Consider the following 56,056-nt stretch of genomic DNA (forward strand, 5'->3'; position numbering starts at 1 on the left):
CGGTTTCCGCCTCTTCGCCGGCATCCTCGGCCACCACTTCCTCGCCGGGGATCAGGTCGATAGTGGTCTTGCAGCGCTCCTTGGGCGGCAGGTTGTAGCCACTGCAGCCCAGAAACACGCCGGTCGAAGCGGTGCGGATCTGCATGTCGCGCCCGCAGGCCGGGCACTCGATGTCCGTGGGCACCGGTTGGTTGGGGCGCATGCCCTCCTCGCTTTCCGCCCGGCCAAGCTCTTCACGAAATTCGCCGTAGAAGCTATCGAGCAGCGCCTGCCAGTTGCGCTCGCCTTCGGCCACTTCGTCGAGACTATCCTCCATACGCGCGGTGAAGGAGTAGTCCATCAAATCCGGAAACGACTCTTTCAAGCGCTCAGTGACGATATCGCCGAGCTTTTCGGCGTAAAAGCGCCGGCTTTCAAGCTTGACGTAACCGCGATCCTGAATGGTCGAAATGATCGCCGCGTAGGTCGAGGGCCGACCGATGCCCTGTTTCTCGAGTTCCTTGACCAGGCTCGCTTCGGTGTAGCGCGCCGGTGGCTTGGTGAAGTGCTGCTGCGGGTCGAGCGCCTCCAGCGTCATCGGTGTTTTGACCGGCAGGTCCGGCAGGCTTTGATCTTCGTTTTTACCCGCAGGCTTGATGACCCGGGTATAGCCATCGAACTTCAACACCCGCCCCTTGGCGCGCAGATCATAACCGTCTACCTCGACGCTCAGCGTGCTCGACAGGTACTCCGCCGGCACCATCTGGCAGGCAACGAACTGGCGCCAGATCAGCTCGTAAAGGCGCTCGGCGTCGCGCTCCATGCCGGAAAGATCGCTCGCCTTGCGCGACACCTCGGAGGGGCGAATCGCCTCGTGGGCCTCCTGGGCGCTCTCCTTGCTCGAGTAGCGGTTGGGGTTTTCCGGCAGGTAGCGCTTACCGAATTCGCCCTCGATATAGTCCCGCGCGCTCTCGACCGCATCCTTTGACAGATTGGTGGAGTCGGTACGCATGTAGGTGATGTAGCCCGCCTCATACAAGCGCTGGGCCATGGTCATGGTCTTTTTCACCGAGAAGCCGAGCCGGCCGCTGGCCGCCTGCTGCAGCGTCGAGGTGATGAAGGGCGCGCCGGGTTTGGAGCTGGTCGGCTTGTCTTCACGGTTGGTGATCGAGAGCGAGGCGCTTTTCAACGCCTCGATGCGCGAGTAGGTCTCATCCTGCGAGGTCGGGCGAAACGCCTGGCCATCCTGACGGGCGAGCGCGAAGCGTACCGGTACGCCGTCTGGCGACACCAGATCGGCGTGCACGTCCCAAAACTCTTCAGGGATGAAGGCGCGAATATCGCGCTCGCGCTCGACGATCAGGCGCACCGCCACCGACTGCACACGCCCAGCGGAAAGGCCGCGGGCGATCTTCGCCCACAAAAGTGGCGAGAGCATGAAGCCGACCACGCGGTCGAGAAAGCGCCGCGCTTGCTGGGCCTCCACACGGGGAATGTTGAGCGCCCCCGGCGACTTGAACGCATCCTGAATGGCGTTTTTAGTGATCTCGTTGAACACCACGCGCTTGTAGCGAGCATCGTCACCGCCAATGGTCTCGCGCAGATGCCAGGCGATCGCCTCCCCTTCGCGGTCCAAATCCGTTGCGAGATAGACGGCGTCGGCCTTTTCCGCGAGCTTTTTGAGCTCGGCGACGACCTTCTCTTTACCGGGGAGAATTTCGTAATGGGCCTCCCAGCCGTTGGCCGGGTCGATACCCATGCGCCGAATCAGCTGATCGTGGGCTTTCTTCTTTTTGTACTCCGCCTTTTCATCCGGCGAAAGCTTTCGGGTCGCTGCGGCCTGGCGCGCGCGCTCCTTGGGGTCGACGGCGGTCTTGCCCGAGCCGCTGGTCGGCAGGTCACGAATATGACCCACGCTCGACTTAACGATAAAATCGTTGCCGAGATACTTATTGATCGTCTTCGCCTTGGCGGGCGACTCGACGATGACCAGTGACTTGCCCATAGTGCTCCACTTCCTGTTGCCTAAGCGTTCAAGAGCGCTCTTGCGCGCTGTGCCCAAGAGCCGCTCTAAATACGTGCCGCGCTGAAAACGTTTAAAACGCCAGGCGGCCTGAAAAATGCGCCTACCCTACCCCAGCCCTTTCCCAAGCGCCAGTGGCGCCATACGCCAGGCGCCCTTTACTAAATAGGGGTCTAACCCCGCGTTTGCAAATTTTCGTTCAAAAAAGCCCCGCGCCTTTAAATCCTGATCGTCTCGACCCCGGTCGAGCAGAGGCAATAAAAAAGCCCCCGGACAGGCCGGGGGCGTTGGAGCTAACGTCACTCGAAAAACGCTACATCGTTAGCGCCGTGTACGCGGCTTGGCTCGCGAGGTGCTGGTGCGCTTGGCGCCGCCGGCTTTGGCCTTGCTCGCCTTTGCTGACGTCACCCCGGCGTCACTCGAGGGTTTGGCGTCAGCGTCCGGCGCTTCAACTTTTTCAGCGGCGGTTTCGTTTGGAGAAGACTGCTCGTCGGCTTTGGTCAACGCGGCGGCACTCGATGAAGCTTGCTGATCCTCTGCGCTTTCAACGGATTCGCCGGCTGCCGACGTTCTCGCCGCACTGTCAGCACTGGTGCTCGACGCATCGTCTTCGACGTCGACTTTCGCTTCCTGAGCCGGCGCGACGGAAGCGGGCGCCGATGCCTCGACGGGTTTTTCCGGGCTGCGCGCACGATCAAAAAGCACCTTGATCTGCTCGAAGCGCTCGGCGCCACGCTCGCTAAGCTCACCGCTGGCGCCGAACACCTGACTCAAGTGCTGCACGTGCTTGTCCAACGCGGCGTTGTCCTCGCCTTCCAGCAGCGTCGGCAGCGACTCGAGCGCCTTTTCGCGGTCGAGTTTCAAAATGAAGAACTGCTCGCGCACCAGGCGCTTGAACTCCTCGAGCGTCGTTTGGGTTTCAAGTTCGGCACGAGAGGCGCGCAGGCGCTTGAAATTGCGCTCGTCAGTGGCGGGCGCACCGCCCAGTACGTAGATGATCGAGCGCACGACCGCCTCGAGCGGCCCGCCCTGGCTGATTTTTTCGCGCAGCGCCTCCTTGCGCTGTTCGATGAAGCGAAGGTGCTCGGGCTCCGCCCCCGGGCGGCGGCGATGTACGTGGGCATCGCCATAAAGCCCTACCGCAGCCTGAAGCTGCGGCTGACCGTACATCGACAGAAACATCTTTTCGGAGGCGCCATCGCGAACGTCGCGGAAAGTATTGAGCCCATCGACGATCTGGTCCGACACAAAGGATTCGAGCGTTTTAAACAGGTTGTCGTCGCTTACCTCGACCCGGTTTTCACGTACCGCCTGAGCCATCATGGGCAAGAACACGGTCAAGGGGTTGCGATCCGACATCAGCCGATACCCCAGGCGGATCGGGTGCATTCGACGCATGAACCGCGCCGACTCCGGGGTGACCATCGCCTGAATCAAGGGCTGCAGGTAGAGCCGGTAAAAGCCCAGATTGATTTCAGAGATACGTGCAACGGTGGCAAAGCGCCGGTCGTCATCGACGCGGTGATGTACCTCGTCGTCCAGCTCATCGAAATTCCGCGGGGTGAATTCGAGCAGATAATCGCGCTCGATCAGGTCGGCGTCCTTGCGCTCGCTGGCATGCGTTATCGTCGTTTCATAAAGCCCCGGCGGCATGACATCGATGTAGTCCATGTTGGCCGTGAATTCCGAGTGCTCCTTGCGCGAAACGCTGCCGGAAACGAAGATTCCCAAGTGGCCGGTGGTATCGTGCATGCAGTAGATGATGGTCTGCTCGTTGGCGACGATATCGTCTTCGCCCTCGTAGAGATCACGAATCCAGCCAAGCGCCTGGGGTGGCGGGGTAATGTCGTCGCCGCGGGAGCAGAACACCACCACCGGCGAGCGCAGGTTACGAAGATCGATACGCCGCCCGTCACGGCTCACCAGCTGCGCGGTGGATAGACGGTTACCCACGAACAGGTTATCGACGATGTACTGAATTTCATCGCCGCCGAGAATGACGTGCCCGCCCCACCAACGCTCGAACTCAAGATAACGCGTGGATTCGGTGTCGACATTGGCGTACAGGTGATACTGCTTCTTCCAGTAGGTGTTGGCCGGGTTCAGGCGCTCGAAATTCTGCACAAGCCAGGCACCGTCGAACTGGCCGTTGCCCAAGTCGCTGGTCAGCGCGGTGATCCAGCTGCCGCCGGCCATCCCGCCGGTATAGCGCATCGGGGCCTTGCCGCGCTCGCCGGCCCAGTAGGATAGCGGCGCGCCGGCGATCAAAATGGGGCCGAACACGTCCGGCTCCAATGCCGCCGCCATCATCAGCTGCCAGCCCGCCTGGCAGTTACCCACCACCATTGGCTTTTCGGTGATGTCCGGATGCAGCGAAATGATATGACGCAGAAATTCGACTTCCGCCTCGACCACGTCCTCGACGGTCTGGCCAGGCTCCGGATAGGGCAAAAAGCCGATGAAGTAGCACGGGTGGCCCGCTTTCAACGCCACGCCCAATTCACTGTCGGGTTTGAAGCCGCCAATGCCCGGGCCGTGGCCGGCGCGTGGGTCGACCACCACGAAGGGCCGCTTTTTGGGGTCGACGTGTGTGCCTTCCGGGGGAAGCACGCGCAGAAGCTCGTAGTTGGTGGGGTGTGCAAGGGTACGACCGTCCATCACCACTTCGGTCTTGAATCCCAGCACGCTGGGCTTGGTCAGCTCCATGTGCTCGAGATACTGATTGCCGCGCACGCGCATGACGTCCCAATAGAGGATGCTGCGCTCGATGCTATCACGCCAGTAACTCGCGGCAGCGCGGCCAAAACCAAACGGGTCCATCATGCTGACCAGCGCCTGCTGGCCGGATGAGGCCTCGCCGCTTTTCTGACCCGGAAGTCCGGGGAGCCAGCGACCCGACAGTAAGGGATTAGCGAGAAAATTCATGGTTTCTCCTGATGGATTGGTGCCCGAGACGCATCCACACAACACGCCCTCATGCTGCAATGCAATATAGTCTAGACCAAAGCAGTCAAAGCGTCGATAACGTCGAAACCGTCGGGACGTGGCGGCCTTTTCGGTGATAGCATCTCCCACGCACCTGGCCCGCCGCTCATCGACCCTTGCCGCGGCCTGTTACTGATCGAGGATTGCATGACCCCGACCGGCCTGCTCAATCGTCTGACCTTTCGCCAGCTCCAGGTGTTTCAGGCGGTCTATCAAAAGCGCTCCTACTCTCGCGCCGCCGAGCAGCTCGGGCTCACGCAGCCGGCGGTGAGCGCCCAAATTCGCCAGCTCGAGCACGCTCTGAAAGCGCCGCTTTTCAACTACGCAGGGAAAACGCTCTACGCGCTACCCGCCGCGGATACGCTGGCGATTTCCACCCGGGAAATCATCGGTCAGCTGGCCAGGCTTTCGATGAACCTGTCGGATCTCGATGGGCGCATCAAGGGCGAGCTCAATCTCGCTGCCGTCTCGTCCGCCCAATACGTGGTGCCCTATCTGCTTGCGCGCTTTCGCGCCCAGTACCCGGATATCAACGTGCGCTTGAAAGTGTGCAATCGAAGCCAGGCGCTCGAACGCCTGGCCGAGCAGCGCGACGATCTGGTGATCATGGCGATGGTACCGCAAAACGACGCGCTCTCGGTGACGCCACTTTTGGAGAACGAGCTGATTCCGGTGGTATGGCCGGATCACCCGCTATTGACCATGCCCTCGCCCACGCTTGCGGACTTTGCGCGCCACTTCATACTGATGCGAGAGCCCGGCTCCGGCGTGCGCAACGCCTTCGAACAGCTGGCCGCCGATCAGGAAGTAGGCCTTGCCCATCGAATCGAGCTTGGCTCCAACGAGGCCATCAAACAGGGCGTCATGGCGCACCTGGGCGTGGCGGTACTTCCTCAGCTGGCGGTCAAGCTCGAGCTCGAGCACCACCTGTTGGCAAGCCCGCAGCTTCCCGCTTTTCCGATTCGCAGGTCCTGGTGCGCGGTTAACCGACGCGATCAGCTCCTGACCCCAGTCGCCGAGCTTTTTTTGCGCTTCACTAAAGAGCGCCTGGATGAGTACCGCCGCTTTTTTCAGGCCCGCGCCACGCCGCTACCGGGTCACGCGGTGTCGTGCCTGCCGGTTGAAAGCCCCCCGTGACCGGCGCTGGCGCTGTTTTGCCCCTTGCCAACTATGTTACATTAGCGCTACTACCTACGTCGTATCGCGCCGGTTCGGCCAGCGGCGTAGAGACCGCACTTTAAGGAGTGTCTTTTAGAAAGCGCCGGTTGATCGACCGGTCGTTCGCGCTTTTCAAACCCGCTCCTTGATTTAGCCCGTTGCACAGTAGAGAGGCGCTTTTTATGAGCAACACCCCCACACAGCGTGTGTCCAGCGGCCAAAAGTATCGTAACGAGCACGGCACCTCCGCCATCAAGGATGGCATGAAGGTTCGCCGCGAAGAGCCCCAGTCGCCGTCGCTCGAGCGCAAGCCCAAGTGGCTGCGCGCCCAGATTCCCGGCGGCGAGCGTTTTGAGGCGGTGAAGAAGAACGTCTCCACCCACCGCTTGAGTACGGTGTGCGCCGAATCGCACTGCCCCAACATGGGCGAATGCTGGAGCAACGGCACCGCCACCATCATGCTGATGGGCTCGGTATGCACCCGCGCGTGTCGCTTCTGCGCCGTGGATACCGGTAACCCTCACGGCTGGCTCGATCATGAAGAGCCCGAGAATACTGCCAAGTCTGTCGAGCTGATGGCGCTACGCTATATCGTGCTGACCTCTGTCGACCGGGACGACCTCGATGATGGTGGCGCCGCTCACTACGCCAGTTGCATCCAGGCGATCAAGACGCGGACCCCGGACGTGGTGGTCGAGGCACTGACGCCAGACTTCGATGGCCGGCTGGACGCCATCGAGCGCGTGGTCGATTCAGGGCTCGAGGTCTTTGCCCAGAACGTGGAAACCGTGGAGCGGTTGACTTCTCGCGTGCGTGACCCGCGCGCCGGCTACCGCAAGACCCTCGACGTGCTGGCGCATGCCAAGAAGCACCGCCCGGACGTGATCACCAAAACGAGCCTGATGCTGGGCCTTGGCGAAACCGATGAAGAGATCCTGCAGACCTTCGACGATCTGCGCGAGATCGGTGTCGATATCGTCACGCTCGGTCAGTATCTACGCCCGACGAAGAACCACCTTCCGGTGGAGCGCTGGGTGACCCCGGAAGAGTTCGACCGCTACCGCGTACTGGGTCTGGAAAAAGGCTTCATGGAAGTTCCCTCCGGGCCGCTGGTACGCTCGAGCTACCGCGCCGACAAGGTGTTCGAAAAGAACAATCTGGGGCTTGCCGCGCCGGCCGCCGTCCCGGGCCAGCAGCAGGATGAAAACCGCATTCCGGCGTTCAACGTCGGCTGATACGCCTTTCAAGCGCCCATCAAAAAGCGCCTGCCCTTTTGGGGCAGGCGCTTTTTTATATCACGCCGATGCGTCGTCACTCACTTTTACCGTTTTGCGCTAAAGCGTTTTGGTCTGAACCGGTCCAAGCGAGCGTTTGAGCGTTGCGGCAAGCGCGCGGGCAAGCTTCTCACCCACCTCATCATAGCTTGCCTCAGGCCCTGACGGCTCGATCAGATCCTGCAGGCGAGTCACCGCCATACCGGCGTAGCCGCAGGGGTTGATGCGCGCGAAAGGCGCAAGATCAGCGCTGACGTTCAACGCCACGCCGTGGTAGCTTGCGCCGCGGCGAATGCGAAGCCCGAGCGAGGCGATCTTGGCTTCGCCCAAAGGCGTTGCCACGTAGACGCCGGGGGCGTCCGGTCTTGCCCGGGCGCCGATACCAAAGCCCTCGAGCACCTCGATCACCGCGTTTTCCAGCGCGCTCACCAGCTCGCGTACGCCGATTTTGGCGCGGCGCACGTCCAGAAGCGGGTAGAGCACCAGCTGGCCCGGGCCGTGGTAGGTCACCTGCCCGCCCCGATCGGTTTGCACCACAGGGATATCGCCGGGCATCAGCAGATGTTCCGGCTTGCCGGCCTGGCCCTGGGTGAACACCGGATCGTGCTCGACGAGCCAGAACTGATCCGGCGTTGTCTCGTCGCGCTCGTCGGTGAGCGTGCGCATCGCATGCCAGACCGGCTCATAAGCCTGACGGCCGAGCCGATAAAGCTCGATGGGGGCGTCATTTGCCATCGAACGCTCATCCATCACGCGATCGTTCATCACACGACCATGTGCACACGGCCGGTCGCCTTGAGCTCTTCGAACAGCGCGCCAAGCTGCTGCTCGCCGGTGGCGCGAATCGATACCCGCACCGACTGAAAGCGGCCGTTGCGGCTATCCACTATCTGCATAGCGCCGGCATCGAACTCGGGGTCGTACTTCACCAGTATTTGACAGACGATGGCGGCGAAGTCTTGCGCGGCGTCACCCACGACCTTGAGCGGATAGTCACATGGGAACGTGATTTTCGGGGGCTCGCTTGGCTTTTGCGTGCGCAGGTCGCGAAACCCGTTGTTTGCACCCTTTTTCATGGCTTGCCTTTGGTTGCAAAAGTTAACTGCAAAATGGCGCGCCCGGTGGGCGCGCGAAGATATCAAACGCTTAGTCGGTGAAACGGCTAAACAGCCCGCTGAAAAAGCGCTGTACCTGATCGAACAGGCGCTTGAATAGCCCGCCCTCTTCCACGCTTTCAAGCGCGGTCAGCTGGCGCTCGCCTACCATCTCTTCGCCCAGGTAGACTTCGAGCGTACCGACGTTGTCGCCCACGGCGACCGGGGCCTGGAGGTCTTCGTCCAGGTTCAGGCGCGCGCGCAGCTCTTCGTTGCGATTGCGCGGTAGCGTCATGAAGACTTCGCCGTCTACACCGACGCGAAGCTCGTTGATATCACCGCCCCAAACCCGCGGGGTAGCGAGTACCGCACCGCGCTCGTAAAGCTTCATGGTTTCATAAAAACGAAAACCGTAGCTTAGAAGCTTCTGGGTTTCCTGGGCGCGGGCTTCTTCGGAGTTGGTGCCCATTACCACTGAAATCAAGCGCATGTCGTCACGCTTGGCCGAGGAGACCAGGCAATAACCGGCATCGTTGGTCCAGCCGGTTTTCAAGCCATCGACGGTCGGGTCGCGCCACAGCAGGCGGTTACGGTTGGGCTGGTCGATACCGCCGTAGGAAAAGCTTCTCTGCGAGTAGATCTGATAGTGCTCGGGGTAGTCATTGATGATGTGCTGAGTCAAAAGCGCCAGGTCATGGGCCGACGAGTAGTGGTTATCGTGGGGCAAGCCCGTGGCGTTTTCGAAATGCGTGTTGCGCATGCCGAGCCGGTCGGCGTGCTGGTTCATCAGGTCGGCAAAGGGCGCTTCGCCGCCGGCCAGGTGCTCGGCCATGGCCACGCTTGCATCGTTACCGGAGACGATGACGATACCGTGGAGCAGATCCTCCACCGACACCTGGTCGCCCACCTCGATGAACATCTTGGAGCCGCCGGTGCGCCAGGCATTTTCACTGATGTTGACCATATCGCTCATGTTGATGGTGCCGCGGTCGAGCTCGCGCTCCACCATGTAAGCGGTCATCAGCTTGGTGATACTCGCCGGCGGCAGACGCTCGTCGGCGTTGTGCTCGACCAGTACGCGGCCGCTATCGGCATCCATTAAAATCCAGGAGCTCGCGGCAAGCTGCGGCGCCGCGGGGATGATGGTCTGGGGCTGGGGAATCACCTGAGCCGTGGCGGGCAGGGCCACTGCGGTCACCGTTGCGATCAGACAAAGACGAGCGGTACGGCGAAACGCATTGAAAATAGTCATTACTCACTTCTCACTTGCATCAATAAAACGTCAAAAAACGAAAGGTATCGGACACCGCCGATTATCTCACAACGAAAACCTGAGAGAAGCCTGCCTGGCCCAGCGCCACTCGGGCCTGCTGCTCCTGATTCGGCGACATGGGGCCGACCTGTACGCGGTGTACATCGTCATCGCTTTGCACACGCACCGAGTGTAAAAGCTCGCCGCCCAGACGCTGCTGGAGAGCGCGGGCGCTCTCTTCGTTGCCGAGCGCGGCGATTTGTAGATAGATTTCATCACCGCCTGTCGCCGGCTGAGCGCGCGCCGGCGCCGGTGTTGGCGCGGCGGCGGGCGCCGGTGCAGACGCTACGGCAGGCGCCCGCGAAGACGCAGCGGCGGGCGCGGGCCTTGCGCCCCCGCCTCGATTGGCCAGCCACTGCTGCGGGTCGATCGCTTCAACGCGTACCCGGCCGGTGCCGTTGTCCAGAATTCCAAGGCGCGCCGCCGCCGCGTAGGAGAGATCGATTTCACGGTCACTATGGAACGGGCCGCGGTCGTTGACCCGCACGATGACCGAATTGCCGCTATCAAGACTGGTGATTCGGGCAAAGGTCGGCAGCGGCAGCGAGCGGTGCGCCGCCGACATCTTGTACATGTCGTAGATTTCGCCGTTGGAGGTGGCGTAACCATGAAATTTCTCGCCGTACCAGGAGGCGGTGCCTTGTTTGGTATAGCCCGAAGCGCTCGGCAGCACGTGATATGTTTCGCCCCACACCTGATAGGTCGAGCGGTTGCCTGCCCTTGAGGGCGCCTCGATGCGCGGCTGGGCATCCGGTACCTGGCTGACATCCGGCGGCTCGACCGGGTAGGCATCGCCGCTCATGGCGTAGCGCTCGCCGCTCCCGCTGGCGGTACTCGCCGCAGCCGGTGCCGCCTCGCGAGGCGGATGGTTGGCGTTGACCGTGGTCGGCGCATTTTGGCCCGCGCACCCGGTCACGAGCGTCAGCAGCGCCGCGCCCGCGCCCAGGGCGCGGGTCTGTTTGAACAGTTGTCTCATTGCTGGCCCTCAAGCGTGTCGGCAATGGCCCCGGCGAGCTCGACCACCGCCATCGCGTAAAGGTGACTGTGGTTGTAGCGAGTGATCACATAAAAGTTGTATTCGCCGACCCCGTAGCGGGTTTGGCCGTCGGCGAGTTTGAGCGCCAGCGGCACGATATCAAGCGCCGGGTCGAGCTCATCGTCGCTGATAAGCCCCGCCTCGGCAGCTTCGCGAACCGTCACACTCGGCGCCCGAGTCTGGTTGAACGAGAGCGCCTGCTCGGCGGCCTCGCTGCCGGCTGCCTCGTGGTAGATCGGCGCGCCGGCCTGCCAGCGGTGCTCGGCGAAGTAGTTGGCGACACTGCCGATCGCATCGACCGGATTTTCCCACAAATCGCGGCGCCCATCACCATCGAAGTCGACCGCGTAAGCCTGGTAGCTGGTGGGGATGAACTGCGGATAGCCCATCGCCCCGGCGTAGGAGCCCAGCACGCTTTCCGGCGCAACCTCCTGCTCGTGGGTGATGGCCAAAAACGCCGCCAGCTCGCCGCGGAAAAAGCGCCCGCGCGATGGGTGGTAAAAGGCGAGCGTCGCGAGCGAATCCAGCACGCGGTGATCGCCCTTGTAGCGCCCGTAATAGGTTTCCACACCAATGATCGCTGCGATCACCTCGGGCGGTACGCCGTAACGCTGCTCTGCGCGATCAAAAGCCTCCTGATGGGCGCTGATGAACGCAGCGCCCTGCTCGACTCGCTCGTCACTCATGAAGATATCGCGGTACTCGTGCCATTCCAGCCGGCGCTCGGCGGCGCCTTCCATGGCGTCGAGCACCTCCTGGCTGAAGCTCGCCTCGTCGAGCGCCTGATCGAGCCACGCCCGGGGAATACCCTGACCTGAGAGCTCGTCGATCAGCTCCGCTGTCGCCGGGTGCCGCTCGGGGTCAAATGCGCTTTCCGGCTCGCCCCACGCCGGTAAGGCGCCGGCCATCGCCACCGCCAACACAATGCCGCCAACGCTTTTTCGGGTCCTGCCCATTCCCCACACTCCTTTGTCATAAAATCGCGTCAACACCGGTCAAGCACTAACGCGACAGCAGCCGCCGATGGGCATGAATCGACATGAGAATACCGAAGCCGGCCATCAAGGTCACGCTCGATGTCCCGCCGTAGCTCACCAGCGGTAGCGGCACGCCCACCACCGGCAGAATACCGCTGACCATGCCGACGTTGACGAAGACATAAATGAAAAACGTCAAAATGATGCTGCCGGCATAAAGTCGCCCGAAGGTCGCCTGGGAGCCGGCGGCGAGCCACAGCCCACGGCTAACGATCAGCGTGTAGAGCACGAGCAGCAGCGTCATGCCGACGAGGCCGAACTCCTCGCCCAGCACCGCGATAATGAAGTCGGTATGGCGCTCGGGCAGAAACTCGAGCTGCGACTGGGTACCTTCGAGCCAGCCCTTGCCCCAGATGCCGCCGCTGCCGATCGCCGTGGTGGATTGAATGATGTTCCAGCCCGACCCCAGCGGGTCGCTGTCCGGATCGAGAAACGTCAGCACGCGCTGGCGCTGATAGTTGTGCATGTTCATCCACAAAAGCGGCAGCGCCGCGCCCGCCAGCGCCGCGATAAACGCGATCAGCCGCCAGGAAAGCCCTGCCAGCAGCACGACCAGCACCGCGGCACTTGCGATCAAAAGCGACGTACCCAAATCCGGCTGAATCGCAGTCAGCACCACCGGCGCCCCGATGATGATGGCGCATACCACCAGATCGCGAAGCCTGGGCGGTAGCTGGCAGCGATTCAGGTACGCCGCCACCATCAGAGGCACCCCCAGCTTCATCATTTCCGAGGGTTGAAAGCGAATTACGCCAGGAATCTCGAGCCAGCGCTTGGCGCCCATGCCGATATCGCCAACGATTTCGACCGCCACCAGCATGGCAAGCCCCACGCCATACGCCAGCGGCGCCCAGCGCAGAAAGGTGGCGGGGCTGAGCTGGGCCAGCGTGAACATCACTACCAGCGCCAGTCCAAAACGTATCGCCTGGGCGATGACGACCTCGATGCGCTGACCCGATGCGCTGTAAAGTACTATCAGCCCGCTGGCCATCAGTACCAACAGCATGGCCAAAAGCCACGGGTCCAGGTGCAGGCGCTCCCAGATACTCTTGCGCCGGGCGATACCGCTATCCGGCGGACGAACCGGGTGGCGGCGAAAGCTGCGGGGTAGTGGCCAAGGCACCATCAGTTACCCTCCACGCCGGTGCTTTCATCGCTCATTTCATCGAGTATTTCCTCGGCCTCGGGGGCCTGGTCGCGCAAAAGCCAGGCATCGGTCATGGCACGTGCCAGGTGCGCGGCGTGGGTACTGCCGCCGCCGGCGTTCTCGACGATCACCGACACCGCAATTTGAGGCTCCTCGATCGGTGCGAAGGCCATGAACAGCGCATGGTCACGCAGGCGCTCTTCGAGTTGGTCGGCGTTATAGCGCTGATCCTGACCCAGTGAAAAGACCTGGGCGGTCCCGGATTTACCGCCCATCCGGTACTCGAGACCGACGCCGGTGCGCCGCGCGGTCCCTTCGCTACCGGAGAGCACTTTCTCCATCCCGCTGAAAACGCGATCCCACCAGCTGTCATTGCTGAGTTCGATATCATCCAGCGTATCCGGCAGCACCGCTGGCATCGGTTCGCCCCCAATGCGCCGCGCAAGATGGGGCTTCACCCAGTGTCCACGGTTGGCAAGCGTAGCCGTGGCGCTGGCAAGCTGCAATGGCGTGATCTGTAGATACCCTTGCCCGATCCCCACCGACAACGTCTCACCAGGATACCAGGCCTGATTGAAGCGCCCCCGCTTCCACTCTCGCGACGGCAAAAGCCCGGTGCTTTCGCCCTGCACATCAAACGCCACGCGCTGGCCAAAGCCAAAATTACTGAGCTGCTCGTGAATGTTATCGATGCCCAAGTCGTGGGCCAGTGAATAGAAGTAGGTATTGTTGGAGACCGCCAGCGCTCGCTCGAGATTGACCCGACCGTGACCCCAGCGCAGCCAGTTGCGGTAGCGGCGCGAGTCGTTGGGCAGCTGGTAGTAGCCTGGATCGTTGATCGTGGTGTCCGGCGTGATCACGCCCTCGATCAGCCCAGCCAGCGCCATGAACGGCTTGATCGTCGACCCCGCCGGGTAGTGCCCGCGAATGGCGCGATTGAAAAGCGGAAGGTCGATATCTTCCTGAAGCCCGCGGTAGGACGCCACGTCGATGCCGGTGACGAACTGATTGGTATCGAAGCCCGGCGTCGAGACCATGGCGAGGATTTCGCCAGTGGCAGGCATGATCGCCACGATCGAGCCGCGGCGGCCGTCCATGAGCTCGTAGGCGAGCGCCTGCATCGACTTATCGAGCGTGAGCGTCAGGTTCTGCCCGGGTACCGGGTCGGTGCGCCCCAGCTCTCGAAGCACCCGCCCCCGGGCGTTGGTCTCTACCTTGCGAAAGCCGGCCTCGCCGTGCAGCTCCTCTTCGTAGAAACGCTCGACCCCGGTTTTACCGATAAAGTGCGTGCCGGCGTAGCGGCCAGTGTCCAGCTCCTTGAGCTCGTCGGCGTTGATGCGTCCGACATACCCAAGCGCATGGGACATGATCTCGGCATCCGGGTAGTAGCGCAAAAGCTGCGCCTCGACCTCGACGCCGGGCAAGCGGTGGCGGTTGACCGCGAGCCGGGCTATCTGATCCTCGCTCAGATCACTCATCAACAGCGCCGGCTGGAAGGGGCGCTGGCGCTGGCGCGAGCGCACGTTGAAGGCCTCGATCTCCTCCTCGGGCAGCTCCAGAAGCTCGACCAGAAGCGCTAATGTCTCATCCAGGTCGTCGACGCGCTCGCGCACCAACGTCAGGTTGTAGGTCGGGCGATTTTCCGCCAGCAGCACCCCGTTGCGGTCGAAAATCAACCCTCGTGTGGGCGGCAGTGGCTCGACGCGCACGCGGTTTTTTTCCGAACGGGTGGTGTAAAGGTCGTGCTGTACGATCTGTAGATAGGCGAGACGACCGGTCAGAACCCCGGTCAGTAGCAGCACGAAAACGATCGCCAAAAGCGACCTGACCCGGAAAATGCGAAGTTCCTGTTCGGCGTTTTTTAGCGTGTCGCGGCGCTTGCGCATAACAGCAGGCAACTCTTGAAACTGGCACGAGCCGACGCGGGCATGGGGTGCCCGGCCGTGCGCCTAGCGGTGGTAAGGATGACCGATGAGCAGCGTCCACGCGCGGTAGAGCTGCTCGGCAAGCATGACCCGCACCAGCGGGTGTGGAAGCGTCAGCCCCGAAAGCGACCAGCGCTGGTGGGCAAGCGCAGACACGGAAGGCTCCAGCCCGTCCGGCCCGCCGACCAGCAGCGCGATATCGCGCCTTTCCATGCGCCACTGCCCCACTTCCTGGGCGAGCTGCTCGGTGCTGATACGCTTGCCATCGACTTCGAGCGCCACGACCAGCTCATCTCCGCGAAGCTTTTCGCGGATGCGCTGCCCTTCCTGGGCCCGGGCGCGAGCGACGTCGGCGTTTTTGCCCCTGGGTCCCAGCGCGATCTCCTCGATCTCGAGGCTAAACTCGCGCGGCAGGCGCTTTCTGTAGGTGTCGACACCCTCTTCGACCCAGCCGGGCATTTTGGTGCCCACGGCGAGAAGACGCACTTTCATGAATCGATGCTCATTTCAATCAGCAACTTACGACATCGTAATGCGCTGGTCCGGCTTTTGCAGCGTTTCGTTGATCATCTCGTCACCGGCGCCGTCGCTCGGCAGATCCGCCCAGAGGCGCTCCAGATCGTAAAGTGCGCGGGCTTCGGGCAGCATGACGTGAACCAGCACGTCGCCCAGATCGACCAGCACCCAGTCGGCGTTATCGCCGCCTTCCACGCCCTGGGGCTTGAGCCCGGCAGCCTTGGCCTTTTCGACCACGTTTTGCGCAAGCGCGGAGACGTGACGGGTCGACGTGCCGCTGGCGATCAGCATCAGGTCGGTGACCTGAGTCAACTGCGAAACGTCCAGTTGGGTGATGTCGCGCGCCTTGAGCTCTTCCAACGCGTCGATCGCCAGGGTTTTCAGTGTATCGATTTGCATGACTCCTCGAATATCCTCGTGTGGTGGTCAACAAATAGCGGGCCATTGTAACGGCTTCTATACCGACTACCAGCGCTATTAGCGACTTTGATAGAGTTCGCGGGCAAAAATCTGCGTCTCGACGGCCTCGGGCAGCAGGTAACGCACGCTTTTGCCTTTGGCCAGGCGCGCCCGAACCTCAGTGGCGGAAATCGCCATGCGCGAGTCAAGCTCGAGAAAAAGAAAGCGTCCAAACGGATGCTCCATCAAATCGACGACCGTATCGACTGCGCGATGGCCGACCAGTTCCGCAAGCGCCGGCGGCAACGTGTCGCTATAGCCGGGCCGCGCGATCACTACCAGGTGGGCCAGCTCGAAGATCGCCTCGGGCTGGTGCCACTGGGTCAGGCGTAAAAAGGTGTCGAATCCAATCACCATGCTAAGCCGCGCCTGGTCGCCGTACTCGCCTCGAAGCTCTCTGAGTGTCGCGACGCTGTAGGAGGGACCGTCTCGCTTGAGCTCGCGGTCATCGGCGATCAGTCCAGGGGTGTTACCGATACCGGCGCGCAGCAGCGCGAAGCGCTCCTCGGGCGCGACCTGGGGCGTATCGCGAAGCGGCGGCCGAGGAGCGGCCACCATGTGAAGACGCTCGACGCCAAGGGCCTCGCGCACTTCAACGGCGCTTCTCAAATGGCCCAGATGAACCGGGTCGAAGGTGCCGCCGAGCATGGCGACGTTGGCAGGCGCTTCGCTCATTGACGCACCTGGCCCTCGCCCAGCACGACGTACTTTTGTGTGGTCAGGCCTTCGAGACCGACCGGGCCGCGGGCGTGGAGCTTGTCAGTGGAGATACCGATCTCCGCGCCCAAACCGTACTCGAAGCCGTCGGCGAAGCGGGTCGAGGCGTTGACCACCACCGAGCTCGAATCCACCTCGGCCATGAATCGCCGGGCAAGCGAATAGTCCTCGGTGACGATCGCATCGGTGTGCTGCGAGCTGTAGCGCTCGATGTGCGCCATGGCGTCATCGATCCCGTCCACCACGCGCACAGCCAGAATCGGCGCCAGATACTCGGCCGCCCAATCCTCCTCGGTGGCCTCGAGCGCCTGAGGCAACAGCGCGCGGGTGCGCTCGCAGCCGCGAAGCTCCACCTCGAACTCGGCAAAGGCCCGCGCGAGCTCCGGTAAAATGAGGTCGGCGACAGCAGCGTCGACCAGCAGCGTCTCCATGGTGTTACAGGTGCCATAGCGATGGGTCTTGGCGTTGATGGCGATGGCGAGCGCCTTGGCCGGGTCCGCGGTAGCATCGATATAGACGTGACAAACGCCATCGAGGTGCTTGATGACCGGCACCCGCGCCTCCAAGGAGATACGCGCGATCAGCGACTTGCCCCCCCGGGGAATGATCACATCGACGAACTCGGGCATCGTGATCAGCGCCCCCACTGCGGCGCGGTCGGTAGTGGCGACGACCTGCACCGCACTTGAGGGAAACCCGGCGCTTTTAAGGCCGGCCTGAAGGCAGGCGTTGAGCGCGGCGTTGGACGCTTGCGCCTCGGAACCACCGCGCAGAATGCAGGCGTTGCCGGATTTGAGGCACAGACTCGCCGCCTCGATGGTGACGTTGGGGCGCGACTCGAAGATGATGCCGATCACACCCAGCGGCACACGCATCTTGCCGACCTGGATACCGCTGGGGCGGTAGTTCATCGCGCTGATTTCCCCGACCGGGTCGGGCAGCGCGCCGACCTGCTCGAGGCCCGTGATCATGGCGTCGATGCGCGCTTCGGTCAGCGCCAGCCGGTCCAACAGCGCCGCATCCAGGCCGTTTTGGCGGCCGCGCTCGAGATCCGCCTGGTTGGCCTCCAAAAGCGCCGGGCGGGCGGCGTCGAGCTCGCGAGCGATCGCGCAAAGCGCGCGGTTTTTACTCCCGCTATCCGCGGCGCGCAGCGTTTTCGCCGCGGCCCGGGCGCGCTGGCCAAGCTCTTTCATATAGGCCGGCACGTCGCTTTCGGCCAGCGCGGTCAGGGCGTTATCGTGATCGGCGCTTGCAACGCTCATGCTCTCTCCCAGTGTGGTCATCGTGGTGCCTGCATAGACTCGCCCCGTATTGGCGGGTGTTGGCAAGATTTGGCAGGTGTCAGCGAGTCGGACCGTCCGCTCGACGGCTGCCCGCTGCAACGGTGGAAACATCTAATAACATTATCACCCACAAAATAAATAGACTAAACGTTATACTGAGTTTTCGAATTCGAACCACCCGTACGCCTTAGACGTAGCGTCGCTTTTTCGCATCAGGCCCTCTTCTCAAACCGAGTCAGCAGTCAGTTACCATGCCAAACGAGTACAAAGTATGCTTTTTGAGAATCAACCTGCTGCTGGCCGCCGCCGCGCTCGCTTTCTGGTCCTACGGGGCACCGGCTCCCGCCGCAATTGCACTTTGGGTCGGCGCGTTCTGGCTGTTGCTCACAGCGACCCTTATGGACTTCAACCTGCGCCGCTCGCGGGATCTAAGCTGGCAGCTGTTGACCATACTTTTGCTGCTGTATCTGATCGCGGCCGCGCCGGAGCGTCATGGCATCCTGGTCTGGGTCTGGGCGGCATTTTTCTTGCTCCCTCAAAGCCGGATGATGCTCACCTTCAACGTGTTGGGCGCCGCCGTCAGCTGGGTACTAGTGGCGCTTGCCACGCCCATGGCTCAAGCGCTGATGCTACTGCTGGCGCTGGGTGTTCTATCACTTTTGGCCTATGCCCAAAGCCGTAAGCTGGTCGACGTGCACGGCTCCAGCGTACGCCAGCGGCTGCGCTTGATTCCGGGGCTCAATCTGTGGCCCGCCGAGCAGCTTTTGCGCGATTTGAACCGTGAGCAGATTCGCGCCAAACGCGAAAACATCCACGCCGAGGTGATGATCGTTCACGTCAAGCGTCATCAGCTCTGGTCCTGCGCCCAGCGCCTTTGCAATTTGACGCACGCTTTCGAGAGCGTTTACCGCCTCGATGGATCATCGCTTGCAGTGCTGCTGCTGTGCACCGATCCTCATGACATGAACGAGCGTCGCCAGCGGCTTTGCAGTGCGCTCCCCGGCGACACTCGTTGTCAGTACGTTGCGCTCAGCGAGCTTGGATCAGAGCCGATCACGATCAAATCGCTCACCCGTCAATCCGTCGCGATCGACGCGCCCAGAGAGTGCTGTTCATGACCCGATATTTTCATCCGCGGGCGCTGATGTCACTGACGTATGTTGCCTGCCTGCTGATTACCGCCTGTTATACGCTGTGGCTCTACGCCATGGGCTACTATCGCGAACTGATGGTGCCGCTGTTTATCACGCTGCTACTGATAACGGCGGTGCTTTTGCACTGCGGCCGCGCTCTTTCGCCTTACGGGCCTCGGGCAATTTTGCTTGCCAGCGCCTATATCGGCGTCTCCTCGGCCTTCTACTTCGGCCTGGCACACTCACTGCTTTGGCTGGGCCTTCCGGTGGCGGCGGCGTTCGTACTGCTTCCTCACTGGAGCGCGCTTTGTTTGAATTTGCTCTATACGCCGCTTTGGTGGCTGATACCGCCGGTCGAAAGCGATTTGTTTCCTCTTTCCTTCGGCTATTTGGCGATCATTTTAATGTTCGCTTTGCCGCCCTGGGAGCTGGCCAGACGCCATGCGCTGCTGCGCGCCTCTGATCCTCATGACAACGAATGCGACGCTTACGATATCGATACGCTCAAGGAGCGGCTAAGCAACGAGTTCCAGCGCGCGCGACTGCTCGACAAACGACTGGCGGTGTTGGTGCTCCATTTGCCCCAGCTCGACATGGCCGAAGAGCAGTTCGGCCTTCGCACGAAAAAAGCGCTGCTGGAGGCGCTTTGTAGCGAGGTCAACCGCCGCTGTCGCGATCACGACCTGCTGGGCCGCTTGGGCGGTGCGAATTTTTGGCTGGTTCTGCCGGACACCAGCGAAAGCGGCGCGCTACTGGTACGCGAGCGTCTTTATCGGGCGCTTTCAAGGCGAGTGCTGATCGAAACCGGCCCGCTCGAGGCGCGCATCGGTGTATGCTTACCGCGGCCCGACGAGCGTTTTACTCCCTTCATTCTGCGTCTCGAGCGGCTATCGGAAACGCTACATCGTCATTGATTAACACAGCACCCCGACCATGAACGGAGTCTTTTGTGTCGCTCGCCGAACAGCTGATGGATCTATCGCTTTCACCTTTTACGCTGCTTCTTCTGATCTTTTTGATATCGGCGCTCGAGTCGCTGGCCGTGGTGGGCCTTTTGGTCCCCGGCGTGGTGCTGGTAACCGCAGCCGCCTCCATGGCGGGCCATCAGGGAGTGGATATGCTGGGGCTGTTGCTGGCCGCGTTTTTCGGCGCGGTCGCCGGCGACGGAGTCAGCTTCAAGCTCGGCTATGACTACCGCGAACAGATAACGCGCCGGTGGCCGCTGTCCCAGCATCCAGAGTGGCTGGAGCGCGGGAGGCGCTTTTTCGAGCGTTACGGTATCTATTCGGTGTTCATCGGCCGCTTCGTCGGGCCGGTGCGGCCCATCATTCCGCTGATTGCCGGCATGATGCGAATGCGCCCGCGTACCTTCGTATGGGCCAACCTGAGCTCGGCGCTGGTATGGGCCCCCGCCTACGTGCTGCCGGGCTATCTTTTGGGCCACACCTGGCAGCGCTACCTGACACTTCCGCCTAACATCGAAGCCGCACTGATGGTCATTGGCGCGATCACAGTGGCACTGGCGGTCGTGTTCTCCTGGGGGCGCGCCCAGGTGGGACGCCACGGCCGGCTCTACTTGATGACCGCGCGCCTGGCGCGGCGTCTGCCTTTGGCGCGCCGCCCCTGGCTTGCCATGAGTCAGTCCGGCGAAGTACCGCTGGCCTCGCTGCTGCTGTTGATCATCGCCCTGACGGGGTTCTGCGCCTGGACGCTGTACGTGCTGACCTCCCCGGAGTCGCTAACGCTCGATCTGCAGGCCCAGCGGCTATTCGACTGGCTTCGAACCGAGCCGCTGCTGTGGTTTAGCCTGGGGTTGGCCAAACTCGGCGACAAGCTCGGCATTGCGGTACTGATGACGCCCTGGGCGCTGTGGCTTGTGCTCAAACGGCGCTTCGACGTGCTCGCGTGCTGGGGGGCAGCGCTTGGCGGCGTTGCGCTTTTAAATATTGTCGGCAAGGCGGTATTCGGCCGCGCCCGGCCGGAGACGCCGGATTACCTGGTTGGCTCGCTCTCCTACCCCAGCGCCCATACGTCCGGCTTCGTGGTAGTGGTGGGTCTTGCCGCCGCGTTCATCGCCGCCGAGTGTTCGCGTCGCTATCGCCTGTGGGTCTACTGGGCAGCGATCATCATCGTGCTGCCCATGGCGCTGTCGCGACTTCTGCTTGGCGTGCACTGGCTGAGTGACCTGATCGGCGGGGCGCTTCTGGGGCTTTCGGTTTGCGCGCTGACCCGGCTTTTATGGCAACACCGTGCGCGGGCGCCGCTGTCACCCTGCCCGTTTACCGCGCTGATGGGAATAACGGTAATACTGGTCGGCCTGCGCATCGCCTTTTTGCCGCCGGTATAGTCAAAGCGAGCTGCCTAGGGTCTGTCTGAAAAGTCGGTGAGCGAAGACAAGACAAGGCAAAAATTGGCGAAGAAACGGAGTTTTCAGTGTGTAAATGAGCATTCTGATCGAACTCGCGCACGAGCCAATTTTTAACGCCGTAATGTCGAGCGCAGGCACTTTTCAGACAGAGCCTAGCCCAGCGCCAGCCAGAGCCCCACGCCGATCATCAGCGTGCCGGCAATGCGGTTCATCAGGCGCACGTTACCGCTTTTGCCCAGCGTTTTACGAAGGGTCTTGCCGCCGGTGGCGTAAACCAGAAGGCTTGCAAACTCGATGACGAGAATCACCGCGATCAGCGCGACGAGCTGGTGAAAAAGCGCCCGGCTGCTGTCGAGAAACGGCGGCAAAAGGGCGACGAAAAACGCCCACCCTTTCGGGTTGGCAATCGCCGTGACGAACCCTTGGCTTGCCAGCTGAAGGCGCCCGGCAGGCTTTCCGGTCTCGATCTGGTCAGGAATCGCCATGCGCCCCCGCGAGCGCCACATCATCACGCCAAGATACGCAAGATACGCCCCGCCAACCCACTTGAACACGGTAAAGAGCGCCGGCTGCTTGAGCATCAGCGCGGCCACGCCGGCGCCCGCCGCTGCGGCCACCAACCCCACACCCAGAAGCTCCCCGGCCATCATCCAGAGCGTGCGTTTGACGCCCTGGGTCATGCCCAGCACCATCGAAAGCGTCATGCACATACCCGGCGTTAGCGATACGAACAAAAAAGTGGGAATGAAGACGGAAAGCGTGGCCCAGGAGAGCATGTGCGTGAATCCTTGAAAAAGTCGATATGAACGGCCAAACCTCAGCGGGGCCTACCTATTCGCCTTCGCCCCAGCGCGGCATCAGGGTGTGGGCGATACCGAGCTGATTGAGAATGCGCGCGACGATGAAATCGATCATCTCATCGATCGTGCGCGGGCGGTGATAGAACCCGGGAGCGGCAGGTAAAATCACCGCGCCCAGCCGGCTCAGCGTCAGCATGTGCTCGAGATGAATCGCCGAGAACGGGGTTTCCCGCGGTACCAGCACCAGCGTTCGCCGCTCCTTGAGCGCAACGTCTGCGGCGCGCTCGATCAGATTGTTGCTCGCCCCGGTGGCGACCGCCGACAGCGTGCCGGTCGAGCAAGGACAGATCACCATCGCCGACGGCGCCCCGGAACCCGAGGCGACCGGTGCCATCCAGTCCTCTCGGCCGAAGCAGCGAATCTGGCCATAGCAGGCCCCGCTCAGCGCCGTCAAGGCCTCCTGTAGACGCTCGGGCTTGGCGGGCAGATCCACGTCGGTTTCGGTTGCGATCACCATGTGCGCCGCCTTGGAGATCATCACCCACACCTCGTGGCCGGCCTCGATGAGCACCTCGATCAATCTGAGCCCGTACTGGGCGCCGGAAGCGCCGGTCAGCGCCACGCTCACTGGCGCCTTGAAGGTTGGCGCGGTATTTGGCTGTGTCGACATTTAGCTCTCTCTGGCGCGAAGCGCGCTCAACAGGCGTTCATGAACCCCGGCAAAGCCGCCGTTGGACATCACCACGATGCGATCCTGAGGCAGCGCCTTGGCCACCACCGCACTGACCAGCGCGTCGATATCGTGATAGAGCGCGCCGTGGCCCTGCTCGTCGACCAGCGAGGCCATCGACCAGTCAAGCCCGGCAGGTTCGAACCAGAACACCGCATCGGCATCGTCTACGCAGGCTTTCAGGCGGTCACGCAGCGCTCCCAGCCGCATGGTATTCGAGCGCGGCTCGATGACCGCCAGAAGCCGCCCCCTGGGCGTGGCAGCGCGTAGGCCTTTCAGGGTCGCGGCGATTGCCGTGGGGTGGTGGGCAAAATCGTCGATCACCTGAACGCCGGCGATGTCGCCGCGCACTTCCTGGCGGCGGCGCGGGGTTTGAAAGCGTGAAAGCGCAGCACAGGCCCGCGGCAGGTCCACGCCCAGCTGGCGCGCGCAGGCGAGTGCGGCGAGCGCATTGCAGGCGTTGTGCTCGCCGGTCAGCCCCCACTCCACCACGCCATCCTCAGAGGTGTCGCCCTGCTCGAAAATGACCTTGAACCGGCTGGCATCCGGCTGCTCCAGCTGGTAACGCCAGGGGCTTTGCGCGTCGCTCCCGAAGAAGGTTACCGGTGTCCAGGCGCCCATGTCGAGCACGCGCGAAAGCGCCGGCTGATGGTCGGCCACCAGCAGCAAGCCGTTGCCCGGCACGGTGCGCACCAGGTGATGGAACTGGCGCTCGATCGCGGCCAGGTCCGGGAAAATATCGGCGTGGTCGAACTCCAAATTATTGAGCACGGCAACGTGTGGACGGTAGTGGACGAACTTGGAGCGCTTGTCGAAAAAGGCGGTGTCGTATTCGTCGGCCTCGACCACGAAGGGGCCATTCGGTGCCCCCAGGCGCGCCGAGACGCCGAAGTTGCGCGGCACGCCGCCGATCAGAAAACCCGGCGCTTGGCCCGCGCTCTCCAATAACCAGGCGAGCAGGCTCGCCGTGGTGGTTTTGCCGTGGGTGCCGGCAACGGCGATGACCTGGCGGCTGGGGAGCACGTAGTCGGCGAGCCACTGCGCGCCGGAGGTGTAGCGCAGCGTCGAATTCAAAAGCGCCTCGACCTCGGGGTTTCCGCGCGAGAGTGCGTTGCCCACCACCACCAGGTCGATATCCGGGCCGAGATTCTCGGCGCGGTACCCCTGCATCAGGGCGATACCCGCCTCCTCGAGCTGAGTACTCATGGGCGGGTAGACGTTGGCATCCGATCCGCTGACCCGGTGGCCAAGCTCGCGGGCCAACAGCGCCAGGCTCCCCATGAAAGTGCCACAGATACCGATAACATGCAGATGCATGGGTCGCTCCCTTACTCGCCGACATCGCGTTTGCAGCGGCGCACATGAAAAACGTAAAAAAATCAGCCGATGAGACTAGCATGCCTTGGCCGAGCGCTCACCACTGCGGCTCAATTAATCCGCCCACGGTGTGACAACGAAGGCGCTTTGTAGCAGGATTGCCGCTTTATCCACCCACCCTTTCGAGCGGGGCGCTATTTCGCCCTTTGGAGTACACGATGCGTAGTGTGATTCGCACCTTCTTTCGCGGCGTTCGCCTGGTAGTGACGCCGTTCATGCTGGCTCAGGAAAAACTCTCCACGCCCCAGGGTAAGGAGCGCACGACTGATGAGCAGGCCCAGGTGGATGAAGCCTGCCAGGCGCTTGCGCTTTACCAGTTTCGTAGCTGCCCGTTTTGCATCAAGGTACGCAAGGAGATCGCCCGGCTGAATCTCCCTATCGAAACCCGCGATGCCCAGCACGACGCCGAGCACCGACAAGCGCTCGAGCAAGGCGGTGGCAAGATCAAGGTGCCGTGTCTTCGCATCGAACGCGACGGCGGTCAGACCGAGTGGCTTTATGAGTCCAGCGACATCAACGCTTGGCTCGAATCGCGCTTTGGCTAGCCCTTGAGACTGTCTTTAAAACAGCGTTTAAAACTCCACCCGCCGAGCGCGCAGCTCGAAGCGCCCCGAAAGCGTGGCGGGCTCATTTTCGCTTTGGCCCCCGGGGGCGCGCTCGAGCTCAAAATCACCGTCGATCCGACCAACAAGCGTGAGCCAGGCGCCATCGCGCTCGGCGCGTGTCAGGGTGACGTTAAGCGCGCCAGCCGCCGCGTGGTACACGGGCCCGGTGGTGTCACTGCTAATGAAGTAGACCGCTTCGGCTTGCTCGAGCGTTAGCGTCTCGCCCGCCTCGCTCAGCGATAGTCGCAGCGCCAGCGAGTCGCGGGGGCTCGGATCACTAGCGTCGGTAAACCCCGTAATATCGACCGCCAGTGCCTGGCGCTGCTCGACGAAACTGGCGCTGACATCCTCATTTTCTCCGTGGAGATACCAGGCCATCGGCTCACCGTCGAAGGTGGCGCTGATCGCCGGCGCCGGCTCGGTGTCTGCCAGCACTGTCGCCGATAAAAGCGTTGCTAACGCGGCGTGCATGGTCAGCGCGCCCAAAAGGCGTCGTAAGGATGTCAGCGTGCGCGCAATCATGGCGTTCTCCTGTTCTGACAGGGGATAAATCATACGTTAGTTTTATTTCATATATAAGGCACGGTGCGGCCTGGCGCCGGCTCATTCAGCAGATGAATGAGTCGTGTCATTTTTTCGATTGTGTCCGGTGATGACCTCTCTCTATGTTATTAGCACTGCGCCGTTGAGGGCGCGGCACTCTCAAAACCTCCTTCGAGAGTGCCGCTTGGCGTTCGATGCTGGCACTGACCGTGTCTTTTGAACCAGCGCCGGTAGCTCAACGGCGCGGGTCACAGTGAATCAACAATAACGTGGGATGGGAACAAACATGACGTCCAAAAAAGCCGTTTTTAAAAAAACCCTGCTGGCTTCGATCATCGGCGCAGCCTTTGCAGGCTCCGCGCTTGTGTCGACGGCGGCGAGCGCCGAAACACTGCGTATCGGCTACGCTGCCGACCCGGAAACGCTGGATATTCACGAGCAACTCTCCGGCGGTATGCTGCGCTTTTCACATCTCTCTTTCGACCCCTTGGTGCGTTGGACCAAGGATTTCCAGTTCGAGCCGCGCCTGGCCACTGAGTGGGAACAAGTCGACGATACGCACCTGCGCATGACGCTGCGTGAAGGCGTGACCTTCCACTCCGGCAACGAGTTCACCGCCAAGGACGTGGTCTGGACCATCGAGCGTCTCAAGGAGAGCCCGGACTACCGCGCGATCTTCGAGCCGGTCGAAAGTGCAGAAGCCATCGACGACTACACCGTCGAAATCACCACTGCCGAGCCCTATCCGCTGCTACTCAACCTGGCCACCTACATCTTCCCGATGGACAGTGAGTTCTATACCGGTGAGACAGAGGATGGCAGCGACAAGTCTGAAATCGTCAAGGCAGGCGACTCCTTTGCCTCGCGCAATATCTCGGGCACCGGACCTTTCGAGGTCACCAGCCGCCGTCAGGGCGTGCAGGTGGACTTCGAGCGCTTCGACGACTACTGGGATACCGAAAGCGAAGGCAACGTATCCGAGATCATTTTGACCCCGATCTCCGAGAACGCCTCCCGCGTGGCTGCCCTCCTCTCCGGCGGCGTGGACTTCATCGACGCCGTGCCGCCCAACGATCTGGATCGCGTGCGTGAGGCACAGAATATTAATCTGATCGAGGTGCCCGGTACGCGCATCATCGGTTTCCAGCTCAACGAAGAGCGCGTCGAGGCGTTTCAGGATGTTCGCGTGCGCCAGGCCGTGGATCTGGCCATCAACCAGGAAGGCATCGCCGATCGTTTGATGCGCGGCTTCGCCACACCCGCCGGTCAGCTCTCCGCTGAAGGCTACGTCGGCCACAATCCAGAGCTTGTTCCGCGCTACGACATCGAACGCGCTCAAGAGTTGATGGCGGAAGCGGGCTATGAAGATGGCTTCACCATCGACATGATCGCCCCGAACAACCGCTACGTGAACGATGCCCAGATCGCCCAGGCCGTCGCCAACATGCTCTCGCGCATCAACATCACCGTGAATCTTCGCACCATGCCGCTGGCCCAGTACTGGCCGGAGTACGACGAGCGCGGCTCGGACATGGCGATGGTGGGCTGGCACTCGGATACCGAAGACACCGCCAACCTGTTCCAGTACCTGACCTTCTGCCCGGATGAAGAGACCGGCGCTGGCCAGTACAACTACGGCGGCTACTGCAACGAGGAGATCGACGCGCTGGTGACCGAGGCCGACAGCGAAACCGATCTGGAAAAACGCGCCGAGATGCTGAAAGAAGCCGAAGCCATGCTTTACGAAGACGTGGGCTACATCACGCTTCACTGGCAAAACCTGGCTTACGCCGCTGCCGACGGTGTCGACATCGAGCCGGTCGTCAATGCGATCGACTTCCCCTACCTGGGTGATCTGGTCATCACCCGGTAATTCCAGGGTCACTACGGCCCATCAGGCTCGACGCTTTAGCACGGATGCTTCGCTCTCCACCCGGTGGGGAGCGAAGCGTTGCGTTGGGCTTTATCCGGCATTGACCCCAGAGCTTTTTGCCAACGACCTTCCTGATAACGTACACACAGGTGGCGTACGCCATGATTGCATTTCTCATCAAGCGGCTGATGCACGCGGTACTGGTGATGTTCGTCATCAGCGTGCTGGCCTTCGCCATTCAGGACAACCTGGGTGACCCGGTACAACAGCTGGTGGGTCAGTCGGTCCCCGAAAGCGAGCGCGAGGCGCTGCGCGAGCGTTTGGGTCTCAACGACCCCTTCCTGGTGCAGTACGCGCGCTTTGCCACAAACGCCCTCCAGGGCGACTTCGGCCAGTCCTATTTCTACCGCGAGCCGGCGCTGGAGGTCATCGCCCGCCACCTGCCGGCAACGCTCGAGCTGGTGTTCGCTGCCACGCTGATCATCGTCGTGCTGTCGGTGCCGATCGGGGTTTACAGCGCGATCAAGCCGCGATCCCTCGTGTCGCGCTTTTTCATGGGTGTATCGATCATCGGTATCTCGGTCCCGGTCTTTTTGACCGCGATCGTATTGATCCAGATCTTTTCGATCGGGATCACGATCACGCTCTTTCCCGAGCAGACCGGCTGGGGTGCCTGGCTCAACGGGGTGCTCTCGACCTCGGGTAACATGCCCTCCTTCGGTCGCGGGTATGATCTCGTCCACGTGGTCGGCCACTGGGACACCAATCTGGCGAGCCTGAACGGTTTACAGCATCTGGTGCTGCCCGCCATTTCGCTCGCCTCGATCATGTTGCCGCTATTCATTCGCCTGATTCGCGCCGAAATGATGGAAGTGCTGCAGTCCGAGTACGTGAAGTACGCCCGCGCCAAGGGCATTTCGATGCGCCGCATCTACTTCGTGCACGCCCTCAAGAACACCATGCTGCCGGTCATTACGGTCGGCGGCGTGCAGATCGGCACGATGGTCGCCTATACCATCCTGACCGAAACCGTTTTCCAATGGCCCGGCATGGGACTGATGTTCCTGGAAGCGATCAACCGGGCCGACATTCCGCTGATCGTCAGCTACCTGATGATCGTCGGCGTCATTTTCGTGGTGACGAACACCATCGTGGATTTGATCTACGGCTTCGTTAACCCCACCGTCAAACTGACAGGTAAGCCCGCATGAGTGCCACGACCGCCCCGAGCCGCTGGGAGCGCCTGCGCGACTCCTATCTGTGGTACAGCTTCAAGCGCGACCGCACCGCCCAGCTGTGCCTTTTCGTCTTCATTTGTTTGGTGATCGCAGCGTTTGCCGCGCCGTTGATCGCCCCGACCGACCCCTATGATCTGCGTCAGATCAACATTCTCGACTCGGAATTGCCGCCGTTCTGGATCGACGGTTTCGATGAGCGCTACACCCTGGGCACCGACGCTCAGGGGCGCGATCTCTGGTCGATCATTCTTTACGGGACGCGCGTGTCGCTTCTGATCGGCTTCGGCGCGGTGATTCTGCAGGCGCTGATCGGCGTCACGTTTGGCCTGATGGCCGGCTACCTTGGCGGGCGCGTGGACGCGCTGTTGATGCGCCTGGCCGACATCCAGCTGTCGTTTTCGACGCTGATGGTGGCCATCGTGGTCGGCGCGGTGGTCAAGGCGACCATGGGTAGCGCCTTTTACAGCCAGTACGCGGTGATCATGCTGATTCTGATCATCGGCCTGGCCGAGTGGCCGCAGTACGCGCGCACCGTGCGCGCCTCGGTGCTGGCCGAGCGGGGCAAGGAGTACGTCGACGCCGCCCGCGTGATGGGACTCAAGAGCCGGCGCATCATGTTTCGCCACGTGCTGCCCAATACGCTGTCGCCCATTTTCGTCATCTCCACGGTACAGATCGCCAACGCCATCATCTCCGAGGCGGCGCTCTCGTTTCTGGGCCTTGGCATGCCGGAGACCCACCCGTCGCTTGGCTCGTTGATCAAGGCCGGGTTCGACTATATCCAGTCCGGCTCCTGGTGGATCACGCTGATTCCGGGTGCGGTGCTGGTGGTGCTGGTGCTCTCGATCAATTTGCTCGGTGACTGGCTGCGCGATGTCATGAACCCACGACTCTACAAGGGGTGAGACCACCATGGCACTACTCGAAGTTTCAGGACTCGACGTGCGCTTTGCGCTGCGCCAGGGCGAAGTACGCGCGCTGCGCGACGTCAGCTTCACCCTGGACCGGGGCGAGCGCCTCGGCATCGTCGGCGAATCCGGCGCGGGCAAATCCGTGGCGGCCTTCTCGCTTTTGAACCTGATCGCCAAACCCGGCTTTATTGCTGGCGGTAGCGTCACGTTCGAGGGCCAAACGCTCAACACGATGTCCGAGCGGGCACTCAGGAAGGTACGGGGCCACCGTATCTCGATGATCTTCCAGGACCCGATGATGACGCTCAACCCGGTGCTGTCGATCGGCGAGCAGATGGTGGAGTGTCTGAAAGCGCACCGCCGGATCTCCAGCAAGGCCGCCCGCGCCATTGCGCTGGACAAGCTCCAGCAGGTGCAGATCCCGTCGCCGGAAAAGCGCCTCGATCAGTACCCGCACGAGCTCTCCGGCGGCATGCGCCAACGCATCATCATCGCCATCGCGCTGCTGCTCGATCCGGACATCATCATCGCCGACGAGCCCACTACCGCGCTGGATGTCACCATCCAGGCCGAAATCATGGCGCTGCTGCTCGATTTGTGCGAGCAGCACAACGTCGGTTTGATCCTGATCACCCACGACCTGGGTGTGGTCAGCCAGGTCACCCAACGCATGCTGGTGATGTACGCCGGACGGGTGATCGAGCAGGGCCCGACCCGCGAAATCATCAACGACCCGCAGCACCCCTACACCCAAGGGCTGATCAACGCTCTACCGCAAATGGCCACGCCCGGCGAGAAGCTCAACCAGATCCGCGGCAGCATGCCCTCACTTTCCAATTTGCCCAGCGGCTGCGCCTTTCATCCGCGCTGCGACTTTCGCATTCGCTCAAACGGCGAGCCGCGCGCGGCGTGCGTCGAGCAGGTGCCCGGCTTCGTCGACACCGGGAACTGCCGAGTGGCCTGCCATATGGTGGCGGAAATGCTCGAAGACCGTCGGCTGAAGGAGGAAACCCCATGAGCCTCGAGGCGACCCACGCAGAGCCGACCGAGAAAGTCATCGCAAGCGATGCGCCGAATAGCGCGCGCGGCGATGCGCTGCTTGAAATTCGTGACCTGAAAAAGCGTTTCTCGCTGTCCGGTGATTTTCTCGATCAGCTGCGCTTCAAGAAAGGCAGGATCACACGCCATCAGGAGCACGTGCACGCGATCAATGGCGTCAATCTGGACATTCAGCGCGGCGAGGCGCTTTGCGTGGTGGGCGAATCCGGCTGCGGCAAGTCGACGGTGGCACGTACCGTCATGGGGCTTTTGAGCCCCTCGGAAGGCGAAATACGCTATGACGGTCAGCGTATCGACGATTTGAGCGCGCGAAAGCTGCTGCCCTATCGCAAGCGCATGCAGATGATTTTTCAAAACCCCTACGCTTCGCTCAACCCGCGCATGACCATCCAGCAAACCCTGGAAGAGCCGCTGCGCTTTCATCACCCGGAGTGGGACCGCGCGAAGGTAGCCGACAAGGTCGAGACGGTGATGCGCTCGGTGGGCATCGACCCGGACTGGGGCAAGCGTTTTGGCCACGAGTTCTCCGGCGGTCAGCGACAGCGCATCGCCATCGCCCGGGCGCTTGCGGTGGACCCGGAATTCATCGTCGCCGACGAGCCGATCTCGGCGCTGGATGTCTCCATTCAAGCGCAGGTGCTGAACCTTCTAATGGACGCTCAGCGCGAGCGCAACCTGACCTATCTGTTCATTACCCACGACCTGGCGGTGGTCGAGCATTTCGGCACGCGGGTAGCGGTCATGTACCTGGGCACGGTGTGCGAAATCGCCACCACTGCTACGCTATTCGACAAGCCGCGCCACCCCTACACCCAAGCGCTCTTATCAGCGATACCGCGGCTCAAGGATGACCGGCCACAACATATTCGCCTTTCCGGCGAGGTGCCGACGCCGGTGAATTTGCCCAGCGGCTGCGTGTTCCACGGACGCTGCCCCCACGCCAATGCGCGTTGCAAGGCGGAGATCCCGCTGTTGCAAACCCAGCCTGACGGCACCCGGGTGGCCTGTCACGGCGTCGAAGAGGGCCGACTGTGACGCCGCGTCACCCGTCTGGCGTCGCTTTTTCATCACGATGGGGTAAGGCATGGAAATCCGCTGGCTAGAAGACTTTATCGCCCTGGCCAGAACCCGGCACTTCTCGCGGGCGGCGGACGAGCAGCATGTCACCCAGCCCACCTTCTCAAGGCGTATCAAGCTGTTGGAAGAGGAGATGGGCGCGACGTTGATCAACCGCCAAACGCTGCCGCTATCGCTGACCCCGGCAGGTGAAGAGTTTCTGACGCTTTGCGAGCAGATCACCGACCGCGTGCGCCTGACCCGCGACCGGGTGCAGGAGATCAGCGCCGGCGAGCAGCGCCGCATCATGTTGGCCGCGCCGCAAAGTCTCTTGTCACGGTTCATGCCTGAGTGGCTCGAGGGACTGGGCTGGCAGCATCAGGTCCAGCCCTACCTGCGGGCGACGGGCTGGGCGGCCAGCGACTACTTTCAGGCGCTGGGCCGCGCCGAGTGCGATCTGGCGATCTGCTATTGGCCGACCGGGCGTTTCGATCCGGATATCGACACCAGCGCCTGCGTTTACCGGGTGATCGGCACCGAGCGGCTGATTCCCGTCATCGCGGCAAGCCTGACCCACCAGCCCGGCGCCCAGCTTCCCGGAAGCCCCACCAAACCGGTGCGCTGGCTTGCCTATCCCAAGCGCAGTCTGCTGGGCGGCGCGATCAAGGCCCACCTGGCAAGGCTTTCGCACAGCAGCTACCTGAGCGCGCAAAGCGACAATCTTTTTGCGGCGAATATCAAGGAACTCGTGCTTCTGGGCTATGGTATGGGGTGGCTGCCCGAGCGAAACGTCAGCGCCGAGCTCGAAAGCGGCGCGCTGGTGCGCGCCGGGGATACTCGCTTCGACGTGTCCACGGAGCTTCGCCTGTACCGCCATCAGAAAAAACACCACGCCGAGCTGGAGAGGCTCTGGAGCGAGCTACCCGCGCTTCATGTTTAAAAGGGACGACATGTCAGAGACACTTTTTGCCTTACAGCTGGCGCACTTGAAGCGCCTGGATCGCGCCTACGCCGGGATTCTCGAGCGCGAAGGCCTCGAGAGCGTGGCCATCTACAGCGGCCATAGTGAGCCCTTCTTCGCCGATGACCACGCACCCGCTTTTCAGGCCTATGGACACTTCATGCACTGGGTCGGCCTGGCCGGGGCCGAGCGCAGCTGGGTCGTCATCAAGCCAGGGCAAAAGCCCCAGCTGCTGCTCTACGCCCCGAGCGATTTCTGGCATCTGACGACCACTCTACCCGAAGAGCCCTGGATCGAAGCCTTCGATATCACGCTCTGCAAGGAGGCCACCGCTCCAGCGCTTTCGTCCAAAGCGGCGGTGATCGGCGACGTCGAGCGCCTGGACGCGCGTCAGCAAAAGGCGTTGTCCGGGGCGCAGTTCATGCCTCAGGCGCTGATCACCGCGCTCGACGAGCTGCGCGTGATCAAAAGCGACTACGAACTCGCCTGCCTGCGCGAGGCTAACCGTTTGGCCAAGGCGGGCCATCAGGCGGCCAAGGCGGCGTTCATTGGCGTGGGCGCCGAGCTCGACGTTCAGCTTGCCTACCTGGGCGCGAGCCGTCAGCGCGAGTCCATGGTGCCTTATCAGAATATCGTCGGTTTGAACGGCCACGCCGGCGTGCTGCACTATCAGCACTACGACCTGACTCCGCCGAAGCACAGGTACAGCCTGCTGGTGGATGCGGGTCACCGCTTTCGCGGCTACTGCGCCGACATCACCCGCACCCACGTCGGCCCGGACGCGCCGGAAATCTTCGCCGCTCTGGTCGTGGCGCTGTACGGGCTCAAAAACGAGCTGGTTCAGAGCATCGGACCCAACGTCGAATTTTTGACGCTGCACGAACAGATGCACCGCCGCCTGGCGAACATTCTGGTGAGTTTCGATCTTTATAAGGACAGCGTCGAAAGCGCAGTCGATCTCGGCGTTACCCGCGCCTTTTGCCCTCACGGTCTTGGCCATCTGCTGGGCCTACAGGTACACGATGTGGCGGGCCTCAAGAGTGAAAGCGGCTCTCCCCTGCCCGCCCCGGAAGAGCACCCGGCGCTGCGCCTGACCCGCACGCTCAAACCCGGCATGGTCGTCACCATCGAGCCCGGGCTCTACTTCATTCCCATGTTGTTGGCCCCACTCAAGGAGCGCGAGCTTGCCATCAACTGGCCGCTGGTGGACTCGCTAATCAACTGCGGCGGCATTCGGGTCGAAGACAACGTCGTGGTCACCGAATCGGGGTTCGAGAATCTAACGCCTTGAAGCGGGCGCCCTGAAGCAGAGAGCGAGGCAACCCGCCGGCTAAATTCCAAAAAGCCGGCGGCTGTTGTCGCGGATGGCATCGAGGATCTCCTCCGGTGACTCTTCGCGAATCTCGCAAAGGCTTTTAAACACGTGTTGAATACGCTCGGGCCGGTTGGGTTCGCCCTGAAACCCCTGAACGGGCATGTCCGGCGAGTCCGTTTCCAGCAGCAGTTTTGAGAGCGGTAGCCGCGCAAGCGTACGGCGCGTCTTGGTGGCGCGCTCATAGGTCATGGTGCCGCCCACGCCAATAAAATAGCCCGCCTCGATGAACGCTTGAGCCTGCTGCAGGCTTCCGGCAAAGCCGTGCACGACACCCGTTTTAGGTAGCGCCAGGCGACGCAGGTGCATCGCGAGCTTATCGTGGGTGCGCCGCGAGTGCAGGATCACCGGCAGCTCGAACCGGCGGGCCAGTTTGAGCTGCGCGTCGAGCAGCGCTTCCTGCTTTTCGAACTGCGGGTTGTCGATAAAGAGATCCAGCCCGATCTCACCGATGGCGACCAGTTTCTCGGGGCGCTTTTCGAGCCACGCCTCGAGCTGGCTCACGTGCTCCTCCTTGAATTCACTAATGGTCATTGGGTGAATCCCGAGCGCGGCATGAATGGGCTCGAACCGCTCGGCCAGCGCCATGACGCCGTCGAAGCGCTTTGCCGTAACGCCAACCGCAATAATCTTTTCAACACCCGCCTGACGTGCCTGCTCCAGACTCCGCAGCTCATCGCCATAAAACGGGGGGAAGTCGAAGTGGCAGTGAGTATCAACGAATCCTGCGGTCATGCCGGCTCTTCTCCAGGGCTTTTACAGGTGATAGTAAATCGGTTAGATGCGCTCATACAAAAACGCCCGGCTTTCGCCGGGCGTTTCATGTTCATGGATCGAAAATCGATCACGCCATTTTAGAAGCGTAGTGTAACGCCGCCGCCAATGGTAACCGGGTCCATTTCGACATTACCGATGGTGTCGCCGTTGACACGATAGTCGGAATCGACGTCGGCATAGTTGGCAAAACCGTTGAGCATGACGTTATCGGTGACTGCCAGATCGATACCTACCTGGGCCGCCGCGCCGTAGCTGTCCTTGATTTCGACATCGCTCGGCACACCGGAGAAACGGGTGTAGTTGAGACCCGCACCCACGTAGGGCTGCACTTTGGACTCGTAGCCACCCAGCGGGTAGTAGTTGACCATCAGGTTGACCGGCAGGCGGTCGGTAGTACCCACGTCGCCCAGGGCATCAGTGTTCAATTGATGCTCGAACTTCTCAGAACCGTTGAGTTCGATGCCCACGTTGTTGGTGAACAGATAGCCCAAACCGTAGGTGAAACCGCTTTCGTTTTGAACATCCAGCGAACTACCCAGAAGGTTACCGTTGCTGGAACCGGTATCGGTTTTAGCGTAACCGCCGCGAACGAAGACGTCACCCGCCTGGTAGGCAAGCGCGGCCTGGCTTGCCATTAGAACGCTTGCAGAAATTACGGCAGCTGAAATTACTTTAACTTTGCTCATCACGGTCATCCTTTTAGTTTGCCGATGGCTCAATTTGCCACGAACGACGCCGTTGCCTCCGGCTTACTTATACAATATATACTAATCGAACAGTGTTTCCAAACATTCAGTGGAAGTCTTTTATAATATTTTTTTCTAACGACCGCTGTTTTATAGGCATAAAAAAAGGTCCCCCGAAGGGGACCCAGGTGGAGCACGCCAGCTCACTCGGTGTATCGTCCGGTTGGACGACATGGCAACGAAGGGAGAATCGAGAAGTCGTTTGATTCTATTCGTATGCCTCTTTCCCATTTATATTGCGAGCGGCGTGCCAATATTTTTTTACACTTTAAAAATCAACTACATATAAAAAAAACTCCGTATCACCACTTACTGCGCCCCTGTTCATGCTCTTTTAACGCGCACCATCAGCGGGCACAAAAACCCGTTTTTGCATCATTGCGTTGCACTAAAGTCGTATTCGATCGAAAAATTTTCGCTGCTTCAGCCACTTGCCGTACTGCTGGCCCCAGCGTTACGCGGTGACGACGCTTTGTGACACGCCACGTGTCACGTAAACTGATCCGCTATCGCATCTTGATCCGCTTCCCATCCGGCCTTCAAAGGAGCCCCCATGGCGTTCGATTCCACTACCTCCTACATCGCAACCGAGGCGCTCAAGCAGGCGGTCAACGCGGCCGTTATGCTCGAGCGCCCGCTCTTGATCAAGGGCGAGCCGGGGACAGGAAAAACGCTGCTGGCCGAGGAGCTTGCCCGCTCGCTCGATACCGAGCTTTTGACCTGGCACATCAAGTCGACCACCAGGGCGGCTCAGGGGCTCTACGAATACGATGCGGTCAGCCGGCTGCGCGACTCCCAGCTGGGTGTCGAGGGTGTCGAGAACGTCGCCAACTACATTCGTCCCGGCAAGCTGTGGGAAGCGTTCACCGCCGATAAGCGCGTAGTGCTGTTGATCGATGAAATCGACAAGGCGGACATCGAGTTCCCCAACGATCTACTTCAGGAGCTGGATCGCATGGAGTTCTTCGTTTATGAAACCGGTGAAACCGTACGCGCCCGGCACCGCCCGATCATCATCATTACCTCGAACAATGAAAAAGAGCTGCCGGATGCGTTTTTGCGCCGCTGCTTTTTCCACTACATCGACTTTCCCGATCGCGACACCCTGCAAGCGATCGTCGATGTCCACTTTCCCGACATCGCGCCAACGCTCGTTTCCGAGGCGCTCAACGTCTTTTTTGAACTGCGCGAGGCGCCAGGGCTCAAGAAAAAGCCCTCGACCTCGGAGCTGGTCGATTGGATGAAGCTTTTGATGAGCGACGAGCTTTCCCGTGAAGCGCTTTATCACCGCGACCCCTCAAAAGCGCTGCCGCCCATGGCCGGGGCGTTGATCAAAAACGAACAGGATACCCATCTGTTGGAACGTCTCGCGTTCATGATGCGCCGCCAAAAAGGGCCGGGGCGTTAAGCCATGTTCATCGGCCTGTTTGAGACGTTGAAGCGCACTGGGGTGCCGGTTTCGCTGCGCGAGCTGCTCGACTTGCACGCGGCGCTCGAGTCCGGCGTGGTATTCGCCGATATGCAAAGCTTCTACCATGTCGCGCGCACGGTGATGGTCAAGGACGAGCGTTACTTCGACCGCTTCGATCGCGCCTTCGCTGCCTGGTTCGAGGGGCTCGAAAGCGTGGAGGCCGGCATCGAGGCGCTGATTCCGGACGAGTGGCTGCGTCGCGAATTCGAGAAGCAGCTCTCCGAGGAGGAGAAAGCGAAAATCGAGTCGCTGGGCGGGCTCGAGGCGCTAATCGACACCTTCAAAAAGCGTCTGGAAGAGCAGAAAGAGCGCCACGCCGGCGGCAACAAGTGGATCGGTACCGGCGGCACCAGCCCCTTCGGCGCCTACGGCTACAACCCGGAAGGCATCCGTATCGGCCAGGACGGCTCGCGCCATCGCCGCGCCACCAAAGTGTGGGACGAGCGCCGCTTTCGCGACTACGACGACAGCCTGGAGCTTGGCACGCGCAATATCAAAATGGCGCTACGTCGGCTTAGAAAGTTCGCCCGCCAGGGCGCGCGTTCAGAGTTCGACATCAAGGGCACCATTCGGGAAACCGTCCGCGATGCGGGGCTTTTAAACGTGCAGATGCGTCCGGAGCGCCATAACGCCGTCAAGATCCTGCTGTTTTTAGACGTCGGCGGCTCGATGGACGATCACGTGCGCGTGTGTGAGGAGCTCTTCTCCGCGGCGCGCTCGGAGTTCAAGCACCTGGAATACTTTTACTTTCACAACTGTGTCTACGAAGGCGTCTGGAAAAACAATCGCCGCCGCGGCAGCGAACGTCTCTCGACATGGGAGCTTCTGCGCACTTATGGGTCGGATTACCAGGTCGTGGTGGTGGGCGATGCGGCGATGTCACCTTACGAGATCACCCACCCGGGTGGGAGCGTCGAGCACTTCAACGAGGAGCCGGGAGGCGTTTGGCTAGAGCGTTTGACGAAGCACTTCCCGAAACTCGTATGGCTCAACCCGGCCCTGCCGCGCACCTGGGAGTACACCTACTCGACGAAGCTGATTCAGGAGATCGTCGAGGATCGCATGTACCCGATGACCGTCGAAGGGCTCGAAACGGCCATGCGCGGGCTTTCGTGAGTGCTTTGATGTCGTCAGTGCTTTGATGTCGTCAGTGCTTTGATGTCATAAGTGCTTTGATGTCATAAGTGCTTTGCTTTCGCAGCCACTTTTTATACGAGCAAAGGCCAGGCTCGAATGACGTTAAAGCGCGCTCGGCGCGCGCTCGAGGCCTTCCAGGAAATCACGCTTGGCCGCCTCGAACGCTTTCGGGTCGTGCTTGAAGCGACGCAGTATCCGGTCGTGATCCAGCGTCAGGGTGGGTGAAACGTCCTCGAGACGCGTCGCCGGATGGCGGGCGTTGAGTCCGACCCGCTCGCCGTTTTCGCCGTCGAACCAGCGCTTGAGTCCGCAATCCTGATAAAACGCCACCTGGGAGGGCTCGCTCACTTCGACCTTGAGCGGCACGTTGAGGCTCAGCTCGCTGATCAGCCGCGCCCTGGCGCCCTCGCGCTGCTCCCAGGCCAAACTCAGCGTCATGCCCTCGCCCTTCTCGTCGAGCACCAGTAGCGCCAGCGCCAGAATCTCGCCGCCGCTTCCCGTACCGGCGATGAGCCGCGCGGCTTCCTGCTCGAACAAAACGTTTTGGGTGCCCGTGAAGACCACCAGCGGGGTCAGGCCCGCCTGCTGGCCGTACACCTTTGCACACAGTTTGGCGAGACACGCGCGGCGCTCGCGGGGCTCTTTAATCTGGACAACCTTCATTGCGCTCTCTCATCGTGCTTATTTCTGACCAACATCGGCGCGCGTGCAGCGCCGTTCAAGGCTCGCAAGCCTAGAGCAAACCGCGCCTGGGTGCCAGAGCGATCACGCAAAGCAAGCGCTCATGTGCCAGGCTGGTCGCACAGAACGCAATATCCCCCAGGCCGACAAGGAGAGCCCGTGCCCCAGTTCATCAACGACCCGACCCTGCCCAAACCCGATTTTCCCGGCAGCCACATGGTGGTGGATGACCAGTATGTGTTCATTTCCGGACTGACCATTGCCGATATCGTCGAAGAGGATCAGGTCATCGGCGACGTCGCCAAGGAGACCCACCGTATCATGCGCGAGCTCGAGCGCATGCTGCGCCAGGAAGAGCTTGAGTGGCGCGATGTGGTCCGCGTCGATATTCACATGACCGACCTTGGTGAGATCAGCAAACTCGACAGCGTCTACGCCGAATTTTTCGACGCGGGCCAGTACCCGGCGCGTACCTGCACCGAGGCGAGCCGCCTGTGCAAGGGCAGCAACGTGGAGATCACGCTGATGGCGAGCCGCAGCCGACGCTCACAGAAAGAAGGCAACCCCCAGCCCGATTCGGATACCGGCCCGGAATAACCCCTTCCCTATTCCAAACGCCTTCGAGCCTGGCCTTTGCTCGAAGGCGCGTTTTCGAGTATGTCGAGAATTCGCTCGATATCCAGATGCGCCTCCAGCGTGTCGGCCAGGCGTTCCAGCTCGCGCTCGCGATGGGCGCTATAGTCGACCGCACTGCTCGATGCGAGCCCCAGCCGCGCAAGCAGCGCCTGACACGCCTCGGCGCCGTCGAACACCCCGTGAAGGTAAGTGCCCAGCACTTGGCCATCTTCGCTTATGGCACCGTCGAGATGACTGCCCAGATCGAACAGCGCGCGCTCCAACGCGGCGCCGTGACTAACGCCGTTGTGGATCTCGTAGCCGCTCACGCGCACGCCCTCTTCGATCATCACTCCGTCCACGTTTCGAAGCTGTTTGCCTTTGGCCATGGTCGTGGTGAGCGCCAAAAGCCCGAGCCCCGGTACGCGCCCGGCGGGCCCTTCGAGCCCCTGCGGGTCCTCGACCCAGTCACCGAGCATTTGAAACCCACCGCAGATCCCCAGCACGCGCCCGCCGTAACGCAGATGGCGAGTAATCGCCGCCTCCCAGCCATTTCGCTTGAGCCAGCCAAGGTCGCTCAGCGTGCTCTTGCTGCCGGGCAGAATGATGGCGTCTGCCGGAGGAATCGGCTCGCCTTCCTGAACGAAGCTCAACGTGACCTGGGGGTGCAGGCGTAAGGCGTCGAAATCGGTGTGGTTGCTGATGCGAGGAAGCCTGGGCACCACCACGTTCAGCGTTTGGGCACTTTTTTCGGCCTGAACCCCGGCGATAGCGTCCTCAGCGTCGAGCAGGTGGCCCGTGAGATACGGCAGCGTGCCGAAGACCGGCTTGCCGGTGTGCTGAGTGAGCCACTCGAGGCCGGAGCCGAGCAGGCCGATATCACCGCGAAAGCGGTTGATGATGAAGCCTTGAGTGCGGGCCTGCTCGGACGCGCTCAAAAGTGCCAGCGTACCGACGAGCTGGGCGAACACGCCGCCGCGGTCGATATCGCCGACCAGCAGCACCGGGCAGTCGACGGCTTCGGCGAAGCCCATATTGGCGATATCGCCTTTTCGCAGGTTGATCTCGGCGGGACTACCCGCGCCTTCGGCGATGATCACGTCGAAGCGCTCGCTCAGCGCCTCCCAGGCGGCCATGACGCTCTCGGAAGCGGTGCGCTTGAAGGTGTGGTAGTCGAGCGCGTCCATATGGCCATGCACGCGGCCGCGCAGAATCACCTGGGCACCACGGTCGCTTTCGGGCTTTAACAGCACCGGGTTCATGTCGCTGTGAGGCGCTACCCCCGCCGCCATCGCCTGCAGCGCGGTGGAGCGGCCGATTTCGCCTCCGTCGATAGTCACGGCGCTATTGAGTGCCATGTTCTGGGGTTTGAAGGGCGCCACCGATACGCCGCGGCGCGCCAGCACCCGGCAAAGCCCGGCCACCACCGTGCTCTTACCCGCATCCGAGGTCGTGCCCTGAATCATCAGCGTGGCCATGCATGCGCCCTTGGTTAAAAGGGCGCACTCTAGCGACTGACGGCGGGGCTGGCAATGGCCGAGGCGCCCGCCACGGGGGGCATGGAGCGGCTTCGTACCTACCAGCGGTAGCGGTAGTTGACCACCGCCGCCGTATCGTCGGGCGCGTCGGCGTCGTGGCCGGGCTCGAGGGTGTGCAGCAGATTCACCTGCCACTCGTTATGTTCGCTACTGGCGAAAGCGTAACCAAGCTCGATGTCCACCTGACGCCCGGAAGGCGACAGCGACGCCTCACGGGTTTCGCGCACCACGGTGCCGTCGAGGTGCCGACCGACCGGCACCTCGACGCTGGCATCTGCACTCTCGATGCGCAGCGGCTGGCGAACGCTCAGCGCCAGCCGTTCATCGGCGCGCGCCCCCTGGCCCTGCCACTGCGCGCCCAGCGCCATTTCACGAGCCACGATGTTATCGACGCTTGCCAGCAAACCGCTGCCACCGGCATTACCACGGGCCTGCTCGAATTCGGCGAACCCGCTGAAGCCGCTGCCCAACACCATTTGAAGTTCGACGCCAGCAAACGTCATGTGGTTATTTTCCCCGAGGCTCAGTGCGCCGGTGCCGTGAGCGCCAAGCAGTCCTTCCTGCTCGTTCAGCCGGCCAATATGGGTCGCGAGGCTCAGCGCCGGCGTCAGTGTGAACGAGGCGCCGATATCCGAGCGGTTCGAGCGGTAGCGGCTCTCCTTGGAAGCTTCGACGTCGCCGGCCCAGTGCGAGGCGCTCACCTCGACACGCTCGCCCAGCGCGTAGCGGGTTTGCACGCCGCTGACGCTATCGAGCCCTTGGGTCAGCGCCGAGCCGCCTTGAAAGGAGATCATCGGCATCATCGACGACTCGGCGTAGCCACTCATCGGGCTTGCCTGATCGCCGTCGAAGCGAAAAGCGCTGAAGCCAGCCGCGCCGAGACCGGCCGTGCCGAGGCCCGCCGCGCCGAAGTCCACGTCGAAACGACTCGCAAGCGGGGTGCCAGCGCTATCCGTGCTCGCCGTGAACTGATAAGCGCCGCTGTCGATGAACTGTGTATCGACCGCCTGAACCGAAGCGCTGGCAACGCGCTCCATGCTGTTGCGCAGCTGGTCATCGTACGCTTTGCGCGGCTGAGCATTGCCGCTCAGGTCGATCGCGTAGTCGCGCCCCAGCGCGTCGAACACCGCAACGTTTTCAAGCGCTTGGGTACTGGCGAGTGCGTCGCCGTAGGCGCCGGAGAGCTGGGCGAAGGAGGCGCTGGCAGATTCACCGCCAAGTGCCACGCTCTCGCCGCTGGGAACGACCAGCTCGCCGGCAGGCGCCAGTGCCGCGTCGATATCGGCGGCCCCCTGGCCTAAATAGAAGAAACCACAGTTGGCGGTGCCTGAGGCGCCGCAGCTGTTTTGGCCAAACAGTGCGCTGTCGCGGCGCGCGGTTTCCAGCAGGCGCTGGCTCACCTGCTGCGCTGTCAGGTGAGGCCAGCGCGCGATGATTCCCGCAGCGTACTCCGCCACCCGGGGCGCCGAAATGGACGTGCCCTGCGCCCCCACCTGACGGTTGACGAAAGGCGCGGCCAGCGTGCGCGACTGTAGCCGGGCATCGTCGCCTGGAAAGCTGCTCAACGGGTGCAGATTGCCCTGCTCATCACTGCCCACGGCAATCAGCGTCATATCGAAAAGCGCCGGCTGGCTTGCATACAGCGGTTTGCCTTGGGTATCGATTGCCGCGCCGCTGTTACCGGCGCTGACGACGTACACCGCGCCCTTGCCATCGTTGGCATTAACGACACGCTGATAGGACTCATTCGTCGAAACGCCGTTAAAGCTCAGCCGCGGGTCACTGGCCTCCAGCCGCCGCGAGAAGCTGGTATTGATGACCCGCGCCCCGCGAAGCGCCGCCTCGCCAATGCCGTAATCCAGCGTACTGCTATAGGTCGTTCCACTGGCATCTTCTACCTTGATCAGATCCAGCCGGGCGTTACCGAGCTGACCGCCGGAAATAGTCGAGGCGACCACGCTGCCGTGCCACTCATTGCCGCCGCTTACATCCTTGAGCCCGGTATGCACGTTCAGGCTGTCGATCACGACATCGTTATTGAGGATACGGTCGATATCGAAGCCGCTATCGACGATGCCGACCCGCACACCCAGCGGCTCGATCATGGGATATCGATTGGAAGGCGCTTCATCCGTGGGTGATTCCACGGGCACCCGACTGACCGGCGGCTTTTCGATCGGCGGCGGTTCAACCGGAGCAGGGGCAGGTGCAGGCGCAGGAGGCGGTTCAACCGGGGCGGGGGCAGGCTCGGGCTGGTAAATGCCGGTAGAGGAGTCATCCGGGGCGCCACCTCCCCCACCGCCGCCGGAGCTGCAGCCGGCAAGTGAAACGGCGGAAAACGCCAGTGCGACCGCGACGACCAGCGAGCGAGGTTTGAACGGCGCGGCAGGCAAATGAACATTCGAGATTTTCATGGGAGCCCTTTGAATGAGCGTGACGGCGAGCAGGAGAACGTCCAACGCCGTACCTCAAACCCCGACGGTGTCACTCTCGCATTTAGTGCGCCCAATCTAGCCCATTTTTATTAGACCATTTAAAAGAGTTAGGCCTTTAAATGGGGATATTTCGTCAAATAATGAGCATCCCCCCTCTTCGGTCCTATAATTCTTTTTAATGAATCACCGGTTGGTCATTCAAGCCGCTTTCATCAAACGCTCACTACCGACCCACGGCAAGCCTTGCACCGACCGCTGGGCAGACAAGCTGCGCGGTTTCGGCTAGGGTAATTGGCCCTTTACGCCATCGATCGCCAGCCATGCAAACGCTTTTAAACGACATCACCGAACAGCTCGCTCGTGAAACCGAGCGCGGCAAGGTCGCCGACTACATTCCCCAGCTCGCCGAGGTCGACCCTCATCAGTTCGGTATCAGCCTGGCCACGGTCGAGGGCGAACGCTTCTCGGCCGGGTGCGCGGCCACGCCGTTTTCGATTCAGAGCATTTCGAAGGTGTTCACGCTCACCATGGGGCTTGGCAAGCTCGGCGACGGCCTGTGGGCCAATGTCGGCCGTGAGCCTTCGGGGGATCCGTTCAACTCTATCGTTCAGCTCGAACACGAAGGCGGCAAGCCGCGTAATCCGTTCATCAACGCCGGTGCGATCGCCGTGGTGGATGCGATCATGATGGGGCACGAACCGCGGGAGTCGCTTGCCGAGATTCTAAGCTTCGTGCGCTATATCGCCGACGATACGAGTATCTGCTTCGACCGCCAGGTCGCCGCTTCTGAGATGGCGCACAAGGACCGCAACGCCTCGCTTGCCCACTTCATGAAGGCCTTCGGGCGCCTTCGCCACGATGTCGACAAGGTGCTGGGCACCTATTTTCATCAGTGCGCCATCGCCATGAGCTGCGAGCAGCTCGCTCACGCCGGGCTCTTTCTCGCCTCGAACGGGGTCAACAAGCCCAGCAACCTGCGCGTGGTCTCGCCCCAGCGGGCGCGGCGGATCAACTCCTTGATGATGATGTGCGGCCATTACGACGCCTCCGGAGAGTTCGCCTTTCGCGTGGGGCTTCCGGGCAAAAGTGGCGTCGGCGGAGGCATTCTCGCCATCGCCCCAGGGCGCGGGTCGCTGGCAGTCTGGTCGCCGGGTCTCGACACCTACGGCAATAGTTTGCTGGGCGCCCGGGCACTGGAGATGTTCGTCCAGCGCACCGGCTGGTCGGTGTTTGGGCATTAATTTAACCTTTCCCGTTTTTTTAAAACGGACATCCAACCGACACGGCGTTGTCATGAAGCACCGCTAGCCTCTGTGATCACCAATGAGATCGATCTCATTTTTCGACACAGGATGACCGATGGCGGATATAGCGAGCGTGGCAAAGCGTGCAGGGGTCTCTCGGGCCACTGCGGCACGCGCCTTTTCAAGCCCTGAACTAGTGCGCGACCAGACCCGCGAAAAGGTCCTGGCCGCCGCTCGGGAGCTGCGTTTTCGGCCCAACACCGTGGCACGTCAGCTGCGCGCCCAGGCCACCCGGATGATCGGCGTCATGGTGCCGAGCCTCGACAACCCGGTGTTCGCCGAGCAGCTTCAGGCCATGGAGGTCGCCGCCCGCGAGCGCGGCTTTTCGCTTTTGATCACCACCAGCGAGTACGACCCGGCCCGCGAGAGTGACATCGTCGAGTCGATGTTGCGTCAGCGGGTGGATGGGCTCGTGCTGACCGTGGCGGATGCCGACCAGAGCCCGCTACTCACCTCACTGCGCCGGGAGTCCACGCCCTGCCTGCTGGTCTATAACCCGGCGGGCGAAAGCGGCTTTCCCTCGATTGGCGTGGATAACCGCGCTGCCAGCGAAGCGGCCACCCGCCACTTGATCGATCTCGGCCACACCCACATCGGCATGGTGGCCGGGCCGCTTCTGCAATCCGACCGGGCCCGCCAGCGCTTCGAGGGCTACCGCCAAATGATGCAGAACGCGGGGCTTACGCCGCGCGCCTTGCTCGAGATGCCGCGCCATACCCGGGCCGAACTCGCCCCGATCAAAAGCCAGCTCGAAGGCCCAAATGCCCTCACCGCACTGATCGCTACCAACGACCTGCTCGCCATCAGCCTGATCGGCGAACTCACCCGCGCCGGGGTCAAGGTACCCGGCGACGTCTCAATCATGGGGTTCGACGGGATTGCCCTTGGCAAATGCCTCTACCCCTCGCTTTGCACCATCGAGCAGCCCCGCGCCGACATCGGCCGCGAGGCCGTCAACGCCCTGCTCGCTCTGCTCGAAGGCGAGCAACCCGCGCCACCGCTTCTGCCCTACACCCTGCGCGAAGGCGAAAGCGTGGCACCTCCTGTTGCCATCACTGCTCTCTGTTCGACCCAACGAGGTTCTCACCATGCGTAACACTCCCGTACGTCTGCTGCTTGCCACCGCCCTGACGGGTGTCTCGAGCCTTGCCGCGGCGCAAGGCGCCACTACCGCGATCTGCTACAACTGCCCGCCTGAGTGGGCGGACTGGGGCGCCCAGCTTGAGCTGATCGAAGAGAAAACCGGTATCCAGGTGCCCCAGGACAACAAGAATTCCGGCCAGTCGCTGGCCCAGCTGGTCGCCGAGGCGCAGAGTCCAGTGGCGGACGTGGTCTACTACGGGGTCACCTTTGGTATTCAGGCCATGGAAGCCGATGTGGTCGAGCCCTATCAGCCCGAGCACTGGGACGAGATTCCGGAGGGGTTGAAAGACCCGGAAGGCAACTGGTTCGCCATCCATTCCGGCACGCTCGGCTTCATGGTCAACGTCGATGCGCTCGACGGCGCGCCGGTGCCGACTTCCTGGGAGGACCTGCTCGACCCGGCCTATCGCGGCATGATCGGCTATCTCGACCCGGCCAGCGCCTTCGTCGGTTACGTAGGCGCCACCGCAGTGAACCTGGCCCTCGGCGGCGACCTCGAGGACTTCACCCCGGCCATCGACTACTTCAACGCGCTTGCCGACAACGACCCCATCGTGCCCAAGCAGACCAGCTACGCGCGCGTGCTTTCCGGCGAGATTCCAATCCTGCTGGACTACGACTTCAACGCCTACCGCGCCCGCTACAGCGATGGCGCCAACGTCGAGTTCGTGATTCCCGAAGAGGGCAGCATCGTGGTGCCCTACGTGATGAGCCTGGTCAAGAACGGGCCCCACTCGGACAACGGCCGCGAAGTGCTCGATTTCGTGCTATCTGACGAGGGCCAGGCGGTGTGGGCCGACGCCTACCTGCGCCCGGTACGCGAAGAGGCGATCTCCGACGAAGCGCGTCAGGTGTTTTTGCCCGACAGCGACTACGCCCGCGCAAGCGCGGTGGATTACGCGGCCATGGCGCAGGCGCAGCGCGAGTTCTCCGAGCGGTATCTCTCGGAGGTTCGCTGATCATGTCCGCCACACTCAAGCAGCCCTTCGGGGCTGCTTTTCTCGACCGACACCGGCGCACCTCCCGCCGGGCGCAGCTGATTACCCTGGTCGCGCTGGTGCCAGCGCTGACCATCTTCACGGCGTTCTGGCTACTACCGTTCTCGCGGCTTCTGCTGATGGGGGCGGAGGTGGATCGCGCCAGCGGCGTTAGCGCCTACCTGACGCTCTTGACCCACCGCCAGTACCTGATCAGCCTGGCGACCACCGTCACGCTTTCGCTGGCGGTGTCGGTCGCGGCGGTCGGGATTGCCGGCTTCGCCGGTTTCTTTCTAGCGCGCCACCGTTTTGCGGGCCAATCGCTGCTGGTGGCGATCCTGACCTTCCCACTCGCCTTTCCCGGCGTCGTGGTGGGTTTTCTGGTCATCATGCTCGGCGGGCGCCAGGGGGCGCTGGCGCAGACCAGCCTGTGGCTATTCGGTGAGCGCTGGGTGTTTGCCTACTCGCTGCTGGGCCTGTTCATCGGCTATCTCTACTTCTCGATCCCGCGGGTGATCACCACCGTGATGGCGGCCTGCGACAACCTCGATCAGAGCCTGGAGGAGGCCGCGCGCTCGCTCGGCGCCAGCCACTGGCGGGTGATGCGCGATGTGATCATTCCCGGCATCGCCCCGGCGCTGCTCTCCACCGGCGCGATCTGCTTCGCCACCAGCATGGGCGCCTTCGGCACCGCTTTCACCCTGGGGACGCGGCTGCCCATTTTGCCGCTGAACATCTACGGCGAATTCACCAACTACGCCAACTTCGCGATGGCGGCGGCGCTTTCAGTGGTGCTTGGGTTGATTACCTGGGCGGCGCTGGCGCTAGCGCGAAAGCTTGCGAGCAACGCCCTGGGAGCCTCGGTATGAGTCAGCGCCTGCGTTTTTCACTGCAGCTGGGGTTCACCCTGCTGGTCTGCCTTTTCATGATCGTGCCCATCGCCATGTCGGTCATGGCGGGGCTGACCGAGAACTACTTTCAGGGCTTGCAAAGCGGGCTGACGCTGCGCTGGGTCAGCGAGGTGTGGGTGCTCTACTCGGACACCATCTGGCTTTCGATCAAGCTGGCGCTGGCGTGTCTGGTCATCACCACGTTGATCGGTGTGCCGGCGGCCTACGGGCTTCTGCGAAGCCGCCACCGCGTCGCGCACGCCATCGAGGAACTTCTGCTGCTGCCGGTGGCGGTACCGGGGCTTGCCACAGCGCTGGCGCTTTTGCTGGCCTACGGCAGCTTCCGCGAGTTTCGCTCGAGCTGGCTGTTCATTTTGATCGGCCACGTGCTGTTCACTCTGCCGTTCATGGTGCGCGCGGTGCATTCGGTGATGCACACCGCCCGCCTGCCGCTTCTGGAGGAAGCCGCGGCGAGTCTCGGGGCGAGCCCCTGGCAGCGCTTTTTCGGCGTGGTCGTGCCCAACTGCGCCAGCGGCATTCTGGCCGGGGCCTTGATGGTGATCACGCTTTCGATCGGCGAGTTCAACATCACCTGGATGCTGCACACTCCGCTCACCAAGACTCTGCCGGTCGGCCTTGCCGACAGCTACGCCTCGATGCGCCTGGAAGTGGGTTCCGCCTACACGCTGGTGTTTCTGCTCATGATCGTGCCGCTTCTGGTGATGATCCAGTGGGCCGGAAAGCTGACCGGGCCGCGCCGCTAACCCCGCCCCTTCCATTGAATACGTTTTAGAGAGCGATCATGTCCCTATCCTCGAGTATCACGCTGACCCGGTGCAGCCGCACCTTCGCCGGCGGGCACGTCGCCCTTGAGCCGCTGGATCTTCACATCAAGGCGGGCGAAACGTTGGTGCTTTTGGGCCCCTCGGGCTGCGGCAAGACCACCACGCTCAGAATCATCAGCGGCCTGGAGCGCCCGGACCCGGGCGGTCAGGTGCAGTTCGGCGAGCGTGATGTCACCGCCCTGCCCATCGAGAAGCGCGATGTCGGCATGGTGTTTCAGAACTACGCGCTGTTTCCCAACATGAACGTGGCCGACAACATTACCTACGGGCTTCGCATTCAAAAGCTTTCCCGCGCCGAGATCGACCGTCGCCTGGCGGAGGTGTTGGAGATGGTGGATTTAAAGGGCTACGCCGAGCGCTCGATCGGTGCGCTTTCCGGGGGGCAAAAGCAGCGCGTGGCGCTGGCCCGGGCGATTGCCGTGCGCCCCCGCGTGCTGCTGTTCGACGAGCCGCTGGCCGCACTCGACGCCAAGCTTCGCGACCGGCTGCGCCTGGAGATCGGTGCGCTTTTGCGCGAGCTCGGCATCACTGCGGTGTACGTGACCCACGACCAGGACGAGGCCATGGCGCTCGGCGATCGCATCGCCGTGATGCAGGCCGGGCGCATCGCCCAGCTCGGCAGCCCGCGCGAGATCTATCACCAGCCCGCCAACGCGTTCGTGGCGGACTTCATCGGCGCAGTCAACCGCCTCGCGGTGCAATCGCAGGTATCCGACGGCACGTTTTGCGTACCCGGCGGCACGCTGCGCGCCCCGCACCTGATCACGGCCAACACCCTTTACTGCCGCCCGGAAGACATCCAGGTGGTGCCCATCGAGAACGCCCAGCTCAAGGGCCGCATCATCGAGAGCGTTTTTCTGGGCCAGGCGCAGCAGCTGGCAGTGGATACCGGCAATGACACGACGCTATCGGTACGCGTCTCGTCACGCCAAAGCTGGCCGACGGGCAGTGAAATCGGCCTGATGATCCCGGAGCAGGCGCTGTTTCACCCATCGGCCAGCGGAGCAAGCGCGCATGGATAAGCCCTTTCTGATTGCCCAGATCACCGACCCGCATATCAAGGCCGGCGGCAAGCTCTCCTACCGCCAGGTCGATACGGCGCGTGCCCTGACCCAAGCGATCGACACGCTCAACGCGTTGACACCGCGCCCGGATCTGGTACTCATCAGCGGCGATCTGGTCGATTTTGGCCATCCCGAGGAGTACGCCACGTTCACCAGGCTGACCGAGGCGCTGACGCGGCCCTTCTACGTCATTCCCGGCAACCACGATCACCGCGCCAACCTGCGCGAGGCGCTTGAGAGCCATCGCTACCTGTTCCAGCACCCCGAATATCTGCACTGGGTAATTGACGACTACCCGATCCGCCTGATCGGCCTGGACACGCTGGTAACCGGCAAGCCCCACGGCGAGCTCGATGCCGCAAGCCTTGCGTGGCTGGAGGCTACCCTGGCAAAGCGCCCGGACACCCCGACGCTGGTCATGCTGCACCACCATCCGTTTGTCAGCGGCATCGACCATATGGATCGTCAGCCACTGCTCGATGCCGGGGCGTTCGAAACGGTGATCGCGCGCCATCCGCAGGTCGAGCGCGTGCTGTGCGGGCACCTGCATCGCAGCCTGCAAGCGCGCTTTGGCGGTACTCTCGCACTCAGCTGCCCGGGGGTGTCGCACCAGGTGAGCCTGGATCTAAGCATGGATGGGCCGGCGCACTTTCAGCTGGAGCCGCCGGGCTATTTGCTGCACGCCTATACCCCGCAAAGCGGGCTGATCACCCACCAGGGGTTCATCGAGCGCTACCCCGGCCCCTACCCGTTCTTCGACGCTAACGGGCTGATCGATTGAGCAGCGCCTCATACACCGCCAGGTCACTTTCCGAGAAGCAGCAAAACGTGACCGATTCGACCGTCGAGTGTTCACTCAGCGCCGCCTTGACCGTTTCAACCGCGACCTCGGCGGCACGCTCGATGGGAAAGCGGTAAATACCGGTACTGATGCTGGGAAACGCGATGGAGCGGGCATTGACGGACGCGGCGAGTTCCAGCGCGCGGCGGTAGCAGCCGGCGAGTTTCTCGGCCTCGCCGCGCTGTCCGCCGTTCCATACCGGGCCAACGGCGTGGATCACATAGCGAGCCGGTAGCCTGAAGCCGTCGGTTAGCTTGGCATCGCCTGTCTCACAGCCGCCGAGCGTGCGGCACGCCTGTTTGAGTTCGGGTCCGGCGGCGCGGTGGATCGCGCCGTCCACCCCGCCGCCGCCCATCAGCGACTGGTTGGCGGCGTTGACGATCGCATCAACATCGAGTGTCGTGATATCGGCCTGAATCGCATCGACGTTCATGGGGCTCTCCCTTGTTTAACTCGTTCAGGTTAACGATAGCTGACCCAACCCGGGGCTGCCCTCTTTCGCACTCTGCTGGCTGCTCTCCCAGGCCTGCACCATTTGCTTGCGCGCCACGCCCCAGCGGTAGCCGCCCAGCGCCCCGCTTTGCTGGATCACCCGGTGGCATGGGATCCAGAGCGCGACCGGATTCGCCCCAACGGCGCTGCCGACCGCCCTTGAGGCGCCGGGCTTGCCAAGCGCCCTGGCCAGCTGGCCGTAGCTTACAAGCTCCCCGGCGGGAATCGCGAGCAGCGCGCGCCATAACGCAACCTGAAAATTGGTGCCCGCCACGTGCAGCGACAGTGCTCGCGCGTCACCAAACGCGCCGTCGAAAAGCGCCTCCACCACGTAGCGCGTGGCCTCGGGCTGGTGAATTAGCTGGCTTTTGGGCCACGTAGCGGTTAGCCCGGCGAGCTGCTCGCCCATTCCATTGGCGCCGATAAACCCCAGCCGGCAGATACCCCGCTCGGTGGTGGCCGCCAGCGCCGCGCCAAAGGGGGTTGAGTGAACGCCGTAGCGAATGGTGAGGCCATCGCCCTGTTGCTTGTGCTCGCCCGGGGTCACCGCGTCGAGCGAGACGAAGTGATCGTAAAGCCGGGAGCCGCCGCTCAGCCCCACCGCATGGGCGGCCTGAAGCAGCGAATCGGTCGAGGCCATCAGGCGCTTGGCGCGCTCAAGGGTCAGCGCCTGTAGAAAACGCTTGGGCGAAATGCCGGCATAGCGGCGAAAAACACGTTGAAAGTGCGCGGGGCTCCAGTACACGTGAGCGGCCACCTCGGCAAGGCTTGGCTGGCTCGCCGCGTTGTCCACCATGTAGGCCATCGCCTTTTCGATCCGCCCGTACTCGTCCATTGCCCGCTCCGTTGTTTCTGCTCTTCGAAGTCTAAGCGCCTTGTGACCGGCTGCCGACCCGAATCCTGCGCTCCTTTCAACCCTGAACCATTCCGCTTTCACACAATGCGACAGCGCCGCGGCGCCACCTCAATTTTTTACAATACTCAGGGGGCTGGCATTGAAATACTCTGGCCCTCTTCTCCACCATGGAATCATCACCATGAGCATCTCGCTACTGCTGCCCATGTCCGCCTTTGCACTGGCGGCCTCCATCTCGCCGGGGCCGGTCAACCTGGTGTGCCTGAGCAGCGGCACTCACTACCCCATTGCGCGCGGCCTGGTATTCGTGACCGGCGCCACGCTTGGCTTCATCGCGCTATTTCTAAGCGTAGGCGCCGGGCTTTATTCGCTTTTGCGTCACTGGCCAATGCTGGAAATCCTGCTGCGATGGGCAGGCGTGGCATTTTTGCTCTACCTGAGCGCCAAACTGGCACTGGATGACGGCAGGCTTTCCCACCGTGCGCCCGCCAAAGCCCCCGGGTTCTGGACCGGCGCGGTGATGCAGTGGCTCAATCCCAAGGCGTGGCTTGCCTGTGCCTCCGGCATCAGCGCCTACACCGGCGCCAGCGCCAAGCTGACGCTGCTGTTTGCCGCGCTCTATCTTCCCATCTGCTGGCTATCGCTTTCTTGCTGGGTTTACGCCGGGGCGTTTTTGAAGCGCTACGTGAGCAATCCGACCCTTTTGGTCGTGATCAACCGTGTGCTTGCGCTACTGCTGGCCGTGAGCTGTCTGTTCATCGTGCTGGACTAACGAAGGCTTCGACGTTGAAGGCGTTCGATACTGATGCGGCGTGGCAGCGAGTAGCCGCTTGAAGGTGCGCTGAAAGTGGGGCTGGTCATTGAAGCCTAGCGCCAGCGCCGTCTCTGCGATGGAGTGGCCCTGGTTTAACCATTCGCGCCCCAGCTGGACGCGCCGATTGATCAGATAGGCTCTGGGCGTCATGCCGTAATGGCGTTTGAAGCCTCGAATCAGGTGCCCTTCGCTGTAGCCGCTCACGTGGCATAGCCGCTCGAGCGTGAGCGCCTCTTGCGCGTGATCGTCAAGATACGCGGCCAGGCGCTCCAGCGCCGCCGGCACGTGCACGGGTGAGCGCGCAGGGGTCATCGCCAAATGTGTCAGCACCGGCAAAAGTGTCTCGGTAAGCGCCGCGCGTTTTTCATCGAGGCTCGCCTTGTCGCTTCTCAAACACGTCGCCATACGCCGGTAACGGCGGTAGAGCGCGGGCTTTGACAGTACCGCCGTGGCAATATCCTGCCACTCCGGGCCGCTTGAGAGCCCCGCGCGATAGCGTAGCTCGCTCACCCAAGCGACCTCCACGTACAGCATCATATACGCCCAGGGCTCATGCTCGATGGGGTTGCAGGCGTGCACCCAACCAGGATTCATCAGCACCAAATCCCCCGCGCGAATGGGGTGCGTATCGCCTCGATAGTAGAACGAGCTTCTCCCTTGTGTGACCGCGCCGAGCGACCAGTGAGTATGGCTATGGAGTGCGTAGGCGACTTGGCGAGCATCGCTGATGCAGCGAAGCTCTACCTGAGGCAAACGCGGGTCACGCCAGAAAAGAGGAGTCGATGCGTTCATTACCGTACCTTTCGAAAATGAGTCGTGACCGGGTGACAAAAGCGCCCATGCCGAAAGCGTTAGTCCTTTGGCGCTCGATCACCTACCCTACAGGGTAGGTTTTCAAGCGCCCAGCTCGGGGCACCGGCTTCATACAGGACTATGAAGCGTCGCCATTTTAGTCAGGAGGACGTCGTGGCTCATAACACGCCCGATCATAAAGACGCCATTCAGCTCTACGCCCGTATGGGCTACGCCTCACGCGGTATCGTCTATTTGCTCGTCGGGGGGTTGGCGGCGCTGGCCGCTTTCGGCCAGGGCGGGCAAACCGAAGGCAGCCGCGGCGCACTCGAGCGTCTCCTGAGCGCGCCGTTCGGCCAGGTGCTGCTAGGGCTAATCGCGTTGGGGCTTGTGGGCTACGCCATGTGGCGCTGTATTCAGGCGATCAAGGACGCCGACAATCACGGCACCGACCCCAAGGGGCTCGCCATTCGTGCAGGACTTTTGATCAGCGCGGTCACCCATACGCTGCTGGCGTTCTATGCCGCCAGCCTGATCTTTCGTTTTGGCGGATCTTCCTCAAGCGGGTCCGGCGGCTCCCAGGGCGCAGTGGGCTGGCTTTTCGAGCAGCCGTTTGGCCGCTACCTGGTGGGGCTGGTAGGGCTTTGTGTGATTGGCGCCGGGGTGGCCCACTGCCTCAAGGGCGCAAAAGCCAAGTTCGACAAACACTTCGACATGCCTGAATCCACCAAACGCTGGGCGTACCCGGTATGCCGCTTCGGTTTGGTCATAAGAGGCATCGTATTTTTGATTGTCGGCGGTTTTTTCATCATGGCGGCGTATCATATCAACCCCAGTGAAGCCGGCGGTACCGAAGAGGTGTTTAGCGCACTTCGCACCCAGGCCTTCGGTCAGTGGCTGCTGGCTTTCGTGGCCATCGGGCTGTTCGCCTTTGGCGCCTACAGTGTGCTCGCGAGTATCTATCGCCGCATCAACCCGGGGATGTAGAAACGCACATGGCCATGGCATCGAAGCGTACCAAAGCGTGGCTTGCGCGCCTTAACGGCTCCAAAAACATGCTCTGGCTTTTGGGTACGCTGTCGTTTCTTGAAACGATCATTCTGCCCATTCCGCTCGAACTCATTTTGATTCCGCTGATGGCCGCCAACCGTGAGCGCATCTGGCGACTGGCCGCGGTCACCACCGCCGGATGCCTGTTGGCCTCGCTGGTCGGCTACGGCGTGGGGCTTTTGCTCTTTCAGTCGATCGGCACCTGGTTCATCGCCTTCATGGGAATCGAGCAGAGCTTTCAGACCTTCCAGACGTTTTTCAATCAGTACGGCTTCGCCGCCATTCTGGCCATCGGTATCCTGCCGATTCCGTTTCAGGTCGCCATGATCACCGCCGGGCTTTCGAACTATCCGGTGCTGCTGTTCGTGCTGGCGGCCCTGATCGCTCGCGGGCTTCGCTACTATGGGCTGGCCTGGCTGGTTAGCCGCTTCGGCCATCGGGTATTGGTGCTTTGGAAGCGCCACGCCCTATTGACCAGCGTTGTGGTCGGCCTGTCGGTGTTGCTGTTGACTCTGTTGCTGCAGTTTCTAGCGGGACTGATTATGTCGTCCTAGACTCCGTAGTCGCGCTCGACCCTGGCAATGCGGGTGCGAAAATGGCGATACCACCGCTGATGGCCTAACCGCTGCGCCTCCTGGTGCTCGGCGTGACTTTTCCACGCCTTGATCGACTCGATATCCGCCCAGTAGGAGACCGTCACGCCTACCTCCTCGCGTGCGGACTCCACGCCTAAAAATCCCGGCTGCTCGGCGGCGAGCGCGACCATGCGCGCGGCCATTACCTCGTAACCTTCGGTGTGCTCGGTAAGCGTCGAGGTAAAGATCACGGCGTAGTACGGAGGTTCGGGCGTTGCGGCTAGCAGCATGGCGGCTTCTCGCTGGGCGTGTTGAAATCGTCATCCTATCCATCGCACATGGGAGCGCCAACCCGAAATCGAGCATCCTGCGCCGAAAGGCGCAATGGCCGTTTTCGTCCGGTTTGTGGCCGTGAGTTGTCTCGTCGTAGTGACAGCGCCTCGTTAAGCTGGAACCTCACTCAAATCAAGAGGTTCACCATGGCACCTACCAACGCTTCAAACGCCGCGACCGCCCTGCTTCTGATCGACGTTCAGGCCTCCTTTCCTGCCAAGGAGTATTGGGTCGAGAGCCTGGCCAATGCCTGGAAGCCGAAGCAGCGCGCCCTGCTCGATGCTGCCCACGCTGAGGGTATTCCAGTGGTGCGCATTTTCCATGAAGCGCCGGGAAGCCAAGGGCCGTTCGACCCCGACCAGGGGATGATTCAACCGCTCGACGGCTTTGATGACCCCACGGCGATTACCTTTCACAAGCGCGTACATAACGCGTTTAGCGATACCGGGCTCGAACAATGGCTATGCGAGCGCGCCATCTATCGCTTGGCGATTAGCGGTATTCGTACCGAGCAGTGCTGCGAAACCACCGCGCGGGTCGCCTCGGATCTGGGCTTCGAAGTCGACTTCGTCAGCGACGCCACGCTCACGTTTCCCATGACGCGCCACGGTGTGACCTGGTCCGCCGAGGATATCAAGGCGCGCACGGAGCTGGTGCTGGAGGGCCGCTTTGCGCGTATCATCGATACTCAAAACATGATCGATGAGTG

The 56,056-nt window shown here is 62.1% G+C and carries 53 protein-coding genes (2 of these 53 cut by a window edge); 27 read left to right on the top strand and 26 right to left on the bottom strand.

From position 1 onward, the window contains the following. Together topA and RN347_RS09765 are read right to left on the bottom strand one after the other, a co-directional pair. Nucleotides 1-1,984, bottom strand: the 5' portion of a protein-coding gene (gene topA / locus RN347_RS09760) for a type I DNA topoisomerase (RefSeq protein ID WP_263586988.1). The gene continues 644 nt to the left of window position 1, outside the view; only the first 1,984 of its 2,628 coding nucleotides appear in the window; the start codon lies at nt 1,982-1,984; the stop codon falls past the left edge of the window. Nucleotides 1,985-2,323: 339 nt separating this feature from the next. After that, the gene (locus RN347_RS09765; RefSeq protein ID WP_311958056.1) at nt 2,324-4,927 is read right to left on the bottom strand and encodes a DUF3141 domain-containing protein; all 2,604 of its coding nucleotides are present in this window, start codon (nt 4,925-4,927) and stop codon (nt 2,324-2,326) included. A gap of 207 nt (nt 4,928-5,134) precedes the next feature. Between RN347_RS09765 and RN347_RS09770 the strand changes: the two genes are divergently transcribed. Together RN347_RS09770 and lipA are read left to right on the top strand one after the other, a co-directional pair. Continuing rightward, nucleotides 5,135-6,124 (top strand): LysR family transcriptional regulator, encoded by a 990-nt coding sequence (locus tag RN347_RS09770; RefSeq protein WP_263586986.1) that lies wholly within the window; start codon nt 5,135-5,137, stop codon nt 6,122-6,124. Nucleotides 6,125-6,327: 203 nt separating this feature from the next. Continuing rightward, on the top strand, nt 6,328-7,380 hold the full coding sequence (lipA, locus tag RN347_RS09775) for a lipoyl synthase (RefSeq protein WP_263586985.1): 1,053 nt from the start codon (nt 6,328-6,330) through the stop codon (nt 7,378-7,380). 99 nt (nt 7,381-7,479) lie between these two features. Here the strand turns inward: lipA and lipB are convergent, their stop codons facing one another. The 11 genes from lipB to RN347_RS09830 all read right to left on the bottom strand — a co-directional run bounded on the left by lipB (nt 7,480) and on the right by RN347_RS09830 (nt 17,924). Then, nucleotides 7,480-8,154: a lipoyl(octanoyl) transferase LipB gene (lipB, locus tag RN347_RS09780; RefSeq protein WP_311958057.1), complete on the bottom strand. Its 675-nt coding sequence runs from the start codon at nt 8,152-8,154 to the stop codon at nt 7,480-7,482. A gap of 29 nt (nt 8,155-8,183) precedes the next feature. Next, entirely contained in the window at nt 8,184-8,495 is a 312-nt protein-coding gene (locus RN347_RS09785; RefSeq protein WP_311958058.1) for a DUF493 domain-containing protein, read from the bottom strand. A 70-nt stretch (nt 8,496-8,565) separates the two neighbouring features. Beyond that, nucleotides 8,566-9,765: a D-alanyl-D-alanine carboxypeptidase family protein gene (locus RN347_RS09790; protein WP_263586982.1), complete on the bottom strand. Its 1,200-nt coding sequence runs from the start codon at nt 9,763-9,765 to the stop codon at nt 8,566-8,568. A gap of 61 nt (nt 9,766-9,826) precedes the next feature. Next, the gene (locus RN347_RS09795) at nt 9,827-10,801 is read right to left on the bottom strand and encodes a septal ring lytic transglycosylase RlpA family protein (RefSeq protein WP_311958060.1); all 975 of its coding nucleotides are present in this window, start codon (nt 10,799-10,801) and stop codon (nt 9,827-9,829) included. Continuing rightward, a complete protein-coding gene (mltB, locus tag RN347_RS09800) occupies nt 10,798-11,817 on the bottom strand; it encodes a lytic murein transglycosylase B (RefSeq protein ID WP_311958061.1) in 1,020 nt (339 codons plus the stop codon). The genes RN347_RS09795 and mltB overlap by 4 nt, the downstream gene beginning before the upstream one ends. Nucleotides 11,818-11,863: 46 nt before the next feature. Continuing rightward, nucleotides 11,864-13,024 carry a rod shape-determining protein RodA gene (gene rodA, locus RN347_RS09805; RefSeq protein ID WP_311958062.1) on the bottom strand — a complete coding sequence of 387 codons (1,161 nt, stop codon included), beginning with the start codon at nt 13,022-13,024 and terminating at the stop codon, nt 11,864-11,866. Further along, nucleotides 13,024-14,931 carry a penicillin-binding protein 2 gene (gene mrdA / locus RN347_RS09810; RefSeq protein WP_311958063.1) on the bottom strand — a complete coding sequence of 636 codons (1,908 nt, stop codon included), beginning with the start codon at nt 14,929-14,931 and terminating at the stop codon, nt 13,024-13,026. Before mrdA ends, rodA begins: the two co-directional genes overlap by 1 nt. A 63-nt stretch (nt 14,932-14,994) precedes the next feature. Then, nucleotides 14,995-15,462: a 23S rRNA (pseudouridine(1915)-N(3))-methyltransferase RlmH gene (gene rlmH / locus RN347_RS09815; RefSeq protein ID WP_311958064.1), complete on the bottom strand. Its 468-nt coding sequence runs from the start codon at nt 15,460-15,462 to the stop codon at nt 14,995-14,997. 27 nt (nt 15,463-15,489) lie between these two features. Beyond that, on the bottom strand, nt 15,490-15,885 hold the full coding sequence (gene rsfS, locus RN347_RS09820) for a ribosome silencing factor (RefSeq protein ID WP_263586976.1): 396 nt from the start codon (nt 15,883-15,885) through the stop codon (nt 15,490-15,492). A 78-nt stretch (nt 15,886-15,963) separates the two neighbouring features. Further along, nucleotides 15,964-16,620: a nicotinate-nucleotide adenylyltransferase gene (nadD, locus tag RN347_RS09825; RefSeq protein WP_311958066.1), complete on the bottom strand. Its 657-nt coding sequence runs from the start codon at nt 16,618-16,620 to the stop codon at nt 15,964-15,966. After that, the gene (locus RN347_RS09830; protein ID WP_311960845.1) at nt 16,617-17,924 is read right to left on the bottom strand and encodes a glutamate-5-semialdehyde dehydrogenase; all 1,308 of its coding nucleotides are present in this window, start codon (nt 17,922-17,924) and stop codon (nt 16,617-16,619) included. The genes nadD and RN347_RS09830 overlap by 4 nt, the downstream gene beginning before the upstream one ends. Nucleotides 17,925-18,223: 299 nt before the next feature. On the opposite strand from RN347_RS09830, the gene RN347_RS09835 reads away from it, so the two are divergent. The 3 genes from RN347_RS09835 to RN347_RS09845 are packed head-to-tail and all read left to right on the top strand — an operon-like array spanning nt 18,224 to nt 21,425. Next, nucleotides 18,224-19,063 (top strand): hypothetical protein, encoded by an 840-nt coding sequence (locus tag RN347_RS09835; RefSeq protein ID WP_311958067.1) that lies wholly within the window; start codon nt 18,224-18,226, stop codon nt 19,061-19,063. Then, nucleotides 19,060-19,992 carry a diguanylate cyclase domain-containing protein gene (locus tag RN347_RS09840; protein ID WP_311958068.1) on the top strand — a complete coding sequence of 311 codons (933 nt, stop codon included), beginning with the start codon at nt 19,060-19,062 and terminating at the stop codon, nt 19,990-19,992. The genes RN347_RS09835 and RN347_RS09840 overlap by 4 nt, the downstream gene beginning before the upstream one ends. 35 nt (nt 19,993-20,027) lie before the next feature. Beyond that, nucleotides 20,028-21,425 (top strand): bifunctional DedA family/phosphatase PAP2 family protein, encoded by a 1,398-nt coding sequence (locus RN347_RS09845; RefSeq protein ID WP_263586972.1) that lies wholly within the window; start codon nt 20,028-20,030, stop codon nt 21,423-21,425. A gap of 173 nt (nt 21,426-21,598) precedes the next feature. Here RN347_RS09845 and RN347_RS09850 read toward each other — a convergent pair whose 3' ends face one another. Genes RN347_RS09850 through mpl form a run of 3 tightly spaced genes read right to left on the bottom strand, consistent with a single transcriptional unit; the run spans nt 21,599 to nt 24,293 of the window. Beyond that, a complete protein-coding gene (locus RN347_RS09850) occupies nt 21,599-22,222 on the bottom strand; it encodes a LysE family translocator (protein WP_263586971.1) in 624 nt (207 codons plus the stop codon). A 55-nt stretch (nt 22,223-22,277) separates the two neighbouring features. Then, nucleotides 22,278-22,916, bottom strand: coding sequence for a flavin prenyltransferase UbiX (locus RN347_RS09855; RefSeq protein WP_311958069.1), 639 nt, complete (start codon nt 22,914-22,916; stop codon nt 22,278-22,280). Next, on the bottom strand, nt 22,917-24,293 hold the full coding sequence (gene mpl / locus RN347_RS09860; RefSeq protein WP_311958071.1) for a UDP-N-acetylmuramate:L-alanyl-gamma-D-glutamyl-meso-diaminopimelate ligase: 1,377 nt from the start codon (nt 24,291-24,293) through the stop codon (nt 22,917-22,919). A 218-nt stretch (nt 24,294-24,511) separates the two neighbouring features. Here mpl and RN347_RS09865 point away from each other — a divergent pair, with 218 nt between their 5' ends. Further along, nucleotides 24,512-24,898 (top strand): glutathione S-transferase N-terminal domain-containing protein, encoded by a 387-nt coding sequence (locus RN347_RS09865; protein WP_263586968.1) that lies wholly within the window; start codon nt 24,512-24,514, stop codon nt 24,896-24,898. Between the two features lie 27 nt (nt 24,899-24,925). Here the strand turns inward: RN347_RS09865 and RN347_RS09870 are convergent, their stop codons facing one another. After that, nucleotides 24,926-25,480, bottom strand: a complete 555-nt coding sequence (locus RN347_RS09870; RefSeq protein ID WP_311958073.1) for a hypothetical protein — start codon at nt 25,478-25,480, stop codon at nt 24,926-24,928. Between the two features lie 307 nt (nt 25,481-25,787). On the opposite strand from RN347_RS09870, the gene RN347_RS09875 reads away from it, so the two are divergent. From RN347_RS09875 to pepQ, 7 genes are all read left to right on the top strand, one after another. Then, the gene (locus RN347_RS09875; RefSeq protein WP_311958075.1) at nt 25,788-27,374 is read left to right on the top strand and encodes an ABC transporter substrate-binding protein; all 1,587 of its coding nucleotides are present in this window, start codon (nt 25,788-25,790) and stop codon (nt 27,372-27,374) included. A 161-nt stretch (nt 27,375-27,535) separates the two neighbouring features. Beyond that, a complete protein-coding gene (locus RN347_RS09880; protein WP_311958076.1) occupies nt 27,536-28,585 on the top strand; it encodes an ABC transporter permease in 1,050 nt (349 codons plus the stop codon). Then, a complete protein-coding gene (locus RN347_RS09885; RefSeq protein WP_263586964.1) occupies nt 28,582-29,517 on the top strand; it encodes an ABC transporter permease in 936 nt (311 codons plus the stop codon). Before RN347_RS09880 ends, RN347_RS09885 begins: the two co-directional genes overlap by 4 nt. 7 nt (nt 29,518-29,524) lie before the next feature. Beyond that, a complete protein-coding gene (locus tag RN347_RS09890; protein WP_263586963.1) occupies nt 29,525-30,541 on the top strand; it encodes an ABC transporter ATP-binding protein in 1,017 nt (338 codons plus the stop codon). Beyond that, on the top strand, nt 30,538-31,617 hold the full coding sequence (locus RN347_RS09895) for an oligopeptide/dipeptide ABC transporter ATP-binding protein (RefSeq protein ID WP_311958078.1): 1,080 nt from the start codon (nt 30,538-30,540) through the stop codon (nt 31,615-31,617). Before RN347_RS09890 ends, RN347_RS09895 begins: the two co-directional genes overlap by 4 nt. Before the next feature lie 49 nt (nt 31,618-31,666). Next, on the top strand, nt 31,667-32,578 hold the full coding sequence (locus RN347_RS09900; RefSeq protein WP_263586961.1) for a LysR family transcriptional regulator: 912 nt from the start codon (nt 31,667-31,669) through the stop codon (nt 32,576-32,578). 10 nt (nt 32,579-32,588) lie between these two features. Then, nucleotides 32,589-33,890, top strand: coding sequence for a Xaa-Pro dipeptidase (gene pepQ, locus RN347_RS09905; protein WP_311958080.1), 1,302 nt, complete (start codon nt 32,589-32,591; stop codon nt 33,888-33,890). Between the two features lie 39 nt (nt 33,891-33,929). Here pepQ and RN347_RS09910 read toward each other — a convergent pair whose 3' ends face one another. Together RN347_RS09910 and RN347_RS09915 are read right to left on the bottom strand one after the other, a co-directional pair. Continuing rightward, nucleotides 33,930-34,706: a TatD family hydrolase gene (locus RN347_RS09910; RefSeq protein ID WP_311958081.1), complete on the bottom strand. Its 777-nt coding sequence runs from the start codon at nt 34,704-34,706 to the stop codon at nt 33,930-33,932. 119 nt (nt 34,707-34,825) lie between these two features. Next, complete coding sequence (locus RN347_RS09915; RefSeq protein ID WP_311958082.1) at nt 34,826-35,434, bottom strand: OmpW family outer membrane protein; 609 nt, start codon at nt 35,432-35,434, stop codon at nt 34,826-34,828. 613 nt (nt 35,435-36,047) lie between these two features. Here RN347_RS09915 and RN347_RS09920 point away from each other — a divergent pair. Then, complete coding sequence (locus RN347_RS09920) at nt 36,048-36,902, top strand: MoxR family ATPase (protein WP_311958084.1); 855 nt, start codon at nt 36,048-36,050, stop codon at nt 36,900-36,902. 3 nt (nt 36,903-36,905) lie between these two features. Then, nucleotides 36,906-38,081 (top strand): VWA domain-containing protein, encoded by a 1,176-nt coding sequence (locus tag RN347_RS09925; RefSeq protein WP_311958086.1) that lies wholly within the window; start codon nt 36,906-36,908, stop codon nt 38,079-38,081. Nucleotides 38,082-38,204: 123 nt separating this feature from the next. Here RN347_RS09925 and RN347_RS09930 read toward each other — a convergent pair whose 3' ends face one another. Then, nucleotides 38,205-38,765: a hypothetical protein gene (locus tag RN347_RS09930; RefSeq protein ID WP_311958087.1), complete on the bottom strand. Its 561-nt coding sequence runs from the start codon at nt 38,763-38,765 to the stop codon at nt 38,205-38,207. A gap of 177 nt (nt 38,766-38,942) precedes the next feature. On the opposite strand from RN347_RS09930, the gene RN347_RS09935 reads away from it, so the two are divergent. Then, complete coding sequence (locus RN347_RS09935) at nt 38,943-39,380, top strand: RidA family protein (RefSeq protein ID WP_263586954.1); 438 nt, start codon at nt 38,943-38,945, stop codon at nt 39,378-39,380. Between the two features lie 8 nt (nt 39,381-39,388). On the opposite strand, the gene RN347_RS09940 is transcribed toward RN347_RS09935, so the two are convergent. Together RN347_RS09940 and RN347_RS09945 are read right to left on the bottom strand one after the other, a co-directional pair. Continuing rightward, a complete protein-coding gene (locus RN347_RS09940) occupies nt 39,389-40,876 on the bottom strand; it encodes a cobyric acid synthase (RefSeq protein ID WP_311958089.1) in 1,488 nt (495 codons plus the stop codon). Nucleotides 40,877-40,974: 98 nt separating this feature from the next. After that, nucleotides 40,975-43,350, bottom strand: coding sequence for a S8 family serine peptidase (locus RN347_RS09945; RefSeq protein ID WP_311958090.1), 2,376 nt, complete (start codon nt 43,348-43,350; stop codon nt 40,975-40,977). A 341-nt stretch (nt 43,351-43,691) separates the two neighbouring features. Between RN347_RS09945 and RN347_RS09950 the strand changes: the two genes are divergently transcribed. The 7 genes from RN347_RS09950 to RN347_RS09980 all read left to right on the top strand — a co-directional run bounded on the left by RN347_RS09950 (nt 43,692) and on the right by RN347_RS09980 (nt 50,375). Continuing rightward, nucleotides 43,692-44,612, top strand: a complete 921-nt coding sequence (locus tag RN347_RS09950; protein WP_263586951.1) for a glutaminase — start codon at nt 43,692-43,694, stop codon at nt 44,610-44,612. A gap of 118 nt (nt 44,613-44,730) precedes the next feature. Continuing rightward, a complete protein-coding gene (locus RN347_RS09955) occupies nt 44,731-45,771 on the top strand; it encodes a LacI family DNA-binding transcriptional regulator (protein ID WP_311958091.1) in 1,041 nt (346 codons plus the stop codon). Next, nucleotides 45,764-46,777 (top strand): ABC transporter substrate-binding protein, encoded by a 1,014-nt coding sequence (locus RN347_RS09960; RefSeq protein WP_311958092.1) that lies wholly within the window; start codon nt 45,764-45,766, stop codon nt 46,775-46,777. Before RN347_RS09955 ends, RN347_RS09960 begins: the two co-directional genes overlap by 8 nt. Nucleotides 46,778-46,779: 2 nt before the next feature. Continuing rightward, on the top strand, nt 46,780-47,664 hold the full coding sequence (locus RN347_RS09965) for an ABC transporter permease (protein WP_311958093.1): 885 nt from the start codon (nt 46,780-46,782) through the stop codon (nt 47,662-47,664). After that, on the top strand, nt 47,661-48,449 hold the full coding sequence (locus RN347_RS09970; RefSeq protein ID WP_263586947.1) for an ABC transporter permease: 789 nt from the start codon (nt 47,661-47,663) through the stop codon (nt 48,447-48,449). The genes RN347_RS09965 and RN347_RS09970 overlap by 4 nt, the downstream gene beginning before the upstream one ends. Before the next feature lie 38 nt (nt 48,450-48,487). Beyond that, complete coding sequence (locus RN347_RS09975) at nt 48,488-49,552, top strand: ABC transporter ATP-binding protein (protein ID WP_311958094.1); 1,065 nt, start codon at nt 48,488-48,490, stop codon at nt 49,550-49,552. After that, entirely contained in the window at nt 49,545-50,375 is an 831-nt protein-coding gene (locus tag RN347_RS09980; protein ID WP_311958095.1) for a phosphodiesterase, read from the top strand. The genes RN347_RS09975 and RN347_RS09980 overlap by 8 nt, the downstream gene beginning before the upstream one ends. On the opposite strand, the gene RN347_RS09985 is transcribed toward RN347_RS09980, so the two are convergent. Then, nucleotides 50,356-50,868: an O-acetyl-ADP-ribose deacetylase gene (locus tag RN347_RS09985; protein ID WP_263586944.1), complete on the bottom strand. Its 513-nt coding sequence runs from the start codon at nt 50,866-50,868 to the stop codon at nt 50,356-50,358. The genes RN347_RS09980 and RN347_RS09985 overlap by 20 nt on opposite strands. A 24-nt stretch (nt 50,869-50,892) precedes the next feature. Continuing rightward, nucleotides 50,893-51,762: a methylated-DNA--[protein]-cysteine S-methyltransferase gene (locus RN347_RS09990; protein WP_311958096.1), complete on the bottom strand. Its 870-nt coding sequence runs from the start codon at nt 51,760-51,762 to the stop codon at nt 50,893-50,895. Between the two features lie 202 nt (nt 51,763-51,964). Here RN347_RS09990 and RN347_RS09995 point away from each other — a divergent pair, with 202 nt between their 5' ends. After that, a complete protein-coding gene (locus RN347_RS09995) occupies nt 51,965-52,555 on the top strand; it encodes a LysE family translocator (protein ID WP_311958097.1) in 591 nt (196 codons plus the stop codon). On the opposite strand, the gene RN347_RS10000 is transcribed toward RN347_RS09995, so the two are convergent. Continuing rightward, nucleotides 52,514-53,389 carry an AraC family transcriptional regulator gene (locus RN347_RS10000; RefSeq protein ID WP_311958098.1) on the bottom strand — a complete coding sequence of 292 codons (876 nt, stop codon included), beginning with the start codon at nt 53,387-53,389 and terminating at the stop codon, nt 52,514-52,516. The genes RN347_RS09995 and RN347_RS10000 overlap by 42 nt on opposite strands. Before the next feature lie 174 nt (nt 53,390-53,563). On the opposite strand from RN347_RS10000, the gene RN347_RS10005 reads away from it, so the two are divergent. Then, nucleotides 53,564-54,376 carry a DUF1206 domain-containing protein gene (locus tag RN347_RS10005; protein WP_311958099.1) on the top strand — a complete coding sequence of 271 codons (813 nt, stop codon included), beginning with the start codon at nt 53,564-53,566 and terminating at the stop codon, nt 54,374-54,376. A 14-nt stretch (nt 54,377-54,390) separates the two neighbouring features. Continuing rightward, entirely contained in the window at nt 54,391-54,993 is a 603-nt protein-coding gene (locus RN347_RS10010) for a VTT domain-containing protein (protein WP_311958100.1), read from the top strand. Here the strand turns inward: RN347_RS10010 and RN347_RS10015 are convergent. Beyond that, nucleotides 54,990-55,304, bottom strand: coding sequence for an antibiotic biosynthesis monooxygenase (locus tag RN347_RS10015; protein ID WP_311958101.1), 315 nt, complete (start codon nt 55,302-55,304; stop codon nt 54,990-54,992). The genes RN347_RS10010 and RN347_RS10015 overlap by 4 nt on opposite strands. 189 nt (nt 55,305-55,493) lie before the next feature. Between RN347_RS10015 and RN347_RS10020 the strand changes: the two genes are divergently transcribed. Continuing rightward, a protein-coding gene (locus RN347_RS10020; protein WP_311958102.1) for an isochorismatase family protein crosses the window boundary here: on the top strand, nt 55,494-56,056 show its 5' portion. 19 nt of this gene lie beyond the right edge of the window; the window shows 563 of its 582 coding nt (coding positions 1-563); the start codon lies at nt 55,494-55,496; its stop codon lies beyond the right edge, outside the window.

The organism is Halomonas sp. PAMB 3264, from assembly GCF_031954245.1.
GTDB lineage: Bacteria > Pseudomonadota > Gammaproteobacteria > Pseudomonadales > Halomonadaceae > Vreelandella.

What these genes read in the sequence shown, in the direction of transcription:
- RN347_RS09795 (WP_311958060.1), bottom strand. Translation starts at nt 10,801, where the DNA reads ATGAGACAACTGTTCAAACAGACCCGCGCCCTGGGCGCGGGCGCGGCG.
- RN347_RS09940 (WP_311958089.1), bottom strand. Translation starts at nt 40,876, where the DNA reads ATGGCCACGCTGATGATTCAGGGCACGACCTCGGATGCGGGTAAGAGC.
- RN347_RS09980 (WP_311958095.1), top strand. Translation starts at nt 49,545, where the DNA reads ATGGATAAGCCCTTTCTGATTGCCCAGATCACCGACCCGCATATCAAG.
- RN347_RS09830 (WP_311960845.1), bottom strand. Translation starts at nt 17,924, where the DNA reads ATGAGCGTTGCAAGCGCCGATCACGATAACGCCCTGACCGCGCTGGCC.
- RN347_RS09900 (WP_263586961.1), top strand. Translation starts at nt 31,667, where the DNA reads ATGGAAATCCGCTGGCTAGAAGACTTTATCGCCCTGGCCAGAACCCGG.
- RN347_RS09855 (WP_311958069.1), bottom strand. Translation starts at nt 22,916, where the DNA reads ATGTCGACACAGCCAAATACCGCGCCAACCTTCAAGGCGCCAGTGAGC.
- mpl (WP_311958071.1), bottom strand. Translation starts at nt 24,293, where the DNA reads ATGCATCTGCATGTTATCGGTATCTGTGGCACTTTCATGGGGAGCCTG.
- RN347_RS09785 (WP_311958058.1), bottom strand. Translation starts at nt 8,495, where the DNA reads ATGAAAAAGGGTGCAAACAACGGGTTTCGCGACCTGCGCACGCAAAAG.
- RN347_RS09850 (WP_263586971.1), bottom strand. Translation starts at nt 22,222, where the DNA reads ATGCTCTCCTGGGCCACGCTTTCCGTCTTCATTCCCACTTTTTTGTTC.
- mrdA (WP_311958063.1), bottom strand. Translation starts at nt 14,931, where the DNA reads ATGCGCAAGCGCCGCGACACGCTAAAAAACGCCGAACAGGAACTTCGC.
- RN347_RS09955 (WP_311958091.1), top strand. Translation starts at nt 44,731, where the DNA reads ATGGCGGATATAGCGAGCGTGGCAAAGCGTGCAGGGGTCTCTCGGGCC.
- RN347_RS09985 (WP_263586944.1), bottom strand. Translation starts at nt 50,868, where the DNA reads ATGAACGTCGATGCGATTCAGGCCGATATCACGACACTCGATGTTGAT.
- RN347_RS09920 (WP_311958084.1), top strand. Translation starts at nt 36,048, where the DNA reads ATGGCGTTCGATTCCACTACCTCCTACATCGCAACCGAGGCGCTCAAG.
- rodA (WP_311958062.1), bottom strand. Translation starts at nt 13,024, where the DNA reads ATGGTGCCTTGGCCACTACCCCGCAGCTTTCGCCGCCACCCGGTTCGT.
- nadD (WP_311958066.1), bottom strand. Translation starts at nt 16,620, where the DNA reads ATGAGCGAAGCGCCTGCCAACGTCGCCATGCTCGGCGGCACCTTCGAC.
- lipA (WP_263586985.1), top strand. Translation starts at nt 6,328, where the DNA reads ATGAGCAACACCCCCACACAGCGTGTGTCCAGCGGCCAAAAGTATCGT.
- RN347_RS09910 (WP_311958081.1), bottom strand. Translation starts at nt 34,706, where the DNA reads ATGACCGCAGGATTCGTTGATACTCACTGCCACTTCGACTTCCCCCCG.
- RN347_RS09915 (WP_311958082.1), bottom strand. Translation starts at nt 35,434, where the DNA reads ATGAGCAAAGTTAAAGTAATTTCAGCTGCCGTAATTTCTGCAAGCGTT.
- RN347_RS09765 (WP_311958056.1), bottom strand. Translation starts at nt 4,927, where the DNA reads ATGAATTTTCTCGCTAATCCCTTACTGTCGGGTCGCTGGCTCCCCGGA.
- mltB (WP_311958061.1), bottom strand. Translation starts at nt 11,817, where the DNA reads ATGGGCAGGACCCGAAAAAGCGTTGGCGGCATTGTGTTGGCGGTGGCG.
- RN347_RS09925 (WP_311958086.1), top strand. Translation starts at nt 36,906, where the DNA reads ATGTTCATCGGCCTGTTTGAGACGTTGAAGCGCACTGGGGTGCCGGTT.
- RN347_RS09885 (WP_263586964.1), top strand. Translation starts at nt 28,582, where the DNA reads ATGAGTGCCACGACCGCCCCGAGCCGCTGGGAGCGCCTGCGCGACTCC.
- RN347_RS09880 (WP_311958076.1), top strand. Translation starts at nt 27,536, where the DNA reads ATGATTGCATTTCTCATCAAGCGGCTGATGCACGCGGTACTGGTGATG.
- RN347_RS09975 (WP_311958094.1), top strand. Translation starts at nt 48,488, where the DNA reads ATGTCCCTATCCTCGAGTATCACGCTGACCCGGTGCAGCCGCACCTTC.
- RN347_RS09790 (WP_263586982.1), bottom strand. Translation starts at nt 9,765, where the DNA reads ATGACTATTTTCAATGCGTTTCGCCGTACCGCTCGTCTTTGTCTGATC.
- RN347_RS09875 (WP_311958075.1), top strand. Translation starts at nt 25,788, where the DNA reads ATGACGTCCAAAAAAGCCGTTTTTAAAAAAACCCTGCTGGCTTCGATC.
- RN347_RS09895 (WP_311958078.1), top strand. Translation starts at nt 30,538, where the DNA reads ATGAGCCTCGAGGCGACCCACGCAGAGCCGACCGAGAAAGTCATCGCA.
- RN347_RS09870 (WP_311958073.1), bottom strand. Translation starts at nt 25,480, where the DNA reads ATGATTGCGCGCACGCTGACATCCTTACGACGCCTTTTGGGCGCGCTG.
- RN347_RS09990 (WP_311958096.1), bottom strand. Translation starts at nt 51,762, where the DNA reads ATGGACGAGTACGGGCGGATCGAAAAGGCGATGGCCTACATGGTGGAC.
- RN347_RS09995 (WP_311958097.1), top strand. Translation starts at nt 51,965, where the DNA reads ATGAGCATCTCGCTACTGCTGCCCATGTCCGCCTTTGCACTGGCGGCC.
- RN347_RS09770 (WP_263586986.1), top strand. Translation starts at nt 5,135, where the DNA reads ATGACCCCGACCGGCCTGCTCAATCGTCTGACCTTTCGCCAGCTCCAG.
- RN347_RS09890 (WP_263586963.1), top strand. Translation starts at nt 29,525, where the DNA reads ATGGCACTACTCGAAGTTTCAGGACTCGACGTGCGCTTTGCGCTGCGC.
- rsfS (WP_263586976.1), bottom strand. Translation starts at nt 15,885, where the DNA reads ATGCAAATCGATACACTGAAAACCCTGGCGATCGACGCGTTGGAAGAG.
- RN347_RS10010 (WP_311958100.1), top strand. Translation starts at nt 54,391, where the DNA reads ATGGCATCGAAGCGTACCAAAGCGTGGCTTGCGCGCCTTAACGGCTCC.
- RN347_RS09965 (WP_311958093.1), top strand. Translation starts at nt 46,780, where the DNA reads ATGTCCGCCACACTCAAGCAGCCCTTCGGGGCTGCTTTTCTCGACCGA.
- RN347_RS09865 (WP_263586968.1), top strand. Translation starts at nt 24,512, where the DNA reads ATGCGTAGTGTGATTCGCACCTTCTTTCGCGGCGTTCGCCTGGTAGTG.
- pepQ (WP_311958080.1), top strand. Translation starts at nt 32,589, where the DNA reads ATGTCAGAGACACTTTTTGCCTTACAGCTGGCGCACTTGAAGCGCCTG.
- RN347_RS09840 (WP_311958068.1), top strand. Translation starts at nt 19,060, where the DNA reads ATGACCCGATATTTTCATCCGCGGGCGCTGATGTCACTGACGTATGTT.
- lipB (WP_311958057.1), bottom strand. Translation starts at nt 8,154, where the DNA reads ATGGCAAATGACGCCCCCATCGAGCTTTATCGGCTCGGCCGTCAGGCT.
- RN347_RS09930 (WP_311958087.1), bottom strand. Translation starts at nt 38,765, where the DNA reads ATGAAGGTTGTCCAGATTAAAGAGCCCCGCGAGCGCCGCGCGTGTCTC.
- RN347_RS09970 (WP_263586947.1), top strand. Translation starts at nt 47,661, where the DNA reads ATGAGTCAGCGCCTGCGTTTTTCACTGCAGCTGGGGTTCACCCTGCTG.
- RN347_RS10015 (WP_311958101.1), bottom strand. Translation starts at nt 55,304, where the DNA reads ATGCTGCTAGCCGCAACGCCCGAACCTCCGTACTACGCCGTGATCTTT.
- RN347_RS09950 (WP_263586951.1), top strand. Translation starts at nt 43,692, where the DNA reads ATGCAAACGCTTTTAAACGACATCACCGAACAGCTCGCTCGTGAAACC.
- RN347_RS09945 (WP_311958090.1), bottom strand. Translation starts at nt 43,350, where the DNA reads ATGAAAATCTCGAATGTTCATTTGCCTGCCGCGCCGTTCAAACCTCGC.
- RN347_RS10000 (WP_311958098.1), bottom strand. Translation starts at nt 53,389, where the DNA reads ATGAACGCATCGACTCCTCTTTTCTGGCGTGACCCGCGTTTGCCTCAG.
- RN347_RS09960 (WP_311958092.1), top strand. Translation starts at nt 45,764, where the DNA reads ATGCGTAACACTCCCGTACGTCTGCTGCTTGCCACCGCCCTGACGGGT.
- rlmH (WP_311958064.1), bottom strand. Translation starts at nt 15,462, where the DNA reads ATGAAAGTGCGTCTTCTCGCCGTGGGCACCAAAATGCCCGGCTGGGTC.